The sequence below is a fragment of the Mycobacterium palustre genome, assembly GCF_002101785.1.
Lineage (GTDB): Bacteria > Actinomycetota > Actinomycetes > Mycobacteriales > Mycobacteriaceae > Mycobacterium > Mycobacterium palustre.
The window spans coordinates 1-57,671 of the sequence record NZ_LQPJ01000098.1 but is presented as its reverse complement, the minus strand read 5'-3'; the positions used below and the strand labels follow the sequence as shown (position 1 = coordinate 57,671).

The 57,671-nt window shown below is 70.4% G+C and carries 46 protein-coding genes and 2 pseudogenes (1 of these 48 running past the window's edge); 28 read left to right on the top strand and 20 right to left on the bottom strand.

The genetic code is table 11. The annotated features are described in order from the left end of the window. A protein-coding gene (locus AWC19_RS11825) for a lysylphosphatidylglycerol synthase transmembrane domain-containing protein (RefSeq protein WP_085078277.1) crosses the window boundary here: on the top strand, window positions 1-65 show its 3' end. 1,117 nt of this gene lie to the left of the window's left edge; only the last 65 of its 1,182 coding nucleotides appear in the window; the start codon falls outside the window, past its left edge; it ends in the stop codon at window positions 63-65. Here AWC19_RS11825 and AWC19_RS11820 read toward each other — a convergent pair. Continuing rightward, window positions 62-607, bottom strand: a complete 546-nt coding sequence (locus AWC19_RS11820) for a hemophore (RefSeq protein WP_085078278.1) — start codon at window positions 605-607, stop codon at window positions 62-64. The two genes, AWC19_RS11825 and AWC19_RS11820, sit on opposite strands and share 4 nt — an antisense overlap. A gap of 319 nt (window positions 608-926) precedes the next feature. Between AWC19_RS11820 and AWC19_RS11815 the strand changes: the two genes are divergently transcribed. Beyond that, window positions 927-3,926 (top strand): MMPL family transporter, encoded by a 3,000-nt coding sequence (locus AWC19_RS11815; protein ID WP_085078286.1) that lies wholly within the window; start codon window positions 927-929, stop codon window positions 3,924-3,926. Next, a complete protein-coding gene (locus AWC19_RS11810; RefSeq protein ID WP_085078280.1) occupies window positions 3,923-4,450 on the top strand; it encodes a transcriptional regulator in 528 nt (175 codons plus the stop codon). The genes AWC19_RS11815 and AWC19_RS11810 overlap by 4 nt, the downstream gene beginning before the upstream one ends. A 6-nt stretch (window positions 4,451-4,456) precedes the next feature. Here the strand turns inward: AWC19_RS11810 and AWC19_RS11805 are convergent, their stop codons facing one another. Then, on the bottom strand, window positions 4,457-5,146 hold the full coding sequence (locus AWC19_RS11805) for a hypothetical protein (RefSeq protein ID WP_085078281.1): 690 nt from the start codon (window positions 5,144-5,146) through the stop codon (window positions 4,457-4,459). Continuing rightward, the gene (locus tag AWC19_RS11800; RefSeq protein WP_085078282.1) at window positions 5,143-5,793 is read right to left on the bottom strand and encodes a hypothetical protein; all 651 of its coding nucleotides are present in this window, start codon (window positions 5,791-5,793) and stop codon (window positions 5,143-5,145) included. Before AWC19_RS11800 ends, AWC19_RS11805 begins: the two co-directional genes overlap by 4 nt. Window positions 5,794-5,835: 42 nt before the next feature. On the opposite strand from AWC19_RS11800, the gene AWC19_RS11795 reads away from it, so the two are divergent. Beyond that, complete coding sequence (locus AWC19_RS11795; protein WP_085078283.1) at window positions 5,836-7,821, top strand: M13 family metallopeptidase; 1,986 nt, start codon at window positions 5,836-5,838, stop codon at window positions 7,819-7,821. Here the strand turns inward: AWC19_RS11795 and AWC19_RS11790 are convergent. Beyond that, window positions 7,818-8,945 carry a tetratricopeptide repeat-containing glycosyltransferase family 2 protein gene (locus AWC19_RS11790; RefSeq protein WP_211284903.1) on the bottom strand — a complete coding sequence of 376 codons (1,128 nt, stop codon included), beginning with the start codon at window positions 8,943-8,945 and terminating at the stop codon, window positions 7,818-7,820. The genes AWC19_RS11795 and AWC19_RS11790 overlap by 4 nt on opposite strands. 326 nt (window positions 8,946-9,271) lie before the next feature. Between AWC19_RS11790 and AWC19_RS30555 the strand changes: the two are divergent. After that, window positions 9,272-9,691: pseudogene (locus AWC19_RS30555) on the top strand (PE family protein); the annotation flags it as partial. A 182-nt stretch (window positions 9,692-9,873) separates the two neighbouring features. On the opposite strand, the pseudogene AWC19_RS31595 reads toward AWC19_RS30555, so the two are convergent. Further along, window positions 9,874-10,068: pseudogene (locus AWC19_RS31595) on the bottom strand (PE family protein); the annotation flags it as partial. A gap of 353 nt (window positions 10,069-10,421) precedes the next feature. Here AWC19_RS31595 and AWC19_RS11775 point away from each other — a divergent pair. Continuing rightward, on the top strand, window positions 10,422-11,549 hold the full coding sequence (locus AWC19_RS11775; RefSeq protein ID WP_211284903.1) for a tetratricopeptide repeat-containing glycosyltransferase family 2 protein: 1,128 nt from the start codon (window positions 10,422-10,424) through the stop codon (window positions 11,547-11,549). On the opposite strand, the gene AWC19_RS11770 is transcribed toward AWC19_RS11775, so the two are convergent. Continuing rightward, window positions 11,546-13,531, bottom strand: coding sequence for a M13 family metallopeptidase (locus tag AWC19_RS11770; protein WP_085078283.1), 1,986 nt, complete (start codon window positions 13,529-13,531; stop codon window positions 11,546-11,548). The two genes, AWC19_RS11775 and AWC19_RS11770, sit on opposite strands and share 4 nt — an antisense overlap. A 42-nt stretch (window positions 13,532-13,573) precedes the next feature. On the opposite strand from AWC19_RS11770, the gene AWC19_RS11765 reads away from it, so the two are divergent. Both AWC19_RS11765 and AWC19_RS11760 read left to right on the top strand, forming a co-directional pair. Beyond that, window positions 13,574-14,224 carry a hypothetical protein gene (locus tag AWC19_RS11765; RefSeq protein ID WP_085078282.1) on the top strand — a complete coding sequence of 217 codons (651 nt, stop codon included), beginning with the start codon at window positions 13,574-13,576 and terminating at the stop codon, window positions 14,222-14,224. Beyond that, the gene (locus tag AWC19_RS11760; RefSeq protein WP_085078281.1) at window positions 14,221-14,910 is read left to right on the top strand and encodes a hypothetical protein; all 690 of its coding nucleotides are present in this window, start codon (window positions 14,221-14,223) and stop codon (window positions 14,908-14,910) included. The genes AWC19_RS11765 and AWC19_RS11760 overlap by 4 nt, the downstream gene beginning before the upstream one ends. A 6-nt stretch (window positions 14,911-14,916) precedes the next feature. Here the strand turns inward: AWC19_RS11760 and AWC19_RS11755 are convergent, their stop codons facing one another. Beyond that, window positions 14,917-15,444 (bottom strand): transcriptional regulator, encoded by a 528-nt coding sequence (locus tag AWC19_RS11755; RefSeq protein WP_085078280.1) that lies wholly within the window; start codon window positions 15,442-15,444, stop codon window positions 14,917-14,919. Next, window positions 15,441-18,440, bottom strand: coding sequence for an MMPL family transporter (locus AWC19_RS11750; RefSeq protein ID WP_085078279.1), 3,000 nt, complete (start codon window positions 18,438-18,440; stop codon window positions 15,441-15,443). The genes AWC19_RS11755 and AWC19_RS11750 overlap by 4 nt, the downstream gene beginning before the upstream one ends. Window positions 18,441-18,759: 319 nt before the next feature. On the opposite strand from AWC19_RS11750, the gene AWC19_RS11745 reads away from it, so the two are divergent. Next, window positions 18,760-19,305 (top strand): hemophore, encoded by a 546-nt coding sequence (locus tag AWC19_RS11745; RefSeq protein WP_085078278.1) that lies wholly within the window; start codon window positions 18,760-18,762, stop codon window positions 19,303-19,305. Here AWC19_RS11745 and AWC19_RS11740 read toward each other — a convergent pair. Further along, window positions 19,302-20,483 (bottom strand): lysylphosphatidylglycerol synthase transmembrane domain-containing protein, encoded by a 1,182-nt coding sequence (locus tag AWC19_RS11740; RefSeq protein WP_085078277.1) that lies wholly within the window; start codon window positions 20,481-20,483, stop codon window positions 19,302-19,304. The two genes, AWC19_RS11745 and AWC19_RS11740, sit on opposite strands and share 4 nt — an antisense overlap. A gap of 139 nt (window positions 20,484-20,622) precedes the next feature. Between AWC19_RS11740 and AWC19_RS11735 the strand changes: the two genes are divergently transcribed. Further along, window positions 20,623-21,768, top strand: coding sequence for an AI-2E family transporter (locus AWC19_RS11735; RefSeq protein ID WP_085078276.1), 1,146 nt, complete (start codon window positions 20,623-20,625; stop codon window positions 21,766-21,768). A gap of 12 nt (window positions 21,769-21,780) precedes the next feature. On the opposite strand, the gene mmpL3 is transcribed toward AWC19_RS11735, so the two are convergent. The 3 genes from mmpL3 to trmB form a co-directional block, all read right to left on the bottom strand. Continuing rightward, window positions 21,781-24,648 carry a trehalose monomycolate exporter MmpL3 gene (gene mmpL3, locus AWC19_RS11730; RefSeq protein ID WP_085078275.1) on the bottom strand — a complete coding sequence of 956 codons (2,868 nt, stop codon included), beginning with the start codon at window positions 24,646-24,648 and terminating at the stop codon, window positions 21,781-21,783. Between the two features lie 61 nt (window positions 24,649-24,709). Further along, window positions 24,710-25,417 (bottom strand): NYN domain-containing protein, encoded by a 708-nt coding sequence (locus AWC19_RS11725; RefSeq protein ID WP_085078343.1) that lies wholly within the window; start codon window positions 25,415-25,417, stop codon window positions 24,710-24,712. A gap of 9 nt (window positions 25,418-25,426) precedes the next feature. Then, window positions 25,427-26,218: a tRNA (guanosine(46)-N7)-methyltransferase TrmB gene (trmB, locus tag AWC19_RS11720; RefSeq protein WP_211284906.1), complete on the bottom strand. Its 792-nt coding sequence runs from the start codon at window positions 26,216-26,218 to the stop codon at window positions 25,427-25,429. Between the two features lie 151 nt (window positions 26,219-26,369). Here trmB and AWC19_RS11715 point away from each other — a divergent pair, with 151 nt between their 5' ends. From AWC19_RS11715 to AWC19_RS11695, 5 genes are all read left to right on the top strand, one after another. Then, window positions 26,370-27,437, top strand: a complete 1,068-nt coding sequence (locus AWC19_RS11715) for a hypothetical protein (RefSeq protein ID WP_085078273.1) — start codon at window positions 26,370-26,372, stop codon at window positions 27,435-27,437. Further along, window positions 27,434-28,975, top strand: coding sequence for a hypothetical protein (locus AWC19_RS11710; protein ID WP_085078342.1), 1,542 nt, complete (start codon window positions 27,434-27,436; stop codon window positions 28,973-28,975). The genes AWC19_RS11715 and AWC19_RS11710 overlap by 4 nt, the downstream gene beginning before the upstream one ends. Window positions 28,976-29,155: 180 nt before the next feature. Then, the gene (locus tag AWC19_RS11705; RefSeq protein WP_085078272.1) at window positions 29,156-30,985 is read left to right on the top strand and encodes a phosphoenolpyruvate carboxykinase (GTP); all 1,830 of its coding nucleotides are present in this window, start codon (window positions 29,156-29,158) and stop codon (window positions 30,983-30,985) included. 99 nt (window positions 30,986-31,084) lie between these two features. After that, entirely contained in the window at window positions 31,085-32,614 is a 1,530-nt protein-coding gene (gene fadD4, locus AWC19_RS11700; protein ID WP_085078271.1) for a fatty-acid--CoA ligase FadD4, read from the top strand. Window positions 32,615-32,617: 3 nt separating this feature from the next. Continuing rightward, the gene (locus tag AWC19_RS11695; RefSeq protein WP_085078270.1) at window positions 32,618-33,583 is read left to right on the top strand and encodes an enoyl-CoA hydratase/isomerase family protein; all 966 of its coding nucleotides are present in this window, start codon (window positions 32,618-32,620) and stop codon (window positions 33,581-33,583) included. Here the strand turns inward: AWC19_RS11695 and AWC19_RS11690 are convergent. Together AWC19_RS11690 and AWC19_RS11685 are read right to left on the bottom strand one after the other, a co-directional pair. Beyond that, window positions 33,580-33,966 (bottom strand): CD225/dispanin family protein, encoded by a 387-nt coding sequence (locus AWC19_RS11690; protein ID WP_085078269.1) that lies wholly within the window; start codon window positions 33,964-33,966, stop codon window positions 33,580-33,582. The genes AWC19_RS11695 and AWC19_RS11690 overlap by 4 nt on opposite strands. A gap of 77 nt (window positions 33,967-34,043) precedes the next feature. Further along, on the bottom strand, window positions 34,044-35,210 hold the full coding sequence (locus AWC19_RS11685) for an acyl-CoA dehydrogenase family protein (protein WP_085078268.1): 1,167 nt from the start codon (window positions 35,208-35,210) through the stop codon (window positions 34,044-34,046). 9 nt (window positions 35,211-35,219) lie between these two features. Between AWC19_RS11685 and AWC19_RS11680 the strand changes: the two genes are divergently transcribed. The 3 genes from AWC19_RS11680 to AWC19_RS11670 are packed head-to-tail and all read left to right on the top strand — an operon-like array spanning window position 35,220 to window position 38,733. Then, window positions 35,220-36,227 carry a MaoC family dehydratase gene (locus AWC19_RS11680; RefSeq protein ID WP_142281123.1) on the top strand — a complete coding sequence of 336 codons (1,008 nt, stop codon included), beginning with the start codon at window positions 35,220-35,222 and terminating at the stop codon, window positions 36,225-36,227. 26 nt (window positions 36,228-36,253) lie between these two features. Then, window positions 36,254-37,435 carry a CoA transferase gene (locus tag AWC19_RS11675; protein WP_085078267.1) on the top strand — a complete coding sequence of 394 codons (1,182 nt, stop codon included), beginning with the start codon at window positions 36,254-36,256 and terminating at the stop codon, window positions 37,433-37,435. After that, entirely contained in the window at window positions 37,429-38,733 is a 1,305-nt protein-coding gene (locus AWC19_RS11670; RefSeq protein WP_085078266.1) for an amidohydrolase family protein, read from the top strand. Before AWC19_RS11675 ends, AWC19_RS11670 begins: the two co-directional genes overlap by 7 nt. Before the next feature lie 7 nt (window positions 38,734-38,740). On the opposite strand, the gene AWC19_RS11665 is transcribed toward AWC19_RS11670, so the two are convergent. After that, on the bottom strand, window positions 38,741-39,640 hold the full coding sequence (locus AWC19_RS11665) for an alpha/beta hydrolase (RefSeq protein ID WP_085078265.1): 900 nt from the start codon (window positions 39,638-39,640) through the stop codon (window positions 38,741-38,743). Window positions 39,641-39,841: 201 nt separating this feature from the next. Between AWC19_RS11665 and AWC19_RS30550 the strand changes: the two genes are divergently transcribed. The 9 genes from AWC19_RS30550 to AWC19_RS11625 all read left to right on the top strand — a co-directional run bounded on the left by AWC19_RS30550 (window position 39,842) and on the right by AWC19_RS11625 (window position 49,263). Beyond that, entirely contained in the window at window positions 39,842-40,495 is a 654-nt protein-coding gene (locus AWC19_RS30550) for a class I SAM-dependent methyltransferase (protein WP_245848911.1), read from the top strand. Continuing rightward, window positions 40,492-41,733 (top strand): molybdopterin-dependent oxidoreductase, encoded by a 1,242-nt coding sequence (locus AWC19_RS11660; RefSeq protein ID WP_245848910.1) that lies wholly within the window; start codon window positions 40,492-40,494, stop codon window positions 41,731-41,733. Before AWC19_RS30550 ends, AWC19_RS11660 begins: the two co-directional genes overlap by 4 nt. 1 nt (window position 41,734) lies before the next feature. Next, window positions 41,735-42,271, top strand: coding sequence for a hypothetical protein (locus tag AWC19_RS11655; RefSeq protein ID WP_085078263.1), 537 nt, complete (start codon window positions 41,735-41,737; stop codon window positions 42,269-42,271). After that, complete coding sequence (locus tag AWC19_RS11650) at window positions 42,268-43,473, top strand: alpha/beta hydrolase (protein ID WP_085078262.1); 1,206 nt, start codon at window positions 42,268-42,270, stop codon at window positions 43,471-43,473. Before AWC19_RS11655 ends, AWC19_RS11650 begins: the two co-directional genes overlap by 4 nt. A 44-nt stretch (window positions 43,474-43,517) precedes the next feature. Then, a complete protein-coding gene (locus tag AWC19_RS11645; protein WP_085078261.1) occupies window positions 43,518-44,927 on the top strand; it encodes a WS/DGAT/MGAT family O-acyltransferase in 1,410 nt (469 codons plus the stop codon). Window positions 44,928-45,018: 91 nt separating this feature from the next. Beyond that, window positions 45,019-45,807 carry a crotonase/enoyl-CoA hydratase family protein gene (locus AWC19_RS11640; protein WP_085078260.1) on the top strand — a complete coding sequence of 263 codons (789 nt, stop codon included), beginning with the start codon at window positions 45,019-45,021 and terminating at the stop codon, window positions 45,805-45,807. 124 nt (window positions 45,808-45,931) lie between these two features. Continuing rightward, window positions 45,932-47,359, top strand: a complete 1,428-nt coding sequence (locus AWC19_RS11635) for a PE family protein (protein WP_085078259.1) — start codon at window positions 45,932-45,934, stop codon at window positions 47,357-47,359. 107 nt (window positions 47,360-47,466) lie between these two features. Next, window positions 47,467-48,954, top strand: a complete 1,488-nt coding sequence (locus AWC19_RS11630) for a class I adenylate-forming enzyme family protein (protein ID WP_085078258.1) — start codon at window positions 47,467-47,469, stop codon at window positions 48,952-48,954. Between the two features lie 12 nt (window positions 48,955-48,966). After that, a complete protein-coding gene (locus AWC19_RS11625) occupies window positions 48,967-49,263 on the top strand; it encodes a hypothetical protein (RefSeq protein WP_085078257.1) in 297 nt (98 codons plus the stop codon). A 22-nt stretch (window positions 49,264-49,285) separates the two neighbouring features. Here AWC19_RS11625 and AWC19_RS11620 read toward each other — a convergent pair whose 3' ends face one another. The 3 genes from AWC19_RS11620 to AWC19_RS11610 all read right to left on the bottom strand — a co-directional run bounded on the left by AWC19_RS11620 (window position 49,286) and on the right by AWC19_RS11610 (window position 52,705). Then, window positions 49,286-49,852, bottom strand: a complete 567-nt coding sequence (locus tag AWC19_RS11620) for a TetR/AcrR family transcriptional regulator (RefSeq protein ID WP_085078256.1) — start codon at window positions 49,850-49,852, stop codon at window positions 49,286-49,288. A 513-nt stretch (window positions 49,853-50,365) separates the two neighbouring features. Then, complete coding sequence (locus AWC19_RS11615; protein ID WP_085078255.1) at window positions 50,366-51,835, bottom strand: aldehyde dehydrogenase; 1,470 nt, start codon at window positions 51,833-51,835, stop codon at window positions 50,366-50,368. A 93-nt stretch (window positions 51,836-51,928) separates the two neighbouring features. Next, a complete protein-coding gene (locus AWC19_RS11610; protein WP_085078254.1) occupies window positions 51,929-52,705 on the bottom strand; it encodes a class I SAM-dependent methyltransferase in 777 nt (258 codons plus the stop codon). A gap of 742 nt (window positions 52,706-53,447) precedes the next feature. Here AWC19_RS11610 and AWC19_RS11605 point away from each other — a divergent pair. Then, window positions 53,448-54,602, top strand: coding sequence for a glycosyltransferase family 4 protein (locus AWC19_RS11605; RefSeq protein WP_085078253.1), 1,155 nt, complete (start codon window positions 53,448-53,450; stop codon window positions 54,600-54,602). Here the strand turns inward: AWC19_RS11605 and AWC19_RS11600 are convergent. Both AWC19_RS11600 and pgfA read right to left on the bottom strand, forming a co-directional pair. After that, window positions 54,586-56,289: an MmpA family trehalose lipid delivery protein gene (locus tag AWC19_RS11600; protein WP_085078252.1), complete on the bottom strand. Its 1,704-nt coding sequence runs from the start codon at window positions 56,287-56,289 to the stop codon at window positions 54,586-54,588. The genes AWC19_RS11605 and AWC19_RS11600 overlap by 17 nt on opposite strands. 8 nt (window positions 56,290-56,297) lie before the next feature. Then, a complete protein-coding gene (gene pgfA / locus AWC19_RS11595; protein WP_085078251.1) occupies window positions 56,298-57,602 on the bottom strand; it encodes a cell envelope lipid trafficking protein PgfA in 1,305 nt (434 codons plus the stop codon). Window positions 57,603-57,671 lie beyond the last annotated feature (69 nt).

Below are 57,671 nucleotides of genomic sequence, written 5' to 3'. Positions count from 1 at the left end.
GCGCCCCGCGGGGGCCCGTCCCGCCGCCCGAGGCCGGCCCCGACGGCCGGCCCGCCGGCGCTTAACCGACGTTGCCGGGCTTCGGCGCGCCGCCGATCGTGACGCCGGGCAGCGTGCCGCCCTGGCTGGCACCGGTGGGGGCCGGCGCGGTCGCCTCCGGCGGGGTGCCCGCGGCGCCGCCCGGCAGCGCGGGCAGCCCGCCCGCGGCGCCCTGCGCCTGCTGCATCAGGCCCATCGCCTGAGGGATCGTGATCGGCAGCTTGCACTGCATCGACAGGTTGGTCAGCGGCTGCGCCATCGACGTCATGTCGCCGGCGACCTTCGGGTTGGCCTCGAAGTAGGACTTCAACCCGGTCAACGACTGCGGGCCGGCCTGCTGCTGCAGCATCGTCGTCATCGCCTGGTTGGTCTGCGGGTGCGAGTCCAGGTAGTCGCCCATCGACTTGGAGACCGAACCGATCGTGCGGGCGACCTCACTGGCCGAGCAGGGGTCGTTGGCGCCCGTCGCCGGCGGGCCGGCCAGCACCGCGAAGGCGGCGGCGGGCGCGGCGGCGGCGATCAGCCCGGCGAGGAGCCTGCGGCGCCTGGTCGCGGTGCCTGTCGTCATGGATCACTCCTTGGGTGTTCGCCGATACACGTGCCTCGTCGTGGACACCCCGTAGGCGGCTGCGATAGAAGGCTTTTGGTGGCGGGATCCCCGGTACCCGCGCGGCCATCCGACATCCTGCCACCGCCCGCCCCGCGGCTGCCACTCGTGTGACTTAGATCCTTATAGTCACCGGTTCACAACGGCTTCACGGCGTCTTAGAAACATCGGTGTCCTTGCAGCTCAGGATGCTGATAACCCGACATAATCCACAGGCTGCTGCGGTATCCTCGCCTGCACGCCGCGCGAGACACCGGGGAGTGCAGAAATCCAGCAGTTCATGATGCGCCTCAGCCGCAGCCTGCGTCGATACCGTTGGTTGGTCTTCACAGGCTGGTTGCTGGCGTTGGTGCCGGCCGTCTATCTGGCGCTGACGCAGTCCGGGAATCTCACCGGCGGCGGTTTCGAAGTGGCCGGCTCCCAGTCGCTGGCGGTGCACGACCAGCTCGAGGAGCTCTACCACGACCAGGGGGTGTCCTCGCTGGCGCTGGTCGCGGCGCCCCGCCCGGACGCCAGCTATTCCGACATCAACGACGCGGTAGCGCAGCTGCGCCGAATCGCCGGCGAGTTTCCCGGCGTCACGGAGGCGCCCAACCCCACCCAACGCCCGCCGCAGCCCGACCGGCCGTACGTGGTGTCGCTGCGGCTGGACGCCCGCAACGCCGGCACCAGCGACATCGCCAAGCAGCTGCGGCAGAGGATCGGGATCAAGGGCGACCAGCCCGGCCTGACCGCCGACGGCCGCGTGCGGCTCTACGTCATCGGCCAGGGGGCGCTCAGCGCCGCCGCCGCCGCCAACACCAAGCACGACATCGCCGCCGCCGAACGCTGGAACCTGCCGATCATTTTGATCGTCCTGCTGGCGGTGTTCGGTTCGCTGGCCGCCGCGGCGATCCCGCTGTCCCTGGGCGTCTGCACGGTCGTCGTGACCATGGGCCTGGTCTATTTCCTATCGACCCACACCACCATGTCGGTGTTCGTGACCTCGACCGTCTCGATGTTCGGGATCGCGCTGGCCGTGGACTATTCGCTATTCATCCTGATGCGTTTCCGCGAGGAGCTGCGTTCCGGGCGCCAGCACACCGACGCCGTCGACGCCGCGATGGCGACCTCCGGGCTCGCGGTGGTGCTGTCGGGCGCGACCGTCGTCGCCTCCCTGACCGGGATCTACATCATCAACACCCCGGCGCTGAAATCGATGGCCACCGGGGCGATCCTGGCCGTCGCGGTGGCCATGCTGAGCTCGGCCACCCTGACCCCGGCGGTGCTGGCGACCTTCGGGCGGTCGGCGGCCAAGCGGTCGCGGCTGCTGCACTGGTCGCGGCAGCCGGAGGGCACCCAGTCCCGGTTCTGGAACCGCTGGATCGGGTGGGTGATGCGCCGGCCGTGGCTGTCGGCGGTGGCCGCGTCGGTGGTGCTACTCGTGATGGCGGCGCCGGCCGCGTCGATGGTCCTGGGCAACAGCCTGCTGCGCCAGTTCGACTCCTCGCACGAGATCCGCGCCGGGGTGGGCGCGGCGGCGCAGGCGCTCGGGCCGGGCGCGCTGGGCCCCGTGCAGGTGCTGATCACCTTCCCCGACGGCGGCGCGGCCTCGCCCGAGCACGGCGAGACCATCTCGGCGATCCGCCAGCGCATCACGCAGGCCCCGCACATCGTGTCGGTGTCACCGCCCCAATTCGCCGAGGACAACGGCAGTGCCCTGGTGTCGGCGGTGTTGTCGGTGGATCCCGAGGACATGGGCGCCCGCCAGACCGTCACCTGGCTGCGGCAACAGCTTCCAAAGATCCCCGACGCGGGGACGGCCCGCGTCGACGTCGGCGGCCCGACCGCGCTGATCAAGGACTTCGACGACCAGGTGGCCCAGACCGAGCCGGTGGTGCTGCTGTTCGTGGCGCTGATCGCGTTCGTGATGCTGCTGATCTCGATCCACTCGGTGTTTTTGGCGCTCAAGGGCGTGCTGATGACGTTGCTGTCGGTCGCCGCCGCCTACGGCAGCCTGGTGATGGTGTTCCAGTGGGGCTGGCTGCGCGACCTCGGCTTCGCCCAGATCCACTCGATCGACAGCACCGTTCCCCCGCTGGTGCTGGCGATGACCTTCGGGCTGTCGATGGACTACGAGATCTTCCTGCTCACCCGCATCCGGGAACGCTTCCTGCACTCGGGGAACACCCGGGACGCGGTCGCCTACGGGGTGAGCACCAGCGCCCGGACGATCACCAGCGCCGCCCTGATCATGATCGCGGTGTTCATCGGCTTCGCGTTCGCCGGCATGCCGCTGGTCGCCGAGATCGGCGTGGCCTGCGCCGTGGCGATCGCGGTGGACGCCACGGTGGTGCGCCTGGTCCTGGTCCCGGCGCTGATGGCGATGTTCGCGCAGTGGAACTGGTGGCTGCCGCGGTGGCTGTCGCGCGTGTTGCCGTCGGTCGACTTCGACAGGCCGCTGCCCGAGGTCGACCTGGCTGACGTCGTGGTCATCCCCGACGACATCTCGGGGCTGGCCGCGCCCAGCGGCGACCTGCGGATGGTGCTCAAGTCCGCCGCCAAGCTCAAGCACCTGGCGCCCGACGCCATCACCGTGGCGGACCCGCTGGCCTTCACCGGCTGCGGGCGTAACGGCAAAGCCACCGGCGCGCGCGGACTCGGCCCCGAACAGATCCCGCACCAGGTCGACATCGGCGACGACGCCGCCGCGGCGGCCACCAACGGCGACACCAAGGCCCACCCGGGCAGCAAACGGCTGGGCCTGACGTCGCGCAACGGCATCGCCCGGGCGATCGCCGGCGGCGACCGGCCCGTTCACCCGGTCACGCTGTGGCGGGGCCGGCTGTCGGTGGCCATCGACGCGCTGGAAAACGGTGCGGTGAAAAAGGACGCCGAGCCGCCCCAGTTCGAGCGCCGCAGCCCGGTGGAAACCACCAACGTGCAGCTGCCCACCGGCGACCGGCTGATGGTCCCCACCGGCGCCGAAGCGCTGCGCCTCAAGGGCTATCTGATCATGTGCCGTAACAGCAGCCGCGATTATGCCGACTTTGCAGACATGGTCGAAACGGTCGAACCCGAGACCGCTGCGGTGGTGCTGGCCGGGATGGACAGGTATTACTGTTGTCGAACACCCAGGCCGCACTGGATCGCCACGCAGTTGGTCCGCCGGCTCGCGGATCCACCCCCCTCCGATTTGAGCGACGATTGCTTCTCGGAGCCCGATGCGAGGGCGGACTGGGACGAGGTCAGGCAACGCTGCCTATCGGTGGCTGTCGCGATGCTGGAGGAGGCGAGGTGACGTTGGCATCGGACCGGCGCCCGGCGCCGCCGCCCCAGCGGCCCGCCGGCGAACCGCGCGGGCCCGGCGGCGGATCGTCACCGGATCCCGAACAACCCGTCGAATTCTGGCCGACCTCCGCGATCCGCTCGGCGCTGCAGGGCGGCGACATCGCCACCTGGAAGCGCATCGCCGCCGCGCTGAAGCGCGACCCGTACGGGCGGACCGCCCGGCAGGTCGAAGAGGTGCTGGCGGGCACCCGGCCCTACGGCATCTCCAAGGCGCTGTGGGAGGTGCTGGAGCGCGCGCGGGCCCACCTGGAGGCCAACGAACGCGCCGAGGTGGCCCGCCACGTCACGCTGCTGATCGAACGGTCCGGGCTGGCGGAGCACGAATTCGCCTCCCGCATCGGGGTGACGCCCGAGGAGCTGGCCGCCTACATCGACGGCAGCACCAGCCCGACGGCGTCGCTGATGATCCGGATGCGCCGGCTGTCGGACCGATTCGTCAAGGTGAAGTCCGCGCGGACGGCCGAGTCCAACTGAGGGCCCTCAGCGCGAGCTGATCGGCGCCACGTCGGACACCAGCCAGTTGCCGCCGCGCTTGGTCAACGTCACCCGCAGCGCCGGCGCCGCCTGAGTGGGCGGCTGCCCCGGCACGTTCTGGGTCACCCGCAAAATCACGGCCACACTGGCCGCCGCCGGCCCGAGGGCCTCCACCCCGGCCGCCAGCGTGGCGGCCTGGGCGGTGACGTTGCGCTGGGCCAGGTCGGCGCTGGACTTCTTGTACTGGTCCTTGAACGCGCCGGCCTGCTCGGGCACCATCATCGCCGACGCCCGATCGATCGAGCTCATCGGGGCGCTCGGGGTGAATGACGCCATCGCCTCGGCCATCCCGGTGGCGGTGCGCACCACCTGGCGCGCGTCGTCGTTGAAGCCGCGGTCGGACTTCGTCCAGTGCGTGTAGCCGGTCAACACGGCCGCCGACAGGGCCGCCGCGCAGACGAAGACCACGGCCAGCCGCAGCCCCGGCGCGTCGTCGTCGGTGCCGACGCTGACCGCGTCGCGGCGCAGCAGCCAGAAATTGACGCTGACGCCTTCGACGATCAGCACGATCAGCACCGCGCACGCCGCCACCCACCACCGCGGCCAGCGCAGCACCAGCCCGATCGCCAGCAGCGCGCCGATCGCGGCCAGGGGGGCCAGGATGTCGAAGGCGAGCAGCCGCCAGACGTTCCTCATCGGATGGATTCCAGACCCGAGATCATCAGCTTGCCGTCCACGTCGGACACGGCCAGCCGCAGGTTCCAGTGCACCGTCTGGGGCTTGGCGCCCACGTTCTCGCTGACCGAGGTCGCGACGAGCATCACCGTGTCCGTCCGGCTGGCGAACGGCGGCAGCTTGGTGGTCACCACGTCTCTCGGGGGGCCGGCGCCCCCCGGCTGGGTGTCCAAATCGTGACGGACCGTCTCGATCGCCACCGAGTCGATCCGGCCGGCGCTTTGCGACTGCAGCTTCTGGACCACCAGGCGGTACGGCTGCATCGCCGCGTCGAAGTCGGCGTTGAGGTCCCCGACGGTCCCGTCGTGCAGCTTTTGCAGGCTGGTGTCGATGTTGCCGCTGTTCATGTTGATCAGCACGCCCGTCCAGTCGGCGGCGGTCTGCATGACGCGGCTCAGGTAGACCCGTTCGCCGACGGCGTCGCGGTGGGCCGACCAGATGAACCCGCCGAGCACGACCGCGCCGACCGACAGCAGGCCCAGGGCCGCCGACGCGATGCCGTAGCCCGAAAACACAGGCCCACCTGCGTCTTCGGCGTCCTCGGCGGCAGCGGCGGCGGCGTCGTCGGGCTGGTCGCCGGCGTCGTCGTCGGGTTCGGGGTCGGACATGGCCCGATCGTCGCATCCAAAAGAAGGTGGAAGGATGGCGGGGTGACGTATGCGGCCATTCGCTCGGGGGTCGACCTGAGCTATGTCGATCCCGGTGCCCGACCCCAAGACGACCTGTTCGGCCATGTCAACGGCCGCTGGCTGGCCGAGCACGAGATTCCCCCGGACCGCGCCACCGACGGCGCGTTCCGCCAGCTGTTCGACCGGGCCGAAGAGCAGGTGCGCGACCTGATCGTCGAGGCCAGCGAGTCCGGGGCCGCACCCGGCACCGACGAGCAGCGCATCGGCGACCTCTACGCCAGCTTCCTCGACGAGGACACGGTCGAACGGCGGGGCGTGCGGCCGCTGCTCGACGAGCTGGCCCTCGTGGAGGACTGCGCCGACCGTTCCGCGCTGGCCGCGGCGCTGGGCGCCCTGCAGCGCACCGGGGTCGGCGGCGGGGTGGCGATGTACGTCGACACCGACGCCAAGAACTCGGCCCGCTACCTGGCGCACTTCGGCCAGTCCGGCATCGGGCTGCCCGACGAATCGTATTTCCGCGACGAGCGGCACGCCGAGGTGCTGGCGGCCTACCCGAGACACATCGCGCGCATGTTCGGCCTGGTGTTCGGGGGGGACGAGGGCGACCACGCCGAGACGGCGGCGCGCATCGTGGCGCTGGAGACCAAGCTGGCGGCCGCGCACTGGGACGTGGTCAAGCGCCGCGACGCCGAGCTCACCTACAACCTGCGCACCTTCGCCGACCTGCAGCGCGACGCCGACGGCTTCGATTGGAACCGGTGGGCCGCCGCGCTGGGCGGCAGCCCGGACGCCCTGGCGGAAGTCGTTGTGCGCCAACCCGATTACCTCACCGCGTTCGCCGCGCTCTGGGGCAGCGAGGACTTCGAGGACTGGAAGCGCTGGGCGCGCTGGCGGTTGATCCGGGCCCGCGCCGCCTGGCTGACCGACGGAATCGTCGCCGCCGACTTCGACTTCTACGGCCGCCTGCTGACCGGCGCCGAGCAGATCCGGGAACGCTGGAAGCGCGCGGTGTCGCTGGTGGAGGGCCTGATGGGCGACGCCGTCGGGAAACTGTATGTGCGGCGGCATTTCCCGCCGGACGCCAAGGCCCGCATCGACGAGCTGGTGGACAATTTGAAGGCGGCCTACCGGCAGTCGATCACCGAGCTGGACTGGATGACGCCGCGGACCCGCGAGCGCGCGCTGGCCAAGCTGGACAAGTTCACCGCCAAGGTGGGCTACCCGACCAAGTGGCGCGACTACTCCGCCCTGGTGATCGACCGCAACGACCTGTACGGCAACTACCGACGGGGATACGCGGTCAACCACGACCGCGAGCTGGCCAAGCTAGGCGGCCCGGTCGACCGCGACGAATGGTTCATGACGCCGCAGACCGTCAACGCCTACTACAACCCCGGCATGAACGAAATCGTCTTCCCCGCAGCCATTTTGCAGCGGCCGTTCTTCGACGCCGAGGCCGACGACGCCGCCAACTATGGCGGCATCGGCGCGGTGATCGGCCACGAGATCGGGCACGGCTTCGACGACCAGGGCGCCAAGTACGACGGCGACGGCAACCTGGTCGACTGGTGGACCGACGACGACCGCGCCGAGTTCGCCGCCCGCACCAAGGCGCTGATCGAACAGTACGACGCGTACACGCCCAGGGCGCTCGACGGCAAGTATCACGTCAACGGCGCGTTCACCGTCGGCGAGAACATCGGGGACCTCGGCGGGCTATCGATTGCGCTGCTGGCCTACCAGCTGTCGCTGGAGGGCCGGCCGGCTCCCGTCATCGACGGGCTCACCGGCGTGCAGCGGGTGTTCTACGGATGGGCCCAGGTGTGGCGCACGAAATCGCGTGAGGCCGAGACGATTCGGCGGCTGGCGGTGGACCCGCACTCGCCGCCGGAGTTCCGGTGCAACGGCGTCGTCCGCAACGTCGACGCCTTCTACGACGCGTTCGGCGTGGCCGAGGGGGACGCGTTGTACCTGACGCCGCAGCGCCGGGTCAGGATCTGGAACTAATTAGTGGTGTCCGTCGGGACGGCCTGAGGTTCCCCGGCGGATTCGTTAATCAGACGCTGAAGAAGACGAATATTGGTTTCAATGTCCTGATCTTCGGGGAGGTAGCGACGAGCCAGCTCGTTGTGGTGCAGGGAGCGCTTATAGTCCCCGATGCGGTAGTAGCACAATCCGAGTTGTTTGTGCGGAAGCCAGGTCTTGAAAGGGTAATTCTGCACTCCCCACTCCCTGGTGCTCTTGGCGGCGGGGTCCTGCAGGGCGAGCTCATACCAAAAGATGGCTTGACGAAAGTGGTTTTTCTTGAGGAAGCGTTCGGCGAAGCGGCAGCTGAATTCGGGCCGCGGGACGTCCAACTCCAAGGACTTCAGCGCGCATTCCCATTCTTTGTCCAGATCCCCCGTCATGTAGTAGCACCGCGCCAGCGTGTGCAGCGCAAACAAGCTCAGGTCCAGCTGCGCATCATCCCCACTGCCCTGCCAAGCCAGGAACTCGACAAAGTAGGGGATGGCCTTTTCGAACTCGCCGTGCGCTTCGAGCTCGCGGGCGTAGTGGCAAAGGTCGACGGGATTCAGCGGGCGCCCCGCTGCGAGGTGCCTTTCGTATATCTGCCGGTTCCGCAGAGAGGAGGTGGGCCCACCGCACGGTTTTTCGTGGGTGACGACAATGTCACTGTCGAAGTAGGTGTAAGTGTCCGGTGCCACCAGGTCCTCGTGAACCACGCCGACCCAGGCAAATTTTTTAGACGTTTTCACCAACCGGAAACGTCGATTACTTTGGGTGACGTTACGGGATTCGTCGAAACTGTAATGATAGATCATGGAGACCGCGTCCACGGTCGGACTCAGCGTGTTTTTGAGCTGCAGTAATTTGTCCCGGTCTTCCGGAAGCAGGACGTCGTCGGCATCCAGCCAGAGCGTGTAGTCCATGGCGGCCTGCGCGAACGCGAAGTTGCGCGCCGCCGAAAAGTCGTCGATCCATTCGAAGTCGAAAACCCGTGATGTGAATTTACCGGCGATTGCCTTCGTGTTGTCTTCCGAGCCCGTATCGACGATGACGATCTCGTCGGGAATGCCATCAACGGATTTCAAACATCTTTCCAGCGTTTCCTCTTCGTTCTTGACGATCATACATAAGCTTATTGTGATCACCGGCCAGAGTTTCCCTTCTCGGTTTTCGCTAAAGCCTTGCTGTCGATTTTGTCAACGCTGCCGTCTCAATCAACACGCCAGATCGGCGCAGCCTGCCTCGGTGCCGGCACCGCTGCCTCCTGTCTGCAGTCGTCGTCGCGAAGGATGGTATCCCGCAGCGAGCCTCGCCAACGCGATCTCGTTGCTGCCACTTCGCCGGTCGGCAGACGCTTCCGCTCGGTGGTGGCCTTGATCTCGTGCGATCCGGCTGGTGCTGGCCGATACTGTGTGGGCATCTTCGGGGGCTACCGGTGAAAGGAACAGTGATGGCCTTCCTGATCGCAGCACCCGACATGCTCTCGCTGGCGGCCACCGAGGTGGCCGGGATCGGTGAGTCGGTGAGCGCGGCTCATGCGGTGGCCGCGTCGTCGACTACCGCGGTGGTGGCCGCCGCCGGTGATGAGGTCTCCACCGCGATTGCGGGGCTGTTTTCGCGCCACGCCCAACAGTTCGCCGCGCTGGCTGCGCAGGCGGTGGGGTTTCACGACCAGTTTGTGCAGGCGCTGACCGCGGCCGGGGGGGCGTATGCGGGCACCGAGGCGGCCAACGTGTCGCCGCTGCAAACCCTGGAAAACGACGTGCTGGCGGTGATCAATGCGCCCACCAACGCGTTGCTGGGGCGCCCGTTGATCGGCAACGGCGCCGATGGGGCCAGTGGGGTGCAGGGCCAGCCCGGCGCGCCGGGCTGGCCCTGCACCCCACTGGCCCCATCGGCGCCGTTGCCGATCAACGGGCGCCCCAGCAACGCGTTGGTGGGCGCATTGATCACCGCCAGCACGTCGTTTTCCAGGGTTTGCAGCGGCGACACGTTGGCCGCCTCGGTGCCCGCATACGCCCCCCCGGCCGCGGTCAGCGCCTGCACAAACTGGTCGTGAAACCCCACCGCCTGCGCAGCCAGCGCGGCGAACTGTTGGGCGTGGCGCGAAAACAGCCCCGCAATCGCGGTGGAGACCTCATCACCGGCGGCGGCCACCACCGCGGTAGTCGACGACGCGGCCACCGCATGAGCCGCGCTCACCGACTCACCGATCCCGGCCACCTCGGTGGCCGCCAGCGAGAGCATGTCGGGTGCTGCGATCAGGAAGGCCATCACTGTTCCTTTCACCGGTAGCCCCCGAAGATGCCCACACAGTATCGGCCAGCACCAGCCGGATCGCACGAGATCAAGGCCACCACCGAGCGGAAGCGTCTGCCGACCGGCGAAGTGGCAGCAACGAGATCGCGTTGGCGAGGCTCGCTGCGGGATACCATCCTTCGCGACGACGACTGCAGACAGGAGGCAGCGGTGCCGGCACCGAGGCAGGCTGCGCCGATCTGGCGTGTTGATTGAGACGGCAGCGTTGACAAAATCGACAGCAAGGCTTTAGCGAAAACCGAGAAGGGAAACTCTGGCCGGTGATCACAATAAGCTTATGTATGATCGTCAAGAACGAAGAGGAAACGCTGGAAAGATGTTTGAAATCCGTTGATGGCATTCCCGACGAGATCGTCATCGTCGATACGGGCTCGGAAGACAACACGAAGGCAATCGCCGGTAAATTCACATCACGGGTTTTCGACTTCGAATGGATCGACGACTTTTCGGCGGCGCGCAACTTCGCGTTCGCGCAGGCCGCCATGGACTACACGCTCTGGCTGGATGCCGACGACGTCCTGCTTCCGGAAGACCGGGACAAATTACTGCAGCTCAAAAACACGCTGAGTCCGACCGTGGACGCGGTCTCCATGATCTATCATTACAGTTTCGACGAATCCCGTAACGTCACCCAAAGTAATCGACGTTTCCGGTTGGTGAAAACGTCTAAAAAATTTGCCTGGGTCGGCGTGGTTCACGAGGACCTGGTGGCACCGGACACTTACACCTACTTCGACAGTGACATTGTCGTCACCCACGAAAAACCGTGCGGTGGGCCCACCTCCTCTCTGCGGAACCGGCAGATATACGAAAGGCACCTCGCAGCGGGGCGCCCGCTGAATCCCGTCGACCTTTGCCACTACGCCCGCGAGCTCGAAGCGCACGGCGAGTTCGAAAAGGCCATCCCCTACTTTGTCGAGTTCCTGGCTTGGCAGGGCAGTGGGGATGATGCGCAGCTGGACCTGAGCTTGTTTGCGCTGCACACGCTGGCGCGGTGCTACTACATGACGGGGGATCTGGACAAAGAATGGGAATGCGCGCTGAAGTCCTTGGAGTTGGACGTCCCGCGGCCCGAATTCAGCTGCCGCTTCGCCGAACGCTTCCTCAAGAAAAACCACTTTCGTCAAGCCATCTTTTGGTATGAGCTCGCCCTGCAGGACCCCGCCGCCAAGAGCACCAGGGAGTGGGGAGTGCAGAATTACCCTTTCAAGACCTGGCTTCCGCACAAACAACTCGGATTGTGCTACTACCGCATCGGGGACTATAAGCGCTCCCTGCACCACAACGAGCTGGCTCGTCGCTACCTCCCCGAAGATCAGGACATTGAAACCAATATTCGTCTTCTTCAGCGTCTGATTAACGAATCCGCCGGGGAACCTCAGGCCGTCCCGACGGACACCACTAATTAGTTCCAGATCCTGACCCGGCGCTGCGGCGTCAGGTACAACGCGTCCCCCTCGGCCACGCCGAACGCGTCGTAGAAGGCGTCGACGTTGCGGACGACGCCGTTGCACCGGAACTCCGGCGGCGAGTGCGGGTCCACCGCCAGCCGCCGAATCGTCTCGGCCTCACGCGATTTCGTGCGCCACACCTGGGCCCATCCGTAGAACACCCGCTGCACGCCGGTGAGCCCGTCGATGACGGGAGCCGGCCGGCCCTCCAGCGACAGCTGGTAGGCCAGCAGCGCAATCGATAGCCCGCCGAGGTCCCCGATGTTCTCGCCGACGGTGAACGCGCCGTTGACGTGATACTTGCCGTCGAGCGCCCTGGGCGTGTACGCGTCGTACTGTTCGATCAGCGCCTTGGTGCGGGCGGCGAACTCGGCGCGGTCGTCGTCGGTCCACCAGTCGACCAGGTTGCCGTCGCCGTCGTACTTGGCGCCCTGGTCGTCGAAGCCGTGCCCGATCTCGTGGCCGATCACCGCGCCGATGCCGCCATAGTTGGCGGCGTCGTCGGCCTCGGCGTCGAAGAACGGCCGCTGCAAAATGGCTGCGGGGAAGACGATTTCGTTCATGCCGGGGTTGTAGTAGGCGTTGACGGTCTGCGGCGTCATGAACCATTCGTCGCGGTCGACCGGGCCGCCTAGCTTGGCCAGCTCGCGGTCGTGGTTGACCGCGTATCCCCGTCGGTAGTTGCCGTACAGGTCGTTGCGGTCGATCACCAGGGCGGAGTAGTCGCGCCACTTGGTCGGGTAGCCCACCTTGGCGGTGAACTTGTCCAGCTTGGCCAGCGCGCGCTCGCGGGTCCGCGGCGTCATCCAGTCCAGCTCGGTGATCGACTGCCGGTAGGCCGCCTTCAAATTGTCCACCAGCTCGTCGATGCGGGCCTTGGCGTCCGGCGGGAAATGCCGCCGCACATACAGTTTCCCGACGGCGTCGCCCATCAGGCCCTCCACCAGCGACACCGCGCGCTTCCAGCGTTCCCGGATCTGCTCGGCGCCGGTCAGCAGGCGGCCGTAGAAGTCGAAGTCGGCGGCGACGATTCCGTCGGTCAGCCAGGCGGCGCGGGCCCGGATCAACCGCCAGCGCGCCCAGCGCTTCCAGTCCTCGAAGTCCTCGCTGCCCCAGAGCGCGGCGAACGCGGTGAGGTAATCGGGTTGGCGCACAACGACTTCCGCCAGGGCGTCCGGGCTGCCGCCCAGCGCGGCGGCCCACCGGTTCCAATCGAAGCCGTCGGCGTCGCGCTGCAGGTCGGCGAAGGTGCGCAGGTTGTAGGTGAGCTCGGCGTCGCGGCGCTTGACCACGTCCCAGTGCGCGGCCGCCAGCTTGGTCTCCAGCGCCACGATGCGCGCCGCCGTCTCGGCGTGGTCGCCCTCGTCCCCCCCGAACACCAGGCCGAACATGCGCGCGATGTGTCTCGGGTAGGCCGCCAGCACCTCGGCGTGCCGCTCGTCGCGGAAATACGATTCGTCGGGCAGCCCGATGCCGGACTGGCCGAAGTGCGCCAGGTAGCGGGCCGAGTTCTTGGCGTCGGTGTCGACGTACATCGCCACCCCGCCGCCGACCCCGGTGCGCTGCAGGGCGCCCAGCGCCGCGGCCAGCGCGGAACGGTCGGCGCAGTCCTCCACGAGGGCCAGCTCGTCGAGCAGCGGCCGCACGCCCCGCCGTTCGACCGTGTCCTCGTCGAGGAAGCTGGCGTAGAGGTCGCCGATGCGCTGCTCGTCGGTGCCGGGTGCGGCCCCGGACTCGCTGGCCTCGACGATCAGGTCGCGCACCTGCTCTTCGGCCCGGTCGAACAGCTGGCGGAACGCGCCGTCGGTGGCGCGGTCCGGGGGAATCTCGTGCTCGGCCAGCCAGCGGCCGTTGACATGGCCGAACAGGTCGTCTTGGGGTCGGGCACCGGGATCGACATAGCTCAGGTCGACCCCCGAGCGAATGGCCGCATACGTCACCCCGCCATCCTTCCACCTTCTTTTGGATGCGACGATCGGGCCATGTCCGACCCCGAACCCGACGACGACGCCGGCGACCAGCCCGACGACGCCGCCGCCGCTGCCGCCGAGGACGCCGAAGACGCAGGTGGGCCTGTGTTTTCGGGCTACGGCATCGCGTCGGCGGCCCTGGGCCTGCTGTCGGTCGGCGCGGTCGTGCTCGGCGGGTTCATCTGGTCGGCCCACCGCGACGCCGTCGGCGAACGGGTCTACCTGAGCCGCGTCATGCAGACCGCCGCCGACTGGACGGGCGTGCTGATCAACATGAACAGCGGCAACATCGACACCAGCCTGCAAAAGCTGCACGACGGGACCGTCGGGGACCTCAACGCCGACTTCGACGCGGCGATGCAGCCGTACCGCCTGGTGGTCCAGAAGCTGCAGTCGCAAAGCGCCGGCCGGATCGACTCGGTGGCGATCGAGACGGTCCGTCACGATTTGGACACCCAGCCGGGGGGCGCCGGCCCCCCGAGAGACGTGGTGACCACCAAGCTGCCGCCGTTCGCCAGCCGGACGGACACGGTGATGCTCGTCGCGACCTCGGTCAGCGAGAACGTGGGCGCCAAGCCCCAGACGGTGCACTGGAACCTGCGGCTGGCCGTGTCCGACGTGGACGGCAAGCTGATGATCTCGGGTCTGGAATCCATCCGATGAGGAACGTCTGGCGGCTGCTCGCCTTCGACATCCTGGCCCCCCTGGCCGCGATCGGCGCGCTGCTGGCGATCGGGCTGGTGCTGCGCTGGCCGCGGTGGTGGGTGGCGGCGTGCGCGGTGCTGATCGTGCTGATCGTCGAAGGCGTCAGCGTCAATTTCTGGCTGCTGCGCCGCGACGCGGTCAGCGTCGGCACCGACGACGACGCGCCGGGGCTGCGGCTGGCCGTGGTCTTCGTCTGCGCGGCGGCCCTGTCGGCGGCCGTGTTGACCGGCTACACGCACTGGACGAAGTCCGACCGCGGCTTCAACGACGACGCGCGCCAGGTGGTGCGCACCGCCACCGGGATGGCCGAGGCGATGGCGTCATTCACCCCGAGCGCCCCGATGAGCTCGATCGATCGGGCGTCGGCGATGATGGTGCCCGAGCAGGCCGGCGCGTTCAAGGACCAGTACAAGAAGTCCAGCGCCGACCTGGCCCAGCGCAACGTCACCGCCCAGGCCGCCACGCTGGCGGCCGGGGTGGAGGCCCTCGGGCCGGCGGCGGCCAGTGTGGCCGTGATTTTGCGGGTGACCCAGAACGTGCCGGGGCAGCCGCCCACTCAGGCGGCGCCGGCGCTGCGGGTGACGTTGACCAAGCGCGGCGGCAACTGGCTGGTGTCCGACGTGGCGCCGATCAGCTCGCGCTGAGGGCCCTCAGTTGGACTCGGCCGTCCGCGCGGACTTCACCTTGACGAATCGGTCCGACAGCCGGCGCATCCGGATCATCAGCGACGCCGTCGGGCTGGTGCTGCCGTCGATGTAGGCGGCCAGCTCCTCGGGCGTCACCCCGATGCGGGAGGCGAATTCGTGCTCCGCCAGCCCGGACCGTTCGATCAGCAGCGTGACGTGGCGGGCCACCTCGGCGCGTTCGTTGGCCTCCAGGTGGGCCCGCGCGCGCTCCAGCACCTCCCACAGCGCCTTGGAGATGCCGTAGGGCCGGGTGCCCGCCAGCACCTCTTCGACCTGCCGGGCGGTCCGCCCGTACGGGTCGCGCTTCAGCGCGGCGGCGATGCGCTTCCAGGTGGCGATGTCGCCGCCCTGCAGCGCCGAGCGGATCGCGGAGGTCGGCCAGAATTCGACGGGTTGTTCGGGATCCGGTGACGATCCGCCGCCGGGCCCGCGCGGTTCGCCGGCGGGCCGCTGGGGCGGCGGCGCCGGGCGCCGGTCCGATGCCAACGTCACCTCGCCTCCTCCAGCATCGCGACAGCCACCGATAGGCAGCGTTGCCTGACCTCGTCCCAGTCCGCCCTCGCATCGGGCTCCGAGAAGCCATCGTCGCTCAAATCGGAGGGGTGTGGATCCGCGAGCCGGCGGACCAACTGCGTGGCGATCCAGTGCGGCCTGGGTGTTCGACAACAGTAATACCTGTCCATCCCGGCCAGCACCACCGCAGCGGTCTCGGGTTCGACCGTTTCGACCATGTCTGCAAAGTCGGCATAATCGCGGCTGCTGTTACGGCACATGATCAGATAGCCCTTGAGGCGCAGCGCTTCGGCGCCGGTGGGGACCATCAGCCGGTCGCCGGTGGGCAGCTGCACGTTGGTGGTTTCCACCGGGCTGCGGCGCTCGAACTGGGGCGGCTCGGCGTCCTTTTTCACCGCACCGTTTTCCAGCGCGTCGATGGCCACCGACAGCCGGCCCCGCCACAGCGTGACCGGGTGAACGGGCCGGTCGCCGCCGGCGATCGCCCGGGCGATGCCGTTGCGCGACGTCAGGCCCAGCCGTTTGCTGCCCGGGTGGGCCTTGGTGTCGCCGTTGGTGGCCGCCGCGGCGGCGTCGTCGCCGATGTCGACCTGGTGCGGGATCTGTTCGGGGCCGAGTCCGCGCGCGCCGGTGGCTTTGCCGTTACGCCCGCAGCCGGTGAAGGCCAGCGGGTCCGCCACGGTGATGGCGTCGGGCGCCAGGTGCTTGAGCTTGGCGGCGGACTTGAGCACCATCCGCAGGTCGCCGCTGGGCGCGGCCAGCCCCGAGATGTCGTCGGGGATGACCACGACGTCAGCCAGGTCGACCTCGGGCAGCGGCCTGTCGAAGTCGACCGACGGCAACACGCGCGACAGCCACCGCGGCAGCCACCAGTTCCACTGCGCGAACATCGCCATCAGCGCCGGGACCAGGACCAGGCGCACCACCGTGGCGTCCACCGCGATCGCCACGGCGCAGGCCACGCCGATCTCGGCGACCAGCGGCATGCCGGCGAACGCGAAGCCGATGAACACCGCGATCATGATCAGGGCGGCGCTGGTGATCGTCCGGGCGCTGGTGCTCACCCCGTAGGCGACCGCGTCCCGGGTGTTCCCCGAGTGCAGGAAGCGTTCCCGGATGCGGGTGAGCAGGAAGATCTCGTAGTCCATCGACAGCCCGAAGGTCATCGCCAGCACCAGCGGGGGAACGGTGCTGTCGATCGAGTGGATCTGGGCGAAGCCGAGGTCGCGCAGCCAGCCCCACTGGAACACCATCACCAGGCTGCCGTAGGCGGCGGCGACCGACAGCAACGTCATCAGCACGCCCTTGAGCGCCAAAAACACCGAGTGGATCGAGATCAGCAGCATCACGAACGCGATCAGCGCCACGAACAGCAGCACCACCGGCTCGGTCTGGGCCACCTGGTCGTCGAAGTCCTTGATCAGCGCGGTCGGGCCGCCGACGTCGACGCGGGCCGTCCCCGCGTCGGGGATCTTTGGAAGCTGTTGCCGCAGCCAGGTGACGGTCTGGCGGGCGCCCATGTCCTCGGGATCCACCGACAACACCGCCGACACCAGGGCACTGCCGTTGTCCTCGGCGAATTGGGGCGGTGACACCGACACGATGTGCGGGGCCTGCGTGATGCGCTGGCGGATCGCCGAGATGGTCTCGCCGTGCTCGGGCGAGGCCGCGCCGCCGTCGGGGAAGGTGATCAGCACCTGCACGGGGCCCAGCGCGCCCGGCCCGAGCGCCTGCGCCGCCGCGCCCACCCCGGCGCGGATCTCGTGCGAGGAGTCGAACTGGCGCAGCAGGCTGTTGCCCAGGACCATCGACGCGGCCGGCGCCGCCATCACGAGTAGCACCACCGACGCGGCCACCGCCGACAGCCACGGCCGGCGCATCACCCACCCGATCCAGCGGTTCCAGAACCGGGACTGGGTGCCCTCCGGCTGCCGCGACCAGTGCAGCAGCCGCGACCGCTTGGCCGCCGACCGCCCGAAGGTCGCCAGCACCGCCGGGGTCAGGGTGGCCGAGCTCAGCATGGCCACCGCGACGGCCAGGATCGCCCCGGTGGCCATCGATTTCAGCGCCGGGGTGTTGATGATGTAGATCCCGGTCAGGGAGGCGACGACGGTCGCGCCCGACAGCACCACCGCGAGCCCGGAGGTCGCCATCGCGGCGTCGACGGCGTCGGTGTGCTGGCGCCCGGAACGCAGCTCCTCGCGGAAACGCATCAGGATGAATAGCGAATAGTCCACGGCCAGCGCGATCCCGAACATCGAGACGGTCGAGGTCACGAACACCGACATGGTGGTGTGGGTCGATAGGAAATAGACCAGGCCCATGGTCACGACGACCGTGCAGACGCCCAGGGACAGCGGGATCGCCGCGGCGGCCAGCGAACCGAACACCGCCAGCAGGACGATCAAAATGATCGGCAGGTTCCAGCGTTCGGCGGCGGCGATGTCGTGCTTGGTGTTGGCGGCGGCGGCGGCGCTGAGCGCCCCCTGGCCGATGACGTAGAGCCGCACGCGGCCGTCGGCGGTCAGGCCGGGCTGGTCGCCCTTGATCCCGATCCTCTGCCGCAGCTGCTTGGCGATGTCGCTGGTGCCGGCGTTGCGGGCGTCCAGCCGCAGCGACACCACGTACGGCCGGTCGGGCTGCGGCGGGCGTTGGGTGGGGTTGGGCGCCTCCGTGACGCCGGGAAACTCGCCGGCGATTCGGCGCAGCTGCGCTACCGCGTCGTTGATGTCGGAATAGCTGGCGTCCGGGCGGGGCGCCGCGACCAGCGCCAGCGAGGACACCCCCTGGTCGTGGTAGAGCTCCTCGAGCTGGTCGTGCACCGCCAGCGACTGGGAGCCGGCCACTTCGAAACCGCCGCCGGTGAGATTCCCGGACTGCGTCAGCGCCAGATAGACGGCCGGCACCAACGCCAGCAACCAGCCTGTGAAGACCAACCAACGGTATCGACGCAGGCTGCGGCTGAGGCGCATCATGAACTGCTGGATTTCTGCACTCCCCGGTGTCTCGCGCGGCGTGCAGGCGAGGATACCGCAGCAGCCTGTGGATTATGTCGGGTTATCAGCATCCTGAGCTGCAAGGACACCGATGTTTCTAAGACGCCGTGAAGCCGTTGTGAACCGGTGACTATAAGGATCTAAGTCACACGAGTGGCAGCCGCGGGGCGGGCGGTGGCAGGATGTCGGATGGCCGCGCGGGTACCGGGGATCCCGCCACCAAAAGCCTTCTATCGCAGCCGCCTACGGGGTGTCCACGACGAGGCACGTGTATCGGCGAACACCCAAGGAGTGATCCATGACGACAGGCACCGCGACCAGGCGCCGCAGGCTCCTCGCCGGGCTGATCGCCGCCGCCGCGCCCGCCGCCGCCTTCGCGGTGCTGGCCGGCCCGCCGGCGACGGGCGCCAACGACCCCTGCTCGGCCAGTGAGGTCGCCCGCACGATCGGTTCGGTCTCCAAGTCGATGGGCGACTACCTGGACTCGCACCCGCAGACCAACCAGGCGATGACGACGATGCTGCAGCAGCAGGCCGGCCCGCAGTCGTTGACCGGGTTGAAGTCCTACTTCGAGGCCAACCCGAAGGTCGCCGGCGACATGACGTCGATGGCGCAGCCGCTGACCAACCTGTCGATGCAGTGCAAGCTGCCGATCACGATCCCTCAGGCGATGGGCCTGATGCAGCAGGCGCAGGGCGCCGCGGGCGGGCTGCCCGCGCTGCCGGGCGGCGCCGCGGGCACCCCGCCGGAGGCGACCGCGCCGGCCCCCACCGGTGCCAGCCAGGGCGGCACGCTGCCCGGCGTCACGATCGGCGGCGCGCCGAAGCCCGGCAACGTCGGTTAAGCGCCGGCGGGCCGGCCGTCGGGGCCGGCCTCGGGCGGCGGGACGGGCCCCCGCGGGGCGCCGCCGGCCGGGTCGGCGGCGGGGTCGTCGCGGTGGCGCACCACCGGCAGCGGCCCGGTGATCGGGTCGTCGTCGGAGTCGGTGACGTTCTCGGTGCGGAACACGAAGAAGAACACCACCCAGCCGACGGCGGCGATGAATAGCCAGCTGATCAGCCGGTACAGCAGCATGGCCGAGATCGCGCTGGGCAGGGACATCCCGCTGGACACCAGGCCGGGCACCAGCACCGCCTCGACCACCAACAAGCCGCCGGGCATCAGCGGTATGGTGCCGACCGCGCGGGCGGCGGCGTAGGCCACCGTCAGCCCGGCGACCGAGGCGTGGTCGCCGGCGGCGTAGGCGGCGAAGCCCAGGCAGGCCACGTCGGCGATCCAGTTGAACATCGACCAGCTGAACGCCACGCCCAGGTCGCGGCGGCCCAGGCTCACCGATTCCAGCTGGCTGAGCGTCTCGCGCCACTTGTCCAAACCGGTGTCCGCCGGCTTGCCGCGCACGGAGTTGAACCAGGCCAGCACCCGGCCGCCGATGCCCTCGATCAGCTCGGGGCGCGACGCCACCGCCTGGGCCAGCAGCAACAGCGCGACGAAACCGCCGAGCGTGAACAGCAATGAGAACGGGTTGTTCTTGGCGCCCAGGAAGAACGCGCCGCCCAGCCCCAGCAGCGCCAGCCCCACGGCCTGCAGCACGCCCGACATCACCAGCTGCCACGAGGCCACCACCGCCGAGGCGCCCCAGATCCGCTGCTGGCGGAACAGGAAGGTGGCCGACAGCACCGGCCCGCCGGGCAGCGTGGTGCTCAGCGAGTTGGCGGCGTAGAACGCGGCCTCCGACCGCAGCTGCTTGACGTGCACACCGGCCGACCTCAGCAGGGTGCGCTGGATCTGGGCGAAGCTGTGCATCGACGCGGCCGCGGCCAGCACCGACGCGATCAGCCACCACCAGTTCGCCTCGTACAGGCTCATCCAGGCCTTGGCCAGCTGGTCCCAGCCGAGCGAGACCTCCACAGCAAGCACGACGGCGACGATTCCCAGCACCACCCAGCGCACCCACCAGTACTTGCCGCGCGGGGTCGGTTCGCGCGCCAGGTCGAGCTTGCGGGGCGGTGCGTGGTGCGGCACGTGGTTTAGGGTAACCGCGCAGGTGGCGCGGCCAGCGCGGCGAAGCGCCGACTGTGTCGGGGTCGTACCGGGGTCGTAACCGGATCGTGGCGGCCGCGCTGGGCGGTCGGAGCAAAGCGCCGCCAGATAGGCTGACCTGATGCCGGCAAACCCCGACGACGCCGTAGAGGCTGGGTCAGTCGAACCGCTCGTCCGCAAGGCCGCCGCCTGGTCGTGGCGGTTGCTCGTCATCCTCGCCGCGGTGCTCGCCCTGCTGTGGGTCGTGAAGAAGCTGGAGGTGGTCGTCGTCCCGGTGTTGCTGGCCTTGATTGTCAGCGCGTTGCTCGTGCAGGCGGTCGACTGGCTGGACCAGCGGGGCCTGCCGCGCGGTGCGGCGGTGGCGCTGGTGTTGTTCGGCGGCTTCGCCGTCTTGGGCGGCATCCTGGCTTTCGTCATCATCCAGTTCGTCTACGGGCTGCCGGACCTGACCGAAGAGGTGAGCCGAAGCATCGACTCCACCCGGCGCTGGCTGATCGAGGGGCCGCTGCATTTGCGCGGCGAACAAATCTCCAACGCGGGCAACGCCGCGATCCAGGCGCTGCACAACAACCAGTCCAAGCTCACCAGCGGCGCGCTGGCGACGGCCGCCACCATCACCGAGGTGGTCATCGCGGCCGTATTGGCTTTGTTCACTTTGATATTCATGCTCTACGGCGGGCGCAACATCTGGCAATACGTCACGAAGATCTTCCCAGTCGGCGTCCGCGACCGGGTGCGCGAGGCGGGCCACGCGGGATACGTGTCGCTGATCGGCTACGTGCGGGCGACGTTCCTGGTCGCCCTGACCGACGCCGCGGGTGTGGGCACCGGGCTGGCGATCATGGGCATCCCGCTGGCGCTGCCGCTGGCCTCGCTGGTGTTTCTGGGCGCGTTCGTCCCGCTCGTCGGCGCGGTGGTCGCGGGCTTCTTGGCCGTGGTGGTGGCGCTGCTGGCCAAGGGAGTCGTCTACGCGCTGATCACACTGGGTTTGCTAATCGCGGTGAACCAGCTCGAGGCGCATTTGCTGCAGCCGCTGGTGATGGGGCGCGCGGTGTCGATCCATCCGCTCGCGGTGGTGCTGGCGATCTCGACCGGCGGGGTGCTCGCCGGGATCGTCGGCGCCCTGCTGGCCGTCCCGACGGTCGCGTTCGTCAACAACGCGATGCAGGTGCTGCTGGCCCCGGATCCCGCCGCCGAAGCAGAAAAGCAGGCCGAGGAGGCCGACGAGTCGGCGATCGTCCAGGCGGAACCGGACCGGCCCGACTGATCCGCCGAGCGCCTAGAGGCGCCCCTCGCGGCGCAGCAGGTCCTGGGCGCTGACCGGCGCGCCCCCCGCGCCGCCGCCGCGGCGCCGCTGCCGCGGGTTGTCGCCGTTCTCGCCTTGCCCGCGCGAGTTGAGCTGCTCGGTGGCCGTGCCCGAGTCGTCGCCGTCGGAGCGCATGACCGGCAGGGCGGTGGTCGGCTCGGCCGGGTCGGCGCTGTCGCCGGAACGGTTGGTCGGGAGCGGCATGGCCCGCGTCTGACCGCCCGACGGCGGCGGCGGGGGCGCCGGCTGCGGCGGCGTGGCGGGACGCGGCCCGGCTGGCGGGACCGTGAGGCGCGTCGTCGGCGCTTGCGTCGGCTGGCTCGGCGGGGCCTGCAACCGCGCGGTGTTCGCGGCGGCGGGCGCCGGCGGCTGGGCCGGCCGCGGCTCCGGCGGGCCGGCCGGGGGCCGCGCCGGGCGCGACGGCTCCAGCGCGCCGGGATGGGTGGGGTCGTGCGGCGCGCGCGGCGTCGCGGCGACCAGGCTGGCCGCGGCGACCGGAGGCCGCGCGGTCCGCCCGTTGAGGGTGGGCCGCTTGCGCTCGTCGGGCAGGTCGATCTCGCCCAGCCCGAGCCGGTTCTGCAGCCGGCGGGCCCAGCGCGGGGCCCACCAGCAATCGTCGCCGAGCAGCTTCATCACCGAGGGCACCAGGAACATCCGGACCACGGTCGCGTCCAGCAGCAAGGCGGCCATCAGCCCGAAGGCCAGGTACTTCATCAGCACCAGGTCGCTGAACACGAACGACGCGGCGACCACGGCGAGCACCAGCGCGGCGGCCGTGATCAGCCGCCCGGTGGTCGCCGTGCCGATCCGGATGGCCTCGGCGGTGGACATGCCGCGCTCGCGGGCCTCGACCATCCGGGACACCAAAAACACCTCGTAGTCGGTGGCCAGGCCGAAGCCCACGGCGACGACCAGCGCGATCAGCACCACCATCAGCGGCGTCGGCGTGAAGTTCAGCCACGTCGAGAAGTGCCCGTCGACGAAGATCCACGTCAGGATCCCCAGGGTGGATCCCAGCGTCAGCGCGCTCATCACCACCGCCTTGATCGGCAGCACGAACGATCCGAACGCCAGGAACATCAGCACCGTCGTCGCGCCGAGCAGCAACACCAGCATCAGCGGGGCCTTGTCGAACAGGCTGTGGATGCTGTCCTGCTCGAGCGCCGGCGTGCCGCCGACCAGCAGGCTGAGGCCTTTCGGCGCCGATACCGCGCGCAGTTCGCTGATCTTCTTGGCCGCGTCATTGCGGTTGGACAACCCGTTCTGGATCACCCGCACCGAGTCGTCCTTGGGCTGCGACGTCCCGTTCGGCCCGTTGACGCAGGGATTGCCGGCGATGGTCGGGCAGGGCCGCTCCTGCCACGTCTTGTCGGTGAACCCGGTGATCGGCGCGATCCTGTTGCGGATGTCGGCGACCTGCTGATCGGTGACCTTGCTGCCGTTGTCGCTCTTGATCACGACGGTCAGCTGTTCGGTGCGGTACCCGGGGAACAACTTGTCGAAGTGCTCCTGCGCCAGGCGCACGGAGTTGTTCGGCGGCAGGTACTTCTCGCTCATGCCCCCGAACGACAGGTTGCCCAGCGGAATGACCAGCAGGATCATGCCGACGGCGATCGGGATGGCGAACGCAAGCGGACGCTTCATCACGAAGTTGACGAGCTTGCCCCAGAAGCCGGCCTCGACCTCCTCGCGCGTCTTGGTCTTCTGCAGCCGCTCCGCGAGCCACTCGAGGTAGACGCGCGACACCTTCCAGTTCCGCAAAAACGGCACCCGCAACGCGGTCCGCACGCCCAGCGCGTCCACGTGGCGCCCGAGGATGCCCAGGCACGCCGGCAGCAGCGTGATCGATAGCAGCGCGGCCAGCCCGACCGCCGCGAAGATCGCGTAGGTCAGCGAATGCACAAATCCCTGCGGCAACGCCAGCAGGCTGGCGCTCGAGGCGATGATCAGCACCGCCGAGAAGGTGACGGTGCGGCCGGCCGTCATCACCGTGCGCCGCACCGCCGCCTCGGTGTCGTAGCCCTCGGCGATCTCCTCCCGGAACCGGCTGACCACGAACAGCCCGTAGTCGATGGCGATGCCGAGGCCGATCAGCGACACCACCGGCTGGGCGAAGTAGTGCACCGGGCCGAAAATCGCGACGAACCGCAGGATGCCCAGCGCGCCGGCGATGCTCAGCCCGCCCACCATCACCGGCAGGCCGGCGGCGATCGCGCCGCCGAACACCAAGAACAACACGACCGTCACCGCCGGCAGCGCGAGCACCTCCATGCGGCGCTGGTCGGTGGCGATGGTCCCGGTCAGGGCGTTGGCGATCGGCTCGAGGCCGGCCAGCTGAACCTTGCCGCCGTCGAGCTTCTGCAGGTCGGGCGCGATCGTCTTGTAGTTGTTGAGGATCGTGTCGTCGTCGTCGCCCTTCAGTGGGATGGACACGAAGGTGTGCTTCTTGTCTTCGGTCGCCATCCCCTTGATCAGCGGGGGCGCGTCGGCCGGGTCGGCCACCGCCAGCCAGCCCGCCCACCCGACGACCTGGTTGGGGTGGTCGTTCTTGAACTTGTTGAGCTCGTCGACGATCTTCTGCTTCCATGCCGGGTCGTCGACGGTCTTGCCGTCGGGAGCGGTGAAGGTGGCGACGATGTGGCTGGTGCGGTCGCGGCCGTAGGTCTGGTCGCCCAGCACCGAGGCCTTGACCGACTGGCTGCCGTCGTCGTAGAAACCGCTCTGGGTAACGTGCTTTCCCAGGCTCAGCCCGAAGACGCCGCCGCCGAGGCACAGAGCCACCATGACCCCGATTACGATGTACCGGTAGCGGTACACAGTTCGACCCCACCAGGCGAACACGTGAGCTCCTTACTGGATCGAATGTGACCCGCGCTGTGTCATTGGAGTTCCGCCGCCAGTCTCACACACGCGTGGTCAACAGTGCGGACAGCGGCCGGAACGGCTGCAGCCACGCCCCCTGGTCAGGCAGCGAATCTAGCCCGATTCGCGGCAACGGTTCCCGGAACACACCCGCGATGTCTTCCAGGTCGACGAAGTCCAAGGTATCCGACGCTAGCGCCCAACTCGCGTGTTCGCGAAATCCGATCACCTGAACGCCGATGCCGGTGCGTGCGATCTCCTGCAGCGGCTGGCGGAACGCCTGCCCGTCCGCGGAGGCCACGACCAGCGCCGCCAGCCCCTCGGAACGCCGCCGTTCGATGTGCGCGAGCATGTCGCGGTCGACGTCGCTGTCCTCGTCGATCTTCGGCTTGGCGAACACGGCGAAGCCGACGTTGCGCAGCGCGTCCACCCAGGGCCGGACCACCTCGGCGCTGCCGGGCGCGATGTTGGTGAAGACGGTGGCCTCGGGTTCGATCACGACGCCCGGGCGGGCCGCGCTGACCTCGGCCGTGCGCGCCAGCAGCCACCGGCCGAGGGCGTCGAACCGCGGCCGTTCCAGGGCGGTCGGCCGGCGACCGAGGATGGAACCCAGGCCCATGTCGAGGTTGGGCGCGTCCCACACCAAAAGGACGCGACCGCCGGGGGTGGGGAAGCTGTTCAGGCCCTCGGCCGACAGGACGGCCGGCGATTCCAGGGATTCCGGTGCGGTTTCTTCCGTCAGGCTCATGCTCATCGCCTACTCATGGTCTGAATGTCGAAGCCAAATGAATTCGGTCACGGCGCTGCCCGCTTCTTGGGCCTTCGTCTCGTACTTGGTGGTGGGCCGGGCGACCGAGATCGGCAGGCGGTCGCCCGGCTCGGCGCGTCGCAGCCGCGGTTCGGCGTCACCGACGTCGCCGATGTGCTCGGCGTAGCCGGGGTGGTCCGTGGCGGCGTGCAGGACACCGCCAGGGAGTAGCCGGTCGGCGATCAGGCCAATCGTGCCGGTTTGCAGGAACCGGCGCTTGTGGTGGCGGGCCTTGGGCCACGGGTCGGGGAAGAAGACCCGCACGCCGGTCAGCGAGGCGGGCGCGATGAGGTGGGCCAGCACGTCGACCGCGTTTCCGTGGATCAGCCGGATGTTGCGAACGCCTTCGCGGTCGATCGCCGAGAGCAGCTGCGCCAGGCCCCGTCGGTAGACCTCGACCGCGATCACGTCGACGCCGGGCTCGTCGGCGGCCATCGCCAGCGTGGATGTGCCGCTGCCGCAACCGATTTCGAGAACTACGGGCGCCCGACGGCCGAACCAGGCGCCGGTGTCCAGCGGTTCGCGATCCCCGGCGTGGCTGCCCAGCGAGAGGCCCAGCCTCGGCCAGAGCCGCTCCCAGGTTTCGCGTTGGCCGCCCGAAAGGGTGGACCGCCGCGAGCGGAAACTCGTGGTGGGAAGGGGACGGCGTTCGTCGGTACCCAGGCCTGTTTCCACCTCCGCCGGCGCGTCGGGACACGTCCTGACCCCGGGTTGCGCATGCATTTGTCCATGGTGGCCTATGAACCGCCGGGGTTGCCGCCCCTGGTCCAGATTGATACCCAACAGTTGCCTTCGGCTGGTAACGGGGGGCCGGTGGCTCGCATCTCGCCGATGCAAATGCCACCATGCGGGGAACAACGCCGGCGGGTCGATCGGATCTAATGGGCAGGACATGACGGGACTAGGGCACCGAACCTTCGCCGACGAGCTGGCGCGCTTCGCCGCCGGGCGCGCGGACCCGCGCGTGAGTGCGATCGCGGAGCGGGCCGGCGCGCCGCTGCGCGTCGCCGTCCGCGGGCGCCCGACCGTGGGGCGCCGCACGGTGGCGCGGGCCCTGGACGTGGCCGGAAAGGCCCGCGGCATCCGGGTGGCGAGCGGAAAGACGCCCGCCGACGTCGTCGTCTATGTCACCGCGGAGGTGCTCAAGCCCGAAGATGTCGACGCGATCGCCACCGCCGGGCTCCCGGTGCTGGCCGTGCTGAACAAGGCCGACCTGACCGGCTCGCTTTCCGGGCGGGCCGGTGACGGGCCGATCGGGGCGGCCCGGGGCCGCTGCGCCCGGCTCGCGGAGCTGGTTCGCGCGCCCGTGGAGCCGATGATCGGCCTGCTCGCCGTGACCGCCCTGGACGGCCTGGACGCCGCCCTGTGGGCGGCGCTGCGGGAGCTGGCCGCCGACCCGCGCGGCGCCGGCGCCCTCGACGGGTCGTTTGCTGGCTTCATGGCAGCGAACAACGCCGTGCCGGCCGAGCTGCGGTCGCGGTTGCTGGCAACCCTGGACCTGTTCGGCACGGCGGTGAGCATCGCGGCGCTGCGTCGGGGTGCGGCGCCGGCGCAGGTCCGGGCGCTGCTGCGCCGGATCAGCGGGGTGGACGCCGTCCTGGGCCAGATCTCGGTCGCCGGGGCCGAGGCGCGCTACCGGCGCGTGCTTGCGGCCGTCGCGGAACTGCAGGCGCTGGCCGTCACCGCAGACGAGACTTCCCAAGCCATCGCCGGGTTCCTGGCCGGCGACGACGCCGTGGTCGCCCGCATGGCCGCCGCCGTCGCCGTGGCCGAGGCGGCCGGGCTGCGCGTCGACCCCGCCACCGACGCGGCCGCCCACCTGCCGCGGGCCGTGCGCTGGCAGCGCTACAGCCGCGGCCCGGTGAGCGACCTGCATCGCGCCTGCGGCGCCGACATCGCCCGCGGGTCGCTGCGGCTGTGGTCGCGGGCCGGCGGGCCGCTGCCCGGGGGGTCCCGATGAGCGACGACCCGACCGCCCAGGTGGACGCGCTGGTGGCGGGCATCGGGCCCCGGCTCGACGCGCCCGCCGTCACCCGCCGCGACGTGGTGTTGGTGACCGGGCCCTGGCTGGCGGGGGTGACCGCGGTGGTGGCGGCGCTGCGCGAGCGGCTGCCCCAGCACAAGTTCGTCGAGTCGGCGGACCTGGGGCCCGGCGAGGCGCCGACCGCCGTGGTGTTCGTCGTGTCCGCGGCGGCCGCGCTGACCGCCTCCGACTGCGCCCTGCTGGACGCCGCGGCCGAGCACACCGATGCGGTGGTGGGCGTGGTGTCCAAGATCGACGTGCACCGCAACTGGCCCGACGTGCTGGCCGCCAACCGCGACGCCCTGGCCGCGCACGCCCCGCGCTACGGGCAGGTGCCGTGGGTCGGCGCGGCGGCCCTGCCCGACCTCGGTGAGCCGATCGTCGACGACCTGGTGGGCACCGTCGCGGCGCGGCTGGCCGACCCCGACCTCGCCCGGCGAAACAGGCTGCGGGCGTGGGAGTCCCGCCTGCAGACGGTCGTCCGGCGGATCGACCGCGACGCCGAGGGCGTCGGCCGGCGGGCGCGGGTCGACGCGTTGCGCGAGGAGCGCAGCACCGCCCTGCGCCAGCGCCGCCAGGCCAAGACCGAGCGCACCATCACCCTGCGCGGCCAGATTCAGCAGGCCCGGGTGCAGCTGTCCTACTTCGCGCGCAACCGCTGCAGCTCGGTGCGCACCGAGCTGCAGGAGGACGCGGCGGGCCTGTCCCGGCGCAAGATGGCGGGTTTTGAGGCCTACACCCGCGGCCGGGTCGACGAGGTGGTCGCCGAGGTGAGCGAGGGCACCACCACCCAGCTCGCGGATGTCGCGCAGGTGTTGGGCGTCCCGGTGGCCCCGCAGCCGACCGAGGGCGCTGAGCAGCTGCCGACGGTCGACCTCCCGCCCCCGCCGCTGAAGTCGCGGCGGCAGGAGACCTGGCTGATGATGCTTCTCGGCGCCGGGTTCGGGCTGGGCGTGGCGCTGACGCTGAGCCGGCTGGTGGGCGGCCTGGCCGCGCGGCTGAGCCCCGCGCTGGCGATCGCCGGCGCCGCGGCGTGCGTGGCGATCGGGCTGGCGGTCACCTTCGTGGTGATCCACATCCGGGGCCTGCTGCGCGACCGGGCGTTGCTGGACAGATGGGTCGGCGAGGCGACGGCATCCCTGCAGGCGGTGGTCGAGGAGCTGGTCGCCACCCGCGTGCTGGCCGCCGAGTCGATGCTGAGCACCGCGCTGATCGCCCGGGACGAGGCCGAAAACGCGCAGCTGGGCGAGCGGGTCAGCGCGATCGACAGCGAACTGCGCGAGCACGCGATCGCGGCGGCCCGGGCGGCGGCGGTGCGGGACCGGGAGATGCCCACGGTTAAGGCCGCGCTAAACGCCGTGCGAGCGGAGCTGGGGGAACCGGGTGTACCCCCGGCCGAAAGCCCCGGCCCGGACGCGGGCGGGGACGACACCGAGGAAACGGCTTCAAGGAGCGCGAATGACGACGATTCGTGACGTTCGGTGAGGCTTCTGAATCGTTGTTGTGAGGAGGCTTATACCCGCCCGAGACCTCCCCGACAAGTCGGCCACGATAACCTGTAGTTAACGCCACCATGTAAACAGTTGTGTGGGCGAATGCATACCCGAAGCGAAGAGCTGCCCGTAGCCAGGCAGTAGAACCCACAGGAGAGTTCGATGACTTCAGCGACCATTCCCGGTCTGGACAGCGCCCCTACCGATCACCAGGGCCTGCTTGCATGGGTAGCGGAGGTCGCCGAGCTCACCCAGCCGGACCGGGTGGTATTCGCTGACGGCTCCGACGAGGAGTGGAAGCGGCTCACCGACGAGCTCGTCGAGGCGGGCACGTTCAAGCGGCTGAACCCGAAGAAGTACCCGAACTCGTTTTTGGCGCTGTCGGATCCGTCCGACGTGGCGCGGGTGGAATCCCGGACCTTCATCTGTTCGGAGCGGCAGGAGGACGCCGGCCCCACCAACAACTGGATGGACCCCGCCGAGATGCGGTCCACGATGACCGAGCTGTACCGGGGCTGCATGCGCGGCCGCACCATGTGGGTGGTCCCGTTCTGCATGGGCCCGCTCGGCGCCGAGGACCCGAAGCTGGGCGTGGAGATCACCGACTCCGAATACGTCGTGGTGTCCATGAAGGTGATGACCCGGATGGGCAAGGCCGCGCTGGAGAAGATGGGCGACGACGGGTTCTTCGTCAAGGCGCTGCACTCCGTCGGCGCCCCCCTGGAGCCGGGCCAAAAGGACGTCCCGTGGCCGTGCAACGACACCAAGTACATCACCCACTTCCCGGAGACCCGCGAGATCTGGAGCTACGGCTCCGGCTACGGCGGCAACGCGCTGCTGGGCAAGAAGTGCTACTCGCTGCGCATCGCCTCGGCGATGGCCCACGACGAGGGCTGGCTCGCCGAGCACATGTTGATCCTCAAACTGATCTCCCCGGAGAACAAGGCCTACTACTTCGCCGCGGCGTTCCCGTCGGCGTGCGGCAAGACCAACCTCGCCATGCTGCAGCCGACCATCCCGGGCTGGCGCGCCGAGACCCTCGGTGACGACATCGCCTGGATGCGTTTCGGCAAGGACGGCCGGCTGTACGCGGTCAACCCGGAGTTCGGCTTCTTCGGGGTCGCGCCCGGCACCAACTGGAAGTCCAACCCCAACGCCATGCGCACGATCTCCGCGGGCAACACCGTCTTCACCAACGTCGCGCTGACCGACGACGACGAGGTGTGGTGGGAAGGCCTGGAGGGCGAGCCGGACCACCTGATCGACTGGAGAGGCGACGATTGGTACATCCGCGAGACGGAAACCAAAGCGGCCCACCCGAATTCGCGTTACTGCACACCGATGTCGCAGTGCCCGATCCTGGCGCCGGAGTGGGACGACCCGCAGGGCGTGCCGATCTCCGGCATCCTGTTCGGCGCCCGCCGCAAGACCACGGTGCCGCTGGTGACCCAGGCGCGCGACTGGCAGCACGGCGTGTTCATGGGCGCCACCATGGGCAGCGAGCAGACCGCCGCCGCCGAGGGCAAGGTCGGCACGGTGCGCCGCGACCCGATGGCCATGCTGCCGTTCCTGGGCTACCACGTCGCCGACTACTTCCAGCACTGGCTCGACCTGGGCAAGAACTCCGACGAGTCCAAGCTGCCGAAGGTGTTCTTCGTCAACTGGTTCCGCCGGGGCGAGAAGGGCGAGTTCCTCTGGCCCGGGTTCGGTGAGAACAGCCGCGTGCTGAAGTGGATCGTCGACCGCATCGAGCACCGGGCCGGCGGCCAGGACACCCCGATCGGCATCGTGCCCACCGCCGCGGACCTGGACCTGGACGGCCTGGACGTCAAAAGCGACGACGTCGCCAAGGCGCTGGCGGTCAACGCCGACGAGTGGCGTCAGGAACTGCCGCTGATCGAGGAGTGGTTCGAGTTTGTGGGCGACAAGCTGCCCACCGGCGTCAAGGACGAGTTCGAGGCGCTCAAGCAGCGGCTGGCCGACGCCGACTAACCCGCGCTGGCGGCCAATCGCCTGCCGCCGCAAGGCATGGATTGGCCGGCCGTGTGCCCGCTTGACACCTGTCAACATCGCCGGCGGTACAGTCGGCGCATGCAGATTCGCCCCTTCGTCGGGACCGGCAAACCGGCCATCATCCTCTACCCGTCGGGGACCGTCATCACCTTCGACGACCTGGAGGCCCGGGCCAATCGGCTGGCCCACCGCTTCCGCCAGGCCGGGCTGCGCGAGGGCGACACCGTCGCGATCCTGATGGAGAACAACGAGCACATCCACGCGGTGATGTGGGCGGCCCGCCGCAGCGGCCTGTACTACGTGCCGATCAACACCCACCTGACCGCCGCCGAGGCGGCCTACATCATCGACAACAGCAGCGCCAAGGCGATCATCGGCTCGGCGGCGCTGCGCGACACGTGCGCCGAACTGCGCGACAACCTGCCTAACGGGTTGCCGGAGTTGTTGATCATCGCCTGCAAAACGGGAGAGGCCGATCTGCCCGGCTGGGAGCGCTACCCGGAATGCGTTGCCCACCAACCGGATACGCCGATCGATGACGAGCTCGAGGGCGACCTGCTGCAGTACTCGTCGGGCACCACCGGCCGGCCCAAAGGCATCAAACGCGAACTGCCGCATGTCTCCCCGGCCGAGGCGCCCGGCATTATGTCGGCCCTCGTCGAGTTCTGGATGACCCCCGACGCGGTCTACCTGAGCCCGGCCCCGCTGTACCACACCGCCCCGTCGGTGTGGTCGATGACCACACAGGCCGGCGGCATCACCACCGTCGTCATGGAGAAGTTCGACCCCGAGGGAACGCTGGACGCCATCCAGCGCTACCGGGTGACCCACGGCCAGTTCGTGCCCGCCATGTTCACACGCATGCTGAAACTCCCTGCGGCCGTGCGTGATTCGTACGACCTGTCCAGCCTCAAGCGGGTGATGCACGCCGCCGCGCCGTGCCCGGTCGAGATCAAGAAGCAGATGATCGACTGGTGGGGTCCGATCATCGACGAGTACTACGCGTCCTCCGAGGCGATCGGGTCCACGCTGATCAGTGCCGAGGAGTGGTTGGCCCATCCGGGTTCGGTCGGCAGGCCGATGAACTGCCAGATCCACATCCTCGGCGAGGACGGCACCGAGCTGCCCCCGGGGCAGGCCGGCGAGATCTACTTCGAGGGCGGGTTCGCCTTCGAATACCTCAACGACCCGGCGAAGACCGCCGCCTCGCGCGACAAGCACGGCTGGGCCACCGTCGGCGACATCGGCTACCTCGACGACGAGGGCTACCTGTACCTCACCGACCGCCGCCACCACATGATCATCAGCGGCGGCGTGAACATCTACCCGCAGGAGGCCGAGAACCTTCTGGTCACCCACCCGAAGGTGTTGGACGCCGCCGTGTTCGGCGTGCCCGACGACGAGATGGGCCAGCGCGTAATGGCGGCCGTGCAGACGGTGGATCCCGCCGACGCCACCGACGAGTTCGCCGACGAGCTGACGGGGTGGCTGCGGGATCGCCTGGCGCACTACAAATGCCCGCGCACGATCGCCTTCGAGGCGCAGCTGCCGCGCACCGACACCGGAAAGCTCTACAAGAACGGGCTGACCGACAAGTACTCGGTGTGAGCGATGCTCCGGGTGATCGACCTATCGCGGCCGCCCGATTCCGGCGTCCCGGCACCGCCCGGGGCGGTCGTCGCCGCCGGCTCGGCCGCCGACATCGCGGCCGCCCAATATTGGCTTGACGCAGCGACTTTCACCCTCACCGAGGATCCCTGCGCCGACCGCCGGGTGGTCACCGTCGATTCGGTGCCCGAGGCGCTGGACGAGCTGACCCGGCGCTGCGACCGCTGGCCGCAGGCGAGCAGCGTGTGCGACGACGTGCTGCGCGCGGTCGATCCCCACGGCCCGGCGCTGGCCGGGGTGGTGACCGAGTCGTTGGCGTATTCGACCCTGCAGGCCGGGCCGGAGTTCGCGCGGTGGCTAGCCGAACGCGGGCCGGCCGAGATGCCCGACATCGCCGATCCGGTGCTGGCACGACGCGACGGGGACGTCGTGCGCATCGCCTTCAACCGGCCGCAGCGCCACAACGCGTTCTCCACCGACGCGCGCGCCGCGCTGCTGGAGGCGCTGACCGTCGCGCTGCTCGACCCGTCGGTGACCGGGATCGAGTTGAGCGGCAACGGGCCGTCGTTCTGCAGCGGCGGGGATCTGGCCGAGTTCGGCACCTTCGCCGACCCGGCGAGCGCGCATTTGGCCCGCACCCGGCACAGCCCCGCCCTGGCGCTCGACGCGCTGACGGCCAGGCTCGGCCGGTCCTGCCGCGCCCGGGTTCACGGACGGGTGCTGGGCAGCGGATTGGAGATGGCCGCCTTCTGCGGATTGGTTGAGGCGCACGAAGATTCGGTATTCGGCCTGCCCGAGCTGGGCCTGGGACTCATCCCCGGCGCGGGCGGCACCGTCAGCGTCACCCGCCGGATCGGCCGCTGGCGCACGGCATACCTGGTGCTGTCCGGGCGCACGATCGGCGCCGACACCGCGCGCGCCTGGGGGCTGGTGGACGCGTCGTGCGCCGGCGTCCCGGCGGCCGATTAGAAGGAATACGTTGTGGTTGTCGTAGAAGGCAGATGCGAAACGGACACTCCTACGGCGAAGAAAAAGACCCACAACATCGCCATCGCCACCCAGAAGACGCCGCTCGCGACCGCGCCGATGATGGCCCATTTTTTGGCGTTGTCGGCCGACGCCTGCGCCTCGGCATACCGCCCCTGGGCCCACTGCCCGGAGACCCTGCTGGAGTACACCAGCGACACGATCCCGAACGGGACGCAGCAAAGCACCGTGACCAGGACCGCCCAGACGAGGTAGTTGTCCGGCTCGCGTGGCGGCGGCCAACCGGGGTGCGGGGCCGGGTAACCCGGCGGCGGCTGACCGTGCCACTCGGGGGGACCTTGGTAGGGCCCAGGGGGATAACTCATGGCTAACGCCCTTCCACACGGTCCCTTTGGTCCGGCAAATATACAGCACACGCCAAGGCCGAACCGGCGGATCGCCGTCAGACCCCGCCCCGGGCGACGAGCTGCCCGGCGATCACGTTGCGCTGGATCTCGTTGGTGCCCTCGCCGACGATCATCAGCGGCGCGTCGCGGAAGTACCGTTCCACGTCGTATTCGGTGGAGTAGCCGTAGCCGCCGTGGATGCGCACCGCGTTCAGCGCGATCTCCATCGCCGCCTCGGAGGCGAACAGCTTGGCCATCCCGGCCTCCATGTCGCAGCGTTCGCCGCCGTCGTAGCGCTCGGCGGCGTAACGGGTCAGCTGGCGGGCGGCGGTGAGCTTGGTGGCCATGTCGGCCAGGTAGTTGCCGATCGCCTGGTGCTTCCAGATCGGCCGGCCGAAGCTCTCCCGCTGCCGGGCGTAGGCCAGCGCGTCCTCGAGGGCCGCCGTCGCCACGCCCAGCGCGCGGGCGGCTACCTGGATGCGGCCCGTTTCGAGGCCCTTCATCATCTGCGCAAAGCCCTCGCCCATCCGGCCGCCCAGCACCGCCGACGCCGGGGCGGAAAAGCCGTCGAACGACAGCTCGCACGACTCGACGCCCTTGTAGCCCAGCTTGGGCAGGTCGCGCGACACCGTCAGTCCCGGGCCCGGCTCGACGAGCACGATCGAAATGCCCTTGTGCCGCGGCGTGGCGCCCGGATCGGTCTTGCACAGCAGCGCGATGAGGCCGGAACGGCGCGCGTTGCTGATCCACGTCTTGGAACCGTTGATCAGAAGGTTGCCGTCGCCGGCGGGCAGCGCGGTGGTCGTCATGTTCTGCAGGTCCGAGCCGCCGCCGGGTTCCGTCAGCGCCATGGTGGCGCGCAGCTCGCCGGTGGCCATCGCCGGCAGGTAGGCGCGCTTTTGATCGTCGGTGCCAAACAGCGTCAACAGCTTGGCCACCACGGTGTGCCCGCCCATCGCGCCGGCCAGGCTCATCCAGCCCCGCGCCAGCTGCTCGGTGACCCGGACGTAGCACGGCATCGACACCGGCGAGCCGCCGTATTCCTCCGGAATCGCCAAGCCGTAGATGCCGATCCGCTTCATCTGCTCGATCCACGCCTCGGGATAGGTGTTGGCGTGCTCGACCTCGCGGACGCTCGGCTTGACGTCGCGGTCGATGAACTCCCGCACCGTCGCGACCAGCATCTCCTCTTCGTCGTTCAGCTCACTGCTCACCTGTGCCATATTGGCCCCGTGACTTATCTGCATTCACGCCAGGGCGGCCCCTACTTCGACGAGCTGACGAGAGGTCAGGTCTTCGACTGGGCTCCGGCGGTGACGCTCTCGACGGGTATGGCCGCGGCGCATCAGGCGATCCTGGGCGATCGGCTGCGGCTGGCGCTGGACGCCGACCTGTGCGCCGCGGTGACCGGCGCGCCCGGGCCGTTGGCGCACCCGGGCCTGGTATGCGACGTCGCGATCGGGCAGAGCACCCTGGCCACCCAGCGGGTCAAGGCCAACCTGTTCTACCGCGGGCTGACGTTCCACCGGTTCCCGGTCATCGGCGACTCCCTCTACACCCGCACCGAAGTGGTTGGGCTGCGGGCGAATTCGCCCAAACCGGGCCGGCCGCCGACGGGGATGGCGGCGCTGCGGATGACCACCATCGACCAGGCCGACCGGTTAATCCTCGACTTCTACCGGTGTGCGATGCTGCCGGCGAGCCCGGGCTGGCACCCCGGCGACGCCGCCGGCGACGACCTGTCCACGATCGGCGCCGACGTGCCCGGCCCCGCGTCCGACCCGACCGCACGGTGGGACGGCGAGGCCTTCCGCGACAAGGTGCCCGGCCCGCATTTCGACCCTGGCCTGGCCGGAGCGGTGTTGGGCAGCACCGGCGACGTGGTAAGCAGCGCACCGGAACTCGCGCGACTCACCCTGAATATCGCCGCGACACACCACGATTCGCGGGTCGGCGGGCGCCGGCTGGTGTACGGCGGGCACACCATCGGGCTCGCCCTGGCGCAGGCAACCCGGCTGCTGCCCAACCTGGCGACGGTGCTCGGGTGGCAGTCCTGCGATCACACCGGCCCGGTGTACGAGGGCGACACCCTCTACAGCGAGCTGCACGTCGAATCCGCCGAGCCCACCGAGCGCGGCGGCGTGCTCGCGCTGCGATCGCTGGTCTACGCGGCCGGCCGCTCCGACGGCGAGGCGGATCGGCAGGTCCTGGACTGGCGCTACCGCGCGCTGCAGTTCTAAGTCTGTGCGACGGGCACAATGGTGGCGTGAGCTCGGCGTCGTTCAAGTGGGGGAGCAGCGGGCTGGCCTACCTGACGGGCCGACCCGACGGGCCGGCCGACTTCTCCCGCGCGAACGTGCTGGCCCGCGCCGAGCGCGTGGCGGCGGCCCTCGGTGATCGACTGTGCATCGGCGTAGACGCGGCCACGCTGCTGACCGGTCGGGCCGCGCTGCTCGGGTTGAGCCGCGCCGGCCGCATGTCGGCCGGCGGCGCCACCCGATTGCTGAAGGCCGCGGACGGCTGGTGGGCGGTCACGCTGTCGCGCCCCGACGACGTCGCCGCGGTCCCGGCGCTGATCCAGGCCAGCGAGGCACCCGCCGACACATGGTTAGCGCTGCAGCGTTGGGCCGCAACGCGATCGGTGACCGCGATCGTCGACCGGGCGGCCCTGCTCGACATCCCGGCGGCCGGCCTCGGCGAGGCCGCGGCCCGACCGCCGTCGATACGCCCGACGGGCGGCCGCGCGTCTCCCCGGGCAGCGGCCGGCCTGCTGGTGGCCGACCTGTCGTCGATGTGGGCGGGCCCGCTGTGCGGCGCGCTGCTGGCGCGCGCGGGGGCGACGGTCGTCAAGGTCGAAAGCCCCCGGCGCCCGGACGGCACCCGCGCCGGCAACCCGGCCTTCTTCGATTGGGTGAACGGCGAAAAGCTCTCCTACAGCATCGATTTCGACGGCCAGGCGGGCGAACTGCGCGAGCTGCTCGCCGCGGCCGACATCGTCATCGAGGGCACGCGGCCCGCGGCGCTCGCGCGGCGACGCCTCGGCCCGGACCACGTCCCGGCGCGGCCGGGACGAATCTGGTTGCGCATCAGCGGATTCGACGATCACCGCCCGGCCTTCGGCGATGACGCCGCGGTGGCCGGCGGCTTGGTCGGCACCGCCGCCGAAGGGCCGGTGTTCTGCGGCGACGCCATCGCCGACCCGCTGACCGGGCTGGAGGCCGCGCTGGAAGTGGCGCAATCGCTCGGCCGCGGCGGCGGCGAACTGATCCACGCGTCGATGGCGGCGGTGGCGGCGACCTACGCGGCGCTGCCGACCGAGGCGTCGCAGGCACCGCACCCGGCCCCGCCGCCGCGGCCGCCGGCGCCCTCGACGCCCGCGCCCGCGCTGGGCGCCGACAACGACGCCGTGCGGCGCCTGGTAAGCGAAAGACGCTGCGCCCCATGTTGATCAAGCGGGCCGCGTTGCTGGACGGCACGATCACCGACATCCGGGTCGGGGAGCGGATCGACGAGCTGGGCGACGATTTGGTGGCCGCGCCGGGCGAGGGCGTGCTCTACGCCGGCGGCGGAGCGGTTGTGCCGGGCCTGCACGACCACCACGTGCACGTGCGGTCGGCGGCGTCGGCGTTGGACTCCTTCTTCGTCGGGCCGCCCGGCGTCACCACCAAAGCCCAACTGGCACAACTGCTGTCGAACGCCACGCCCGGCCCCGACGGGTGGATCCGCGCCGTCGGCTACCACGAGTCGGTCGCCGGCGAGCTGGACCGGTCCGCCATCGACGCCGTGGTGCGCAGGGTTCCGGTGCGCATCCAGCACCGCAGCGGTGCGCTGTGGATGCTCAACTCCGAGGCCCTGAGCCGGGTCGGCCTGGCCGAACACCCCGACGGGCGCCTGCGCAGCGCCGAGGGCGGCTGGTCGGACGCCGTGGCGCGCCGCGAATCCGACCTTGCCGAGCTCAGCCGCCGCATCACCGCCTACGGCGTCACCGGCGTCACCGACGCCACCCCGGACCTTGCCGCCGACGACATGGTCTCGCTGCTGGCCGCCCACCGGCTCGGCGAATTCCGGCCCCGCACAAGCTTTTTGTCCCCGGGTAAGAAGATCTTGCACGACGACCGTCTCGACCTCGACGGGCTGGCCGAGTGGATCGCCGACCAGCACCGCGCCGAGCGACCGGTCGCCGTGCACTGCGTGACCGCGGCGCAGCTCGTGGTGACCATCGCCGCCCTGCGCGCCGCCGGCAGTCATCCGCTGGATCGCATCGAGCACGCCGCCGTGGTGCCGGAAGACAACCTGCCCGACCTCGCCGGGCTCGGCATCACGGTGGTGACCCAGCCCAACTTCGTGGCCGAGCGCGGCGATCAGTACCTCGCCGACGTCCCCGCCGCCGAACACGACCAGCTGTGGCGGGTCGCGTCGCTGCGGAAAGCCGGGGTGCCCGTGGCCCTGTCCACCGACATGCCGTTCGGTCACGGCGATCCGTGGACCGCGATGCGCGCCGCGGTGTATCGCACCACGCCCAGCGGCGCGGTGCTCAACGCGAACGAACGCGTCTCGGCGCGACAGGCCTTGGCGATGTTCCTGGGGCGGTCGGACCGGCCGGGCCGGGCGCGGGCCGTCGAACCCGGCCAGCCCGGAGACCTCTGCGTGCTGAGCGAGCCACCGGCGACGGTGCTGGCCGAACTGGACGCCGGCATGGTGGCGGCCACCGTGATCGGCGGCGAGCTGGTGTACTTCGCGATGTGACCGGTGATCAGGCCGCCGGCGCGAGCGCGTCGCGCAGGCCGTCACACTGGCTGGCGAAAAACCGCTGCGCCACTTGGGCCTTGGGCGCCACCGCGTCGAAGCCGTGGAATGCGCCCGGAACGATCTCGACGTGGCACGGCACCCCGGCCGCGCGCAGCCGTTCAGCGTAGGCCAGGTCCTCGTCGTGGAACAGGTCGTGGGTGCCGACGCCGATCCACGCCGGCGCCAGCCCGCCCAGGTCCTCGCGCCGCGCCGGGACGGCGACCCGCGGGTCGGCGTCGCCCAGGTAGGCCTTCCAGCCGAAGCGGTTGCTGCGCACGCTCCACAGCCGGTAGTTCGGGTCGGCTGCAGACGCCGAACTCCGGTCGTCCAGCATCGGGTAGACCAACAGCTGAAACACCGGGGCGATTTCGCCGCGGTCGCGGGCCAGCAGGGCCAGCGCGGCCGCGAGGCCGCCGCCGGCGCTGGCGCCGCCGATCGCCAGCCGGGTCTCGTCCACCGTGGCTTGTCCGGCCAGCCAGGTCAGCGCCGCGTAGCAGTCCTCGAGCGGGCCGGGGTACGGGTGTTCGGGTGCCAGGCGGTATTCCACCGACGCCACGGTGATGCCGAGCCGCTTGCAGAACCGGCGGCACAGCCGGTCGTCCTGCTGGGCGGTGCCGATGACGTAACCGCCGCCGTGTATCCACAGCAGCGCGGCGGTGGGCTCGGTGGCGACCGGTCGGAACAATCGGACGCCGGCCCCGGAGCCCAGCTCGATCACCTCGACGCCGGAGGTGTCGGGCCGGCGGAGTCGCCCCGTCACCGCGGTCAGCGTCCGCACGATCGGCAGGGTGCGCGGACCGATGATGTGTCGCGGGGTGATACGGGCGGCGCGGCGCAGGTCGGGGTGAACGTCGTTGTTCGGCACCGGACAAGTATCCATCCGCGCGCGCATCGGCACCGAAGCACCGCCGTGAAACCCGTCGGTGGCCCGGCTCCGGGCGGCGTGGTTAGCGGGCCCGGGCTCGGGGTATCGGTCCCGGTGATCCAAATGCTGGTGTATCCCGTGGATACCGGCGTGTGGTGCGCGTCCGGGCCGCCTGGTCGTGCTAGATGCGAGAGGCGAGACATGCTGGGCCACCTCTACGACCGGGCGCTCGGCGGCCAACGGTGCTGGATCCGGCACGAGGACGGCGAGATACGGCCGCTGCCCGCGCACCGCTGGTTGGGCGCGCGATGTCCCGGCGACCCGCCCGCCGACGCCGTCGACGAGGTCTTTGACGATGCCGTCACGCGGATGTGCGCGGGCCCGGCGATCGAGCTGGGGTGCGGGCCCGGGCGGTTGGTCGCCAGGCTGATCCGGCGGGGCATACCGGCGCTGGGCATCGATCGCTCCGCGGCGGCGATCCGCCTGGCGTGCCGCGGCGGGGCGCCGGCGCTGCTGGGCGACGTGTTCGGCCCGCTGCCCGGAACGGGTCAGTGGCGGACGGTCCTGCTGGTCGACGGCAACGTCGGCCTGGGCGGCGACCCGCGGCGAATTCTGCGGCGCGCCGCCGAGCTGCTGGGGCGCGGCGGGCGCTGCGTCGCGGAGTTCGACGCCGAGGTCGCGGGCGTATGTTCGCGATGGGTGCGGCTGGAGTCCGGCGCCGAGGTGGGACCCTGGTTCCGGTGGGCGTCGGTGGGCGTGGACAGCGCCGCCGCGCTGGCCGAGCAGGCGGGCCTGAGGCTGACCGGCGTCCGCCCGATCGGCGGCCGGGTGATCGCGACCCTGGCCGCCTCGTGAACAGGTTTCGCAGCCCGCTGCGAGGCCCCTGGCTGACCTCGGTGTTCGGTCTGGCGCTGTTGGTCGCGCTGCCGGTCGTCATCGTCACCGGGCTGCTGTCCTACGCCGCCTACGCGCCCCAGCTCGGCCAGGCCATCCCCGGGGACGTGGGCTGGCTGCGGCCGCCCGCCTTCGCCTGGCCGACCCGGCCGTCGTGGCTGTACCGGCTGACCCAGGGACTGCACGTCGGCCTGGGGCTGGTGATCATTCCGGTGGTGCTGGCCAAGCTGTGGTCGGTGATTCCGCGGCTGTTCGTGTGGCCGCCGGCCCGCTCGATCGCCCAGGCGCTGGAGCGGCTGTCATTGCTGATGCTGGTGGGCGGCGTGCTGTTCGAGATCGTCACCGGTGTGCTCAACATCCAGTACGACTACGTCTTCGGGTTCAGCTTCTACACCGGCCACTACTTCGGTGCCTGGGTGTTCAGCGCCGGATTCTTGATGCACATCACCCTCAAGATCCCCCGGATGGTCACCGGGCTGCGGTCGCTGCCGCTACGAGAAGTGTTGCGCACCAATCGCATCGACACCCGCCCGGAGCCGCCCGATCCGGACGGGTTGGTGTCGACGGCGCCCGCCGAGCCGACCATGAGCAGGCGCGGTGCCCTGGCGCTCGTCGGCGCCGGGGTGCTGCTCGTCGGCGCGCTGACCGCGGGCCAGACCCTCGGAGGTGCCGCCCGCGGCGCGGCCCTGCTGCTGCCCCGCGGGCGCGGGCCCCGAGGTCCCGGTGCTTTCCGGGGCGACTTCCCGGTCAACAAGACGGCCCTCGCCGCCGGGATCGTCCCCGAAAGCGTGGGCGCCGGTTGGCGTTTGACGCTGCGCGGCGGCCCGTCGGAGGTGGTGCTCGACCGGGCGGCGCTGGCCGGGATGCCGCAGCACACCGCGCGGCTGCCGATCGCCTGCGTCGAGGGCTGGTCGACCGTGCAGACCTGGAGCGGGGTGCGGCTCGCCGAGCTGGCGCGGCTGGCCGGGGTGCCCGCACCGCGCGCGGCGCGCGTGGCGTCGCTGCAGCGCGGCGGGGCGTTCGGTGCGGCGGCGTTGCAGGCCAACCAGATTCGCGATCCCGACGCCCTGCTGGCGCTCCGGGTCAACGGCGCCGACCTGCCCCTGGATCACGGGTATCCGGCGCGCGTCATCGTTCCCGCGCTGCCGGGCGTGCACAACACCAAGTGGGTCGCGTCCATCGAGTTCGAGCCGAGCTGAGATGCCGCGCCTGCCAATCCGTTTCGGGGTGAGCTACGGGGCCGGCCCGCTGCACCTGGTGACGATGGCGTCCGGGTTCGCCCTCTTGGGCTACATCCTGGCCACGTTCACGCCGGCGGCCCTGTGGGATCCGGACACCTGGTGGCACTCGATCGCCGCGTGGTTCGCGGTCGCCGTCATCGCCTACGACCTGCTGCTCTTCCCGCTCTGCGCGCTGGCCGACCGGGTGATCTTCGCCGGGAGGCGGCCGGCGCCGCGCAACGTCAGCGCCCGCAACCACATTCGGGTGCCCACCCTGGGCGCCGGGCTGACGCTGCTGATCTTTTTGCCCGGCATCATCGAGCAGGGGGCGCCGACCTATCAGGCCGCGACCGGACAAACCCAGCAGCCGTTTCTGGGCAGGTGGCTGCTGCTGACGGCGGCGATGTTCGGCCTCAGCGCGCTCAGCTACGCCGCGCGGCTGGTAGCGGCGCGCCGGCGAGCCCCTGACGGAAACGTCAGTTTCCGGTGTCGGCGCGGGGGTAGGCTCCGAAAATGACCGCGAGGGGAGCCCGCATGACACCCTGCGTGAAATGGTTGCTGCGGGCCGGTCCTGCCGACTACCTGCTGGCCTTGAGCGCGGCGGGAGCTTCGCTGCCGGTCGTCGGTAAGGGCCTCGAGCCGCTGGGTGCGCTGACCGCCGTGGGCCTGTGGGGTGCCCAGCAGGCCCCGTCGGCGTTTTCGGCGATGACCAGGGATTGGATGACCCCGGGCATCCACGAGACGCGGCGCCGGGACCGCGAGAGCATCCCGCAGGTTTCCCTCGCCGCGCTGCGCGGCGTCGTCTCCGCCGCGGACCTCGAAACCGAATGGCCGGCCGCGGACCGGACGCCGCCGATCTGGGACGCGCTGCGCCGGCGCCGCTACTCCTACCGCCGCGGCGTCCACTACGGGGACCACCCGGCGCAGGTGCTCGACGTCTGGCGGCGCAAGGACCTGCCGGCCCAACCGGCCCCCGTCCTGATCTTCGTGCCCGGCGGCGCCTGGGTCCACGGCAGGTGCATGGGGCAGGGTTCCGCGCTGATGTCCCGGCTGGCCGAGCAGGGCTGGGTGTGCCTGGCAATCGACTACCGGGTCTCGCCGCACCATCGCTGGCCGCGCCACATCACCGACGTCAAGACCGCCATCGCCTGGGCGCGCGCCAACGTCGACAAGTTCGGCGGCGACCGCAATTTCGTTGCCATAGCGGGCTGTTCGGCGGGCGGCCACCTGTCCGCGCTGGCCGGCCTGACCCCCGGCGACCCCGCGCACCGGCGCGAGCTGCCCGAGGGCGCCGACAGCTCGGTGGACGCTGTGGTCGGGATTTACGGGCGCTACGACTGGGAGGACCGGTCCACGCCGGAGCGGGTCCGGTTCGTCGACTTCCTCGAGCGGGTGGTGGTCAAGAAGTCGATCGCGCGCCACCCCGAGGTGTTCCGCGACGCCTCACCGATCGCCCGCGTGCACCGAAATGCGCCGCCGTTCTTGGTGATTCACGGCAGCAAGGACAGCGTCATCCCGGTCGAGCAGGCGCGCAGCTTCGTCGAAAGGCTGCGGGCGGTCTCGCACTCGACGGTCGGCTATTTGGAGCTACCGGGAGCGGGTCACGGCTACGACCTCATCGACGGGGAGCGGGCCGGCGCGGCCGCGCACGCCGCTTCGCTGTTCCTGAACCAGGTCCACCGCACCAAGATGCAGATCGGCGCCAAAGAGGTTATCTGAGCTCTCGCCGCTGGGTATTGTCCCTCTATGGGTGAGGGGCAGCGGTGAAACGGCTGAGCGGCTGGGACGCGGTCCTGCTCTACAGCGAGACGCCGAACGTGCACATGCACACCATCAAGGCCGCCGTGATCGAGCTCGATCCCGACCGGCGCGACTTCGACGTCGACGCCTTCCGCCAGGTCATCGCCGGCCGGCTGACCAAGCTCGAGCCGTTCTGCTATCAGCTCGTCGAGATCCCCTACCGGCTGCACCATCCGATGTGGCGCGAACAGTGTGAGGTCGACCTCGACTACCACATCCGGCCCTGGCGGCTGCCCGCGCCGGGCGGTCGTCGCGAGCTGGACGAGGCGATCGGGCAGATCGCCGGCACCCCGCTGGACCGGTCGCGCCCGCTGTGGGAGATGTATTTCGTCGAGGGCCTGGCCGACCACCGCATCGCCGTCGTGGGCAAGATCCACCACGCGCTCGCCGACGGCGTCGCCTCGGCCAACCTGCTGGCGCGCGGCATGGACCTGCAGCCGGTGCCGGAGCGCCGGCCGTACGTGGCGGACCCGCCGCCCACCGCGCGGCAACTGATCACGTCGGCGTTCGCCGACCACGCGCGCCACGTCGGGCGGCTGCCCGCCACCGTCCGCTACACCGCGCAGGGAGTGGCCCGGGTCCGGCGCAGCTCGCGCAACTTCTCCCCGGAACTGACGCGCCCGTTCGAGCCGCCGCCGACCTTCATCAACCACAAGATCACCCCGGAGCGCCGGTTCGCGACCGCGACGCTGGCGCTGGCCGACGTCAAGCAGACCGGCAGGCGGCTCGGGGCCACGATCAACGACATGGTGCTGGCCATGGCCAGCGGCGCGCTGCGCACCCTGCTGCTGCGCTACGACGGCAAGGCCGAGCCGCTGCTGGCGTCGGTGCCGATGAGCTTCGACTTCTCGCCGGAGCGCATCTCCGGCAATCGCTTCACCGGCGTGCTGGTGGGCCTGCCGACCGACTCCGACGACCCGCTGGAGCGGGTGCGGTGCAGCCACGAGAACGCGATCGCCGCGAAGGAAAGCAACCAGCTGATGGGCCCGGAGCTGGTCAGCCGCTGGGCGGCCTACATGCCCCCCGGCCCGACCCGGGCGTTTTTCAGGTGGGCGTCCGGCCGCGACGGGCACAACAAGGTGCTCAACCTGAACATCTCGAACGTCCCCGGTCCCCGTGAACGCGGGCGGGTCGGCGGGGCGCTGGTCACCGAGATCTATTCGGTGGGCCCGTTGACCGCCGGCAGCGGGCTCAACATCACCGTCTGGAGCTATGTCGACCAGCTCAACATCTCGGTGCTCACCGACGGCGCCACCCTCAAGGACCCGCACGAGGTGACCGAGGCCATGGTTTACGACTTCGTCGAAATACGCAGGGCCGCGGGGCTTTCCGAGGACCTGACCGTCGTCGACACGGCGATGGCGCCCGCCTGATCGAACACCGGATCGGCCGTGCGTCGCGATCCCGGTAACCCGACTCTCGCCTGCCGCCAATGGCGTTCCCGCCGGTCGTTACCATCGCACCGTGACTGGTAGCGACGAACCCGGCAGCACCGAACCCGAGATTTTGGTCGAACAGCGCGACCGGATCCTGATCATCACCATCAACCGGCCCAAGGCCAAGAACGCGGTCAACGCCGCGGTCAGCCGGGGCCTGGCCGACGCCATGGACCGCCTCGACGGCGACAGCGGCCTGTCGGTGGGCATCCTGACCGGCGCGGGCGGCTCCTTTTCGGCCGGCATGGACCTCAAGGCGTTCGCTCGCGGCGAGAACGTCGTCGTCGAAGGCCGCGGCATGGGGTTCACCGAGCGCCCCCCGGCCAAGCCGCTGATCGCCGCGGTGGAGGGATTCTGCCTGGCCGGCGGCTGCGAGCTGGCGCTGGCCACCGACCTGATCGTGGCGTCGCGCGACTCGGCGTTCGGCATCCCCGAGGTCAAGCGCGGGCTGGTGGCCGGCGGCGGGGGACTGCTGCGGCTGCCCGAGCGCATCCCCTACGCGATCGCCATGGAGCTGGCCCTCACCGGCGACAACCTGCCGGCCGAGCGCGCCCACGACCTCGGGCTGGTCAACGTGCTGGCCGAGCCGGGCAAGGCGCTGGAGGCGGCGATCGCGCTGGCCGAGAAGATCACCGCCAACGGGCCGCTGGCGGTGGCCGCCACCAAGCGGATCATCGTCGAATCGCGCGGCTGGAGCCGCGACACCATGTTCGCCGAGCAGATCAAGATCCTGGCGCCGGTGTTTTCGTCCAACGACGCCAGGGAGGGCGCGGTCGCGTTCGCCGAGAAGCGGCCCCCGCGCTGGACGGGAACCTAACCCGTCAGGTGGCGCTGCCCGGTCGGGCCGCGGCGGTGCGACCGAAATAGGGAAGATTCCCGATGTGTCGGCCGCCGCCGACCTTCCACACTGTCGAGAGCTAGCTCGAAGTGGAAGGTGCGCAATGTCGTTTTTGATCGCCATGCCGGACGTGGTTTCAACGGCCGCCACGGATTTGGCAGCTCTCGGTTCGGCGCTGAGCCAGGCCAACTCCGCGGCGGCGTCCCGGACCACGGCATTGCTGGCCGCGGGCGCCGACGAGGTTTCGGCGGCGGTGGCCTCGTTCTTCGGGGCTCACGCCGTGGACTATCAGGCCGCGATCGCCCAAGCGGCCGCGTTTCAGCAACGGTTCGTCGAGGCCCTCAACGCGGGCGCGGGCGCCTACGCCGGCGCCGAGGCGGCCAACGCCGCAGCCACCGCCAACCCGTGGCAGGTTGTGCAGCAAGACGCCCTCAACGCGATCAACACACCCACCGAGCTGCTGCTGGGCCGCCCGCTGATCGGCAACGGCGCCAACGGGATTCCGGGCACCGGCCAGGACGGCGGCGCCGGCGGAATCCTGTGGGGCAACGGCGGCAACGGCGGATCCGGCGCGGCGGGCCAGAACGGCGGCAATGGCGGCGCGGCCGGGCTGTTGGGCAACGGCGGCGCCGGCGGGGCCGGCGGCCCGAGCATTACGGGCGCCGTCAACGGCGGCAAGGGCGGCGCCGGCGGCGCCGGCGGGCTGCTGTGGGGCAACGGCGGTCCCGGCGGCACCGGCGGTGGCTATGGCAACACCGTCCTGGTCGGCTCTGCCGGCGCCGGGGGCGCCGGCGGCGACGCGATCGGGTTGTTCGGCAACGGCGGCGCCGGCGGCGCGGGCGGTCTCGGCGCTCCCGGGGTCTTGACGACCGGCGCCGGTGCTGGGGGCCACGGCGGTCACGGCGGCCTGCTGAACGGCAACGGCGGTGCCGGCGGCAACGCCGGCACCCAGGGCGCCTTCCCCGCCGTGGGCGGTGACGGCGGCGCCGGCGGCATGCTCAGCGGCAACGGCGGCAACGGCGGCAACAGCTACGGCCAAATCGCCGCCGGCCGCGGCGGAAACGCCGGCCTCATCGGCGACGGCGGCGCCGGTGGAACCGGCGGGCTCAACGGTGGTCCCGGCGGCGCCGGCGGCCTCGGCGGCGCGCTGTGGGGTAACGGCGGCCACGGCGGCGACGGCGGGCAATCCACGAACGGAACCGGCGGGGCCGGCGGGGCAGGCGGCAACGCCATCGGGTTGTTCGGCAACGGTGGGGACGGCGGCAATGGCGGCGGGAGCGCCGGCGCCGCCGGCAACGGTGGTCAGGGCGGTCACGGTGGCAACGCCGCCGTGGTCGGCAGCGGCGGCAACGGCGGCAACGGCGGGGCGAGCTTGAACAAGGGCAACGGCGGCGACGGCGGAAACGCCCAACTGGTCGGCAACGGCGGGGCGGGCGGCGGCAGCGTCGGCGTCGGCGCCACCATCGGGCTGGGCGGCGACGGCGGGCTGCTGCTCGGGCTGCCGGGACCCAACGGGCACGCCGGGCCGTAGCCGGGCCGATCACTGCCCTGGACCCAACCCCGGCCGCCCGCGGCGATGCCTAGATGACTTACACTGTCGCCTAGATTTGTAAAGCGTCTGGCACCCCGAAGGATCGGATGAGCATTTCGTTGCTGCTGGAGATGGCCGCGTCCAGCAACCCCGATCGGACGGCCGTGATCTCCGGCGACGTCCGGCTGACGACGCAGCAGCTCAGCGATCTGGCCGACGGCGGCGCGGGGGTGGTCGCGGCGTCGCGGGCCCGGCACGTGGCCTACGTCGGCACCGGCGGCGCGATGCTGCCGGTGCTGATCTTTGCGGCCGCCCGCGCCGGGCTCGCCTTCACCCCGCTCAACTACCGGCTGTCCGCCGAGGGCATCCAGGCGCTGATCGGGCGGCTGCCCGACCCGCTGGTCGTCGTCGACGCCCGGTACCGGGACGTGGTCGGTGCGCGCGCCGACCGGGTGATGCTGTCCGACGATTTCCTTGCGGCCGCGCGCGACGGCGAGCCGGCCGCCGAGTTTCCCGATCCCGAATCCGTCGCGATCGTGTTGTTCACGTCGGGCACCACGTCGCAACCCAAGGCCGTCGAGCTGACGCACAACAACCTGACCAGTTATGTGACCGGGACCGTCGAGTTCGAGTCGGCCGCCCCCAGCGACGCCGCGCTGATCTGTGTGCCGCCCTATCACATCGCCGGGGTCGGCGCCGCGCTGTCGAACCTCTACGCCGGCCGAAAGATGGTGTATCTGCCCAACTTCGACGCCGAGGAATGGGTGCGGCTGATCAACGCCGAGCAGGTGACCACCGCGACGGTGGTGCCCACCATGCTGGACCGCATCGTCAGCGTGCTGGAGACGGGCGGCCACACGCTGCCGTCGCTGCGCAACCTGGCCTACGGCGGTTCCAAGGTGGGGTTGCCGCTGGTCCGCCGGGCCCTGGAACTGTTGCCGCACGTCGGTTTCGTCAACGCCTACGGGCTCACCGAGACCAGCTCGACCATCGCGGTGCTCACCCCCGACGACCACCGCGCGGCGCAGTCGGCATCAGAGCCCCGGGTCGCCAAGCGGTTGGCCTCCGTGGGGCGGCCGGTGCCCGGCATCGAGCTGCAGATCCGCGACGAGCGCGGCAGGGTGCTCGGGCCCGGCGAAACGGGCGAGCTGTTCGTGCGCGGGGAGCAGGTGTCGGGTCGCTACACCGGGATCGGCTCGGTGCTGGACGAGGACGGCTGGTTCCCCACCCGCGACATCGCCCTGCTCGACGAGGACGGCTACCTGTTCATCGGCGGGCGCAGCGACGACACCATCATCCGCGGCGGGGAGAACATCGCGCCCGCCGAGCTGGAAGAGGTGCTCATCGAGCACTCCCACGTGCGCGACGTGGCCGTGGTCGGCGTCGAGGATCCACAGTGGGGCCAGGCGATCGTCGCGGTGGTGGTGCCCGCCGCGGGCACCGATCCCGACCCGGAGGAACTGCGCGAGCATGTCCGCAAGAGTTTGCGGGGGTCACGGACGCCCGACCGAGTAGTGTTTCGCGACGAGCTGCCGGCCACACCCACGGGCAAGGTACTTCGCCGCGAGCTAGTCGAACAGCTACAAGGACGCTGAAGGATTAGGTGCATGATCAAAAACGGAACCCGCCTCGAAAGCCAGGTGTGTGACACCCAGGTCATCGTGGTCCGCAGCGCCGACAGCCTCGACGACCTGCGCTGCGGCGGCGCGCCGATGGTGCCGATCGGCGCCGAGCGGTCCGGCGAGCTCGACCCGGCGTTCGCCGAGGGCACGGTGATGGGGAAGCGCTATGTCGACGAGACGGGCGCCGAGGTGCTGGTGACCAAGCCCGGCGCCGGGAGCCTGAGCGTGGGCCAGACCCCGCTGCACCTCAAAGAGGTCAAGCCGCTGCCCGCCAGCGACTAGCGCGTCGCCGGTATCGCGGGCACTACTGGCCGATCTTGTTGCGAATGACGAATTCCCTGGCCTTGATCAGGAACTCGAGCTGCTCGCCCACCTTGCGGAGCGGGTCGACGCTGTGGGTCGAGCGGGCCAGCACGACGGCGCCTTCCAGGGCGGCGATCGACGTCACCGCAAGCGCGGCGGCATCGTCGTCGCCGAAGCCGTCGTTGCCGAACGCCCGGGTGAGCGCGGAGCACCAGCGGCCCAGGATGGCGCCGGCCTCCCCGGACAGGTTGGGGTCGCCGCAGTCCGAGCCGATGGCCGCCGCCACCACGGGGCAACCGCCGGCGAAGTCGCCCTCGGTCAGCACCCGCTCCCAGAACTCGACGAATTCGCGCAGCAGGGCGCGCGCCCCCCAGCCGGCCGCGTCGTCGATCATCGCGGTGATGGATTCGCCGGAGTACCGCAGCGCCTCGGTCAGGATCTGATTGCGCCCGTCGGGGAAGTGGTAGTAGACGGAGCCGCGGGGGGCGCCGCTGCGGGCCAGCACCTCGTCGATGGTGACGCCGGCCGCCCCGCGCTCGCGCATCACCTGCGCGGCGGCCATCAGCATCTTCTTGCGCGTATCGCAGCGCTTGGTCGGAGCGGCGTCCGCCCTGGCTGTGGTGGTCGTAGGCACTGTCGTACCTCCCGTGGCGAGCGTTATGCGGCGTGCGAATGCCGTGGTGCCGGCCAGTGCCTATTACGTGGGGTCAAGCGGAAGCGCCGGCGCCTGGAGTCGGGCATCTCGCGGGTGAACTGATAGCCGGCGACGTTGAGCTCGATGATCCACATGACTTTCTCCCGACCAATCGCTGCCTCATGCGCCGGGGCCGGCGGCCCATGATTATGTTGCGTACCATATACGACATCGGTCAAGTAAGCAACTTCTATTCCCTATGCAACGCTATGAACTCGTCAGACGGTGTGACGCAGGTCATTGACCGGGACGTTTAGGTCGACAGAGTTCGCTTCATATATGCCCTATTGCATAATCGCTGGGAATGCTGTTCGCCCACGCGGGGGAGTCGGTGGTACCCGACGACGGCCGGGACCGCTGGCGCCGCGAGGCCCGCTTGTTGGGCCGCTAGGCGTCGACGGTGTAACCCATCGGCATCAGCACGCTCTTTTGCTGCGTGAAGTGCTCGACGCCTTCGGGCCCGTTCTCGCGGCCGATGCCGGAGTTCTTGTAGCCGCCGAACGGGCAGCACGGGTCGAAGGCGTACCAGTTGATCGCGTACGTCCCGGTGCGGATCTTCTCCGCGATCTCGATGCCGTGCGGCACGTCGGCGGTCCACACGCTGCCGGCCAGCCCGTACGCCGAGTCGTTGGCGATCTTGATCGCGTCCTCCTCGCTGTCGTAGGGGATGATGCTGAGCACCGGGCCGAAAATCTCCTCCTGGGCGATCGTCATCTTGTTGTCGACGTCGGCGAACACGGTGGGCTGCACGAAGAACCCGCCGTCCAGGCCCTCGGGACGCCCGCCGCCGCAGACCAGCCGCGCGCCTTCCTCGATGCCCTTGGCGATGTAGCCCTCGACGCGGGCGCGCTGCTTCTCCGAGATCAGCGACCCGATCTGGGCGGCGGCGTCCGATGGCGTCCCCACCGGCAGCGCCTGCACGAAACCGGCGACGGCGTCGACGATTTCGTCGTAACGCGACCGCGGTGCCAGGATGCGGGTCTGCGCCACGCAGGCCTGCCCGGTGTTCATGATCCCGGAGAACACCAGCATCGGAATGGCGCTGGCCAGGTCCACGTCGTCGAGGACGATGGCCGCCGACTTGCCGCCGAGCTCTAGCGTGCAGGGCTTGAGCATCTCGGCGGCGCGCCGGCCGATTTCCTTGCCGACGGCGGAGCTGCCGGTGAAGGAGAACAGGTCGACCCCGGGATTGGAGGTCAGCGCCTGCCCGGTCTCGGCCCCGCCGGGCACCACCGACAGCACGCCCTCGGGCAGGCCGGCCTGGGCGAACACCTCGGCCAAAGCGTTCGCGCTCAAGGGTGTTTCGGCGGCCGGCTTGAGCACCACCGTGCACCCGGCCAGCAGCGCGGGGCCCAGCTTGTTGACGGCCAAGAACAGCGGCACGTTCCAGGCCACGATCGCGCCCACCACGCCGATCGGCTCGCGGTAGACGATGCTCTGCCCGTAACCGCCGTTGCGGATCTCCCGCCACTTGACCTGGTCGACCGCGGGGCCGGCGAAGAAGTTCAACGCGCCGAGCGTGCTCATCCAGTGCATCGTTTCGATGCCGGTCGGCGGCTGGCCGGTCTCGCCCGCGAGGATCGCGGTGAAGTGGTCCTTGCGCTCCTCCATCAGCTTGAGCGCGTTGGCGATGACCGCGGCGCGCTCCTTCGGCGGCGTCGTGGGCCAGGGGCCGTTGTCGAACGCCGCCCGGGCCGCGGCCACCGCGGCGTCCACGTCGGCCGCCGCCGCCAGCGGGGCCTTACCCACGTACTCGCCGGTGGCCGGACAGCGCACCTCGATCACGTCCGTGGTCGACGGCTCCGTCCACCTGCCGCCGATGAAAAGCTGGTCGTATTCGGTCTTCACGTCGGTCATCTGCGCCGCTCCTCCTCATTGCTCCGCGCTGCATCGTCGCCGGCGCGCATGGCGCCACCCTACCCAAGCGAAAGCAAAACGAGAACACGTTCATTATCGGGGTGCGAGCACCAGCACCAGATTGCTGACCAGGAACTCGCGCAGCACCGGCACCGAGGTCAGCCGCCAGGCCCATCGCGGGTGGTAGCGGGGAAATGCGGCGACGAGCGCCCCCGTGCCGGCCGCCCAGTCCAGGCCGTCGGCGGCCGACACGGCGAATAACGACGACCCGTAGTTGTTTTTGGCCGGATGGCCGTGTTTGCGGGCATAGCGGGCGGCGGCGCGGGCGCCGCCCAGGTAATGCGTCAGGCCCATTTCGTGACCCCCGAACGGGCCCAGCCACACGGTGTAGGACAGCACGACCAGCCCGCCCGGCTTGGTCACCCGCAACATCTCCGCGCCGAGCCGCCAGGGCGCCGGCACGTGCTCGGCGACGTTGGAGGACAGGGAGATGTCCACGCTGTCGTCGGCGAACGGCAGCGCCATGCCCGAGGCCCGGACGAACGCCGCGCCCGCTTTTCCGGCGCCCGCCACGGCCGGACCGGCCGCGTGCATCTCGGCCGGGTCCGGTTCGACACCGATGTAGCGCACGCCGGCGCCGGCGAACGCCGCCGCGAAATATCCCGGCCCGCCGCCGATGTCGAGCAGCGTGCGACGGGTCGGGGGCTCGCCGTGGATGCCCAGCCACAGGTCACCGATCATCGCCGCCGTGTCGGCGGCCAGGGCGCCGTAGAAGCGGCCCGGGTCGGACCGCTCGTGGCGAAACTCCGACAGCAGCCGCAGCGACCGGGATAGCGTCGCCCGCCGCGCGAAAACGTCAGTGACGGCCACCGGGCAACCCTACGGCGGCGGCCGCACCTACCGGTCGTGCCGCATCAGGTAGGGCGCCACGCCCAGCTTCTCGACGAGCGCCAGCCAATCCGCCCCCGATACCGCGAAGTCCGCGGTTCGTTGACCCGCTGGCGCACGTCGTCGGGCCAAAAGAACCGGCGGTCGAAGCCCCCTACCGTGTCGCGACACCCGATGCTCAGCGGCTGCATCCCAGGAATGCCTACGCCCAGCACCGGGGGGCTGGGAAACAGCGGGTCGGTCCCGGCGGCGGCGCGGGCGAGTCCGGCCCGAGCTGGTCACTTCGGTGACCGGCGAGGGTGGGAATTCGGCCGAAGCCTTCGGCCCCCACCCAGGCATCCACGTCGATCGGCAGGCCGTGTCGGGCGTCGGGCGCTTCCAGTCGTGTCCCATCTCGGCGACCGCTTGCGAGCCGCCCAGACGCGCGCGCGGCATGGGCCTGCGCGGCCAGGTACAGCCCGCCGAGGACGGCGCAAAAAGCGAAGATCCCGACGACCAGGAACAGGGAAGTCCTCGCGGCGTTTCGTTGCCACGCGGGTCCCGTCACGGCGGCCCGTTTCGAGCCCCAGAACGGGGGATCCGCCACAAACCGGCGCGAGGCGGCCGACTCATTTGGGTTCATGGAGAAACGATCGCGCTGCCGGGCAGGCCGCACCGGGCTTTTCGGTTTTGCTGGAACGCCGGTGCGGGGTACGTGTGGGCCGTGCCATTAGGCTGGCGACCGATGCCTACCGTCCGTTCCGTCCTGCTGCTGTGCTGGCGCGACACCGGCCACCCACAGGGCGGCGGCAGCGAAGCCTACCTGCAGCGCGTCGGCGCGCAGCTCGCCGCGTCCGGGGTTGCCGTCACGCTGCGCACCGCCCGCTACCCGGGCGCGCCGCGGCGCGAGGTGATCGACGGTGTCGACGTCAACCGCGCCGGCGGCCGGTACACGGTGTACGTCTGGGCGCTGCTGGCCATGGCGCTCGCCCGGCTTGGGCTGGGCCCGCTGCGGCGGGTGCGGCCCGACGTGGTCGTCGATACCCAGAACGGCCTGCCGTTTCTGGCGCGCCTGGTGTACGGGCGGCGCGTCGTGGTGTTGGTGCACCACTGCCACCGCGAGCAGTGGCCGGTGGCCGGGCCGGTGCTGGGGCGGATCGGCTGGTTCGTGGAGTCGACGGTGTCGCCGCGGGTGAACCGGCGCAGCCAGTACGTGACGGTGTCGATCCCGTCGGCCCGCGACCTGGTCGGGCTGGGCGTCGCAAACGGGCAGATCGCGGTCGTGCGCAACGGCCTCGACGAGGCGCCGGCCCAATCGTTGACCGGCCCGCGTTCGGCCGCACCGCGGGTCGTCGTGCTGTCCCGGCTGGTGCCGCACAAGCAGATCGAAGACGCGCTGGAAGCGGTCGCCGCGCTGCGCCCGCACATGCCGGGTGTGCACCTCGACATCGTCGGCGGCGGCTGGTGGCGCCAGCGGCTCGTCGACCACGCGCGCCGGCTGGGCATCGCCGACGCGGTCACGTTCCACGGCCATGTCGACGACGTCACCAAACACCATGTGCTGCAAAGCGCCTGGGTGCACGTGCTGCCCTCCCGCAAGGAGGGCTGGGGCCTCGCCGTCGTCGAGGCCGCGCAGCACAAGGTGCCCACCATCGGCTACCGCTCGTCGGGCGGGCTGTGCGACTCGATCGTCGACGGGGTGACCGGGATCCTGGTGGACGGCCGCGCCGAGCTTGTCGACAGCCTGGAACGGCTGCTCCGCGATCCGGTGCTGCGCGACCAGCTCGGCGCCAAGGCGCAGACGCGCAGCGGCGAATTTTCCTGGGCGCAAAGCGCCGAGGCGATGCGCGGTGTGCTGGAGGCGGTGCGGGCCGGCGAGTACGTCAGCGGGGTCGTCTAGGCCGGCGCGCCCGGCCCGCCGCCAGCCCCGCCGCGCCCACCAGCAGCAGCGCCAGCCACGCCAGGTGCGCGACCACCGCGGCGGCGCGGCGGCCCGATGACACCCCGGGGCTGTCGCCGCCGATCCGAAACAGCGCTAGCTCCCGGTCGTGGTACACCGGCCGCAGCGCGCCCAGGGTGCGCGCGGACGCCCCCATGTCACCGGCGGTGTCCGACTCGACCACCACCCACCCCACGCTGGCCGCTCCCAGCGCGGCGGGATCCGGCCCGGCCAGCAGCAGGTCCTGCACCGCCCGCGCGCGGTCGCCCTCCCCGGGGATCACGACCCCCGAGATGGCCAGGTCGCCGGTGGTCAGCACGTCGGCGCGCAGCCAGCGCGGCAGCGGGTCGAGCACCGGCGCGGGCCCCGACCAGAAGAACCGCCGCATCGTGCCGGCGGGCACCACCGCCACCGTCCGCGGATCCGCGTTGATCGCCGCCGCGACCGCGGCCCAGCCGGGCGGGTAGCGCACCGGCGCGACCCTGCCCCACACGCCCCACGCCAGGTCGGGCAGCGCCAGGATCAGCGCGAGGCAGCACACCCCGGCCGCGATCGCGGGCCGAAACCAGCGTCGCAGCGTCACCACCGCGCCCGCCCCCGCGAGCGCGTAACCCGGCAGCGCCAGCGCGACCCACTTCTGCCCGTCGCGCAGCACCCCGAAGGCGGGCGCGGCCTGCACCAACGCGCGCAGCGCGTGCAAACCCGGGCCGGTCGCCAGCGCGGCCGGCCCCAGCACCGCGACCGCCGCCAGCACCAGCAGCGGCACCGCCGGCCTGCGCCGCAGCACCGCCGGCAACCCGGCCGCCACCACCCCCAGCAGCACAACCGCCGACGACACCGCGAAAAGCGTTGTCCGCGAAGAGGGTACGGCCTCCCCGTTCCAGATGCCGCCGAGGCTTGCCAGGCTGCCCAGCGTGCCGAGGCCGGGTTCGGCGCGCGGCGCGAACGCGGTCACCCCCAGCGCGATCCCCGCCGCGTGCGCCCGCAGCGACGAGCCCAGCACCGATGCGACCAGCCACGGCAGCGCCGCGACCAGCGACACACCCAACGCGGCGGCGGCGCACACCCACCGCGGCCGGCCCCCCGCGGGGTCCTCGATGGGGGTGGCCGCGCCGACCAGTGCCACCGTCGCGGCCAGCAACAGGCCGGTCGGGGTCAGCCCGGCCAGCGCCACCCAGAACGCCACCGGGAACCACCCGGTTCCGCCCCCCGCCCGCAGCGACAGCATCGCCGCGGCCACCCAGGGCAGGCTTCCGTAGCCGACCAGCAGGCTCCAATGCCCCTGCAGGAGGCGTTCGGCCACATAGGGATTCCAGACCGCCAGGGTGACGGCGACGAACTCGCCCCCGGCACCTACCCCCGGCAGCGCCGTGCGGACCAGCCGGGCCGCGCCCCAGCCCGCGAGCCACAACCCGGCCACCAGCAGCGCCTTGACCGCGACGCCGCCGTCGACCAGGTGCGACGCCAGCGCCACGGCGAAATCCTGCGGTGTCGCCCGCGGCGCCGACGTCAGCCCCAGCGCGGCGTCGGAAAGGTACGACCGCGGCGTCGACACCGCGTCGCGCAACAACAGGTAGCCGGGGGCCGGCAGCGGCCCCGCCACCAGCAGCGCCAGCAACAGCGCGTACGCCGGCCGGGTCCAGCGCACTCGGGGAGCTAGGCCCGTTCGGGTGGGCCCGGGGGAGCTCCCGGGGGTTCCGGCGGCCCGGCCTCGGGGGCGGGCTTGGTCGGTTCCTCCGGGGCGGCGGTGGGCGGCTCCGGGCCCGGCGGGTCCTCGCCCAGCACCGGGCGCTGCGTCGGAAGCTTCTCGGTTTCGGCCTCGGCGCCGGGCACCGGTTCCTCCAGCCCGCTGCGGCCGAAGAACTCCTGGTCGCTGCGGTCCAGGCCGGGGTCGGTCAGCGCGCTCTCCGTCCGCAGGCTGAAGGAGGCCAGGACGCCGCCGCCGATCAGCGCGATCAGGCCGACGGCGGTGAAGGTGATGGGCAGCACGCGCGACCACAGCGCCAGCCGGTCGCGCTCATCGCGGGCGGCGTTGACCTGGGATTCGACGGTGTCCTCGGTGGAGGTGACCTTGTAGTCGGCCAGCGTCATCTCGGGCTTGAGCGGGTCGCGGGCAAAGTAGTGGTTGGCGTGCTCGGTCTGCTTGACGATGGTTCCCGACACCGGGTCCACCCAGAAGGTCCGCTGCGCCGCGTAGTAGCGGGTCATGGTGATCTGCTCGTTCGGATCGCCGCCCTGCACGCCCCACATCGCCGCGGACGTGGTCTGTTTGGCGTCCTCCTGGCCGGCCAGCAGCGACGGGTACACGACCGGGGCCACCAGCCTGCCGTCGGCGTTGTAGCCGACGTTCTGGGTGAAGCGATAGGTGGTCAAGCCGTTGACGTCCTCTTGGGTGTCGTAGTTGACGTCAAAAGGCTTCTGCGCGACCGGGTCGAAGTAGGGGTACGTCTTCTTCTCGGTGTGGAACGGGAACCGGTAGGCCAGCCCCTGGTGGCGCAGCGGGATCGCGGTGGGCGGGTTCTCGTCGTTGAACGCGCGCGGCTTCTGCACCGACCCGCCGGTGTGGGTGTCGTCGGAGACCGACATCGCCGTCTTGCGGTTCAGGGTGACGGTGTCGACGATCGCCAAAAGCAGCCCGCTGTCCTTCTGCTTGTCGGTGCGCCGCACCGAGGTGCCGACCTGCAGCGTGACGACGTCGGCGTTGGCGGGCGATTCGACGCTGACCTGCTGCTGCGACACCAGCGGCACGTTCTGGTTGACGACCAGGTGGTCGGTCGACAGCGACGCGGCATCCAGGGCGGTCCCGGACCCCTCGCTGACCAGCGTGGCGTCGAGGTTCAGCGGAATTTTGGTGATCCGGCTGCTGGTGTACGTCGACAGCAACAGCGCGGCGATCAGCAGGGCGGCTCCGAGCCCAATCACTGCGCACGCGGCGAAACGCAACATGACCGCTCGGTTCATTTGCGCCGCTCCTCCTCATCGCTTCGCTTTGCATCGTCGCCGGCGCGGTTCATTTGCGCCGCTCCTCCT

What these genes read in the sequence shown, in the direction of transcription:
- AWC19_RS11630 (WP_085078258.1), top strand. Translation starts at nt 47,467, where the DNA reads ATGAGCATTTCGTTGCTGCTGGAGATGGCCGCGTCCAGCAACCCCGAT.
- pgfA (WP_085078251.1), bottom strand. Translation starts at nt 57,602, where the DNA reads ATGAACCGAGCGGTCATGTTGCGTTTCGCCGCGTGCGCAGTGATTGGG.
- AWC19_RS11625 (WP_085078257.1), top strand. Translation starts at nt 48,967, where the DNA reads ATGATCAAAAACGGAACCCGCCTCGAAAGCCAGGTGTGTGACACCCAG.
- fadD4 (WP_085078271.1), top strand. Translation starts at nt 31,085, where the DNA reads ATGCAGATTCGCCCCTTCGTCGGGACCGGCAAACCGGCCATCATCCTC.
- AWC19_RS11715 (WP_085078273.1), top strand. Translation starts at nt 26,370, where the DNA reads ATGACGGGACTAGGGCACCGAACCTTCGCCGACGAGCTGGCGCGCTTC.
- AWC19_RS11820 (WP_085078278.1), bottom strand. Translation starts at nt 607, where the DNA reads ATGACGACAGGCACCGCGACCAGGCGCCGCAGGCTCCTCGCCGGGCTG.
- AWC19_RS11690 (WP_085078269.1), bottom strand. Translation starts at nt 33,966, where the DNA reads ATGAGTTATCCCCCTGGGCCCTACCAAGGTCCCCCCGAGTGGCACGGT.
- AWC19_RS11670 (WP_085078266.1), top strand. Translation starts at nt 37,429, where the DNA reads ATGTTGATCAAGCGGGCCGCGTTGCTGGACGGCACGATCACCGACATC.
- AWC19_RS11765 (WP_085078282.1), top strand. Translation starts at nt 13,574, where the DNA reads ATGTCCGACCCCGAACCCGACGACGACGCCGGCGACCAGCCCGACGAC.
- AWC19_RS11805 (WP_085078281.1), bottom strand. Translation starts at nt 5,146, where the DNA reads ATGAGGAACGTCTGGCGGCTGCTCGCCTTCGACATCCTGGCCCCCCTG.
- AWC19_RS11725 (WP_085078343.1), bottom strand. Translation starts at nt 25,417, where the DNA reads ATGAGCCTGACGGAAGAAACCGCACCGGAATCCCTGGAATCGCCGGCC.
- AWC19_RS11705 (WP_085078272.1), top strand. Translation starts at nt 29,156, where the DNA reads ATGACTTCAGCGACCATTCCCGGTCTGGACAGCGCCCCTACCGATCAC.
- AWC19_RS30550 (WP_245848911.1), top strand. Translation starts at nt 39,842, where the DNA reads ATGCTGGGCCACCTCTACGACCGGGCGCTCGGCGGCCAACGGTGCTGG.
- AWC19_RS11710 (WP_085078342.1), top strand. Translation starts at nt 27,434, where the DNA reads ATGAGCGACGACCCGACCGCCCAGGTGGACGCGCTGGTGGCGGGCATC.
- AWC19_RS11620 (WP_085078256.1), bottom strand. Translation starts at nt 49,852, where the DNA reads ATGCTGATGGCCGCCGCGCAGGTGATGCGCGAGCGCGGGGCGGCCGGC.
- AWC19_RS11775 (WP_211284903.1), top strand. Translation starts at nt 10,422, where the DNA reads ATGATCGTCAAGAACGAAGAGGAAACGCTGGAAAGATGTTTGAAATCC.
- AWC19_RS11815 (WP_085078286.1), top strand. Translation starts at nt 927, where the DNA reads ATGATGCGCCTCAGCCGCAGCCTGCGTCGATACCGTTGGTTGGTCTTC.
- AWC19_RS11695 (WP_085078270.1), top strand. Translation starts at nt 32,618, where the DNA reads ATGCTCCGGGTGATCGACCTATCGCGGCCGCCCGATTCCGGCGTCCCG.
- AWC19_RS11615 (WP_085078255.1), bottom strand. Translation starts at nt 51,835, where the DNA reads ATGACCGACGTGAAGACCGAATACGACCAGCTTTTCATCGGCGGCAGG.
- AWC19_RS11790 (WP_211284903.1), bottom strand. Translation starts at nt 8,945, where the DNA reads ATGATCGTCAAGAACGAAGAGGAAACGCTGGAAAGATGTTTGAAATCC.
- AWC19_RS11750 (WP_085078279.1), bottom strand. Translation starts at nt 18,440, where the DNA reads ATGATGCGCCTCAGCCGCAGCCTGCGTCGATACCGTTGGTTGGTCTTC.
- AWC19_RS11760 (WP_085078281.1), top strand. Translation starts at nt 14,221, where the DNA reads ATGAGGAACGTCTGGCGGCTGCTCGCCTTCGACATCCTGGCCCCCCTG.
- AWC19_RS11650 (WP_085078262.1), top strand. Translation starts at nt 42,268, where the DNA reads ATGACCGCGAGGGGAGCCCGCATGACACCCTGCGTGAAATGGTTGCTG.
- AWC19_RS11685 (WP_085078268.1), bottom strand. Translation starts at nt 35,210, where the DNA reads ATGGCACAGGTGAGCAGTGAGCTGAACGACGAAGAGGAGATGCTGGTC.
- AWC19_RS11635 (WP_085078259.1), top strand. Translation starts at nt 45,932, where the DNA reads ATGTCGTTTTTGATCGCCATGCCGGACGTGGTTTCAACGGCCGCCACG.
- AWC19_RS11745 (WP_085078278.1), top strand. Translation starts at nt 18,760, where the DNA reads ATGACGACAGGCACCGCGACCAGGCGCCGCAGGCTCCTCGCCGGGCTG.
- AWC19_RS11655 (WP_085078263.1), top strand. Translation starts at nt 41,735, where the DNA reads ATGCCGCGCCTGCCAATCCGTTTCGGGGTGAGCTACGGGGCCGGCCCG.
- AWC19_RS11605 (WP_085078253.1), top strand. Translation starts at nt 53,448, where the DNA reads ATGCCTACCGTCCGTTCCGTCCTGCTGCTGTGCTGGCGCGACACCGGC.
- AWC19_RS11800 (WP_085078282.1), bottom strand. Translation starts at nt 5,793, where the DNA reads ATGTCCGACCCCGAACCCGACGACGACGCCGGCGACCAGCCCGACGAC.
- AWC19_RS11735 (WP_085078276.1), top strand. Translation starts at nt 20,623, where the DNA reads ATGCCGGCAAACCCCGACGACGCCGTAGAGGCTGGGTCAGTCGAACCG.